48 protein-coding genes and 2 pseudogenes (2 of these 50 running past the window's edge) are annotated in these 56,564 nt (G+C 72.5%); 24 read left to right on the top strand and 26 right to left on the bottom strand.

Going from position 1 to position 56,564, the window contains the following annotated elements; all coding sequences use genetic code 11:
- Positions 1–98, top strand: partial view of a MaoC family dehydratase gene (locus ACFYW7_RS19790; protein ID WP_389503953.1) — the 3' end only. Its footprint begins 364 nt before the window's first position; 98 of the gene's 462 nt are visible here — the last part of the coding sequence; its start codon lies off the left edge, out of view; its stop codon occupies positions 96–98.
- A gap of 75 nt (positions 99–173) precedes the next feature.
- On the opposite strand, the gene ACFYW7_RS19785 is transcribed toward ACFYW7_RS19790, so the two are convergent.
- From ACFYW7_RS19785 to ACFYW7_RS19775, 3 genes are all read right to left on the bottom strand, one after another.
- Positions 174–800, bottom strand: a complete 627-nt coding sequence (locus ACFYW7_RS19785; protein ID WP_389503951.1) for a TetR/AcrR family transcriptional regulator — start codon at positions 798–800, stop codon at positions 174–176.
- 94 nt (positions 801–894) lie between these two features.
- Complete coding sequence (locus ACFYW7_RS19780; protein WP_389503949.1) at positions 895–1,149, bottom strand: YiaA/YiaB family inner membrane protein; 255 nt, start codon at positions 1,147–1,149, stop codon at positions 895–897.
- Positions 1,150–1,214: 65 nt separating this feature from the next.
- Positions 1,215–2,366, bottom strand: a complete 1,152-nt coding sequence (locus ACFYW7_RS19775; RefSeq protein WP_389503947.1) for an acyl-CoA dehydrogenase family protein — start codon at positions 2,364–2,366, stop codon at positions 1,215–1,217.
- Positions 2,367–2,472: 106 nt separating this feature from the next.
- On the opposite strand from ACFYW7_RS19775, the gene ACFYW7_RS19770 reads away from it, so the two are divergent.
- The 3 genes and pseudogenes from ACFYW7_RS19770 (at position 2,473) to ACFYW7_RS19760 (ending at position 4,908) form a co-directional block, all read left to right on the top strand.
- Entirely contained in the window at positions 2,473–3,114 is a 642-nt protein-coding gene (locus ACFYW7_RS19770; protein ID WP_389503945.1) for a TetR/AcrR family transcriptional regulator, read from the top strand.
- Between the two features lie 58 nt (positions 3,115–3,172).
- A pseudogene (locus ACFYW7_RS19765) lies at positions 3,173–3,685 on the top strand (ArsR/SmtB family transcription factor).
- A gap of 182 nt (positions 3,686–3,867) precedes the next feature.
- Positions 3,868–4,908, top strand: a complete 1,041-nt coding sequence (locus tag ACFYW7_RS19760) for a DMT family transporter (RefSeq protein WP_389503943.1) — start codon at positions 3,868–3,870, stop codon at positions 4,906–4,908.
- Positions 4,909–4,977: 69 nt separating this feature from the next.
- On the opposite strand, the gene ACFYW7_RS19755 is transcribed toward ACFYW7_RS19760, so the two are convergent.
- The 8 genes from ACFYW7_RS19755 to ACFYW7_RS19720 form a co-directional block, all read right to left on the bottom strand.
- Positions 4,978–6,060, bottom strand: coding sequence for a Zn-dependent alcohol dehydrogenase (locus tag ACFYW7_RS19755; RefSeq protein ID WP_389503941.1), 1,083 nt, complete (start codon positions 6,058–6,060; stop codon positions 4,978–4,980).
- A gap of 10 nt (positions 6,061–6,070) precedes the next feature.
- On the bottom strand, positions 6,071–7,459 hold the full coding sequence (locus ACFYW7_RS19750) for an aldehyde dehydrogenase family protein (protein ID WP_389503939.1): 1,389 nt from the start codon (positions 7,457–7,459) through the stop codon (positions 6,071–6,073).
- A 233-nt stretch (positions 7,460–7,692) separates the two neighbouring features.
- Positions 7,693–9,039: an ABC transporter ATP-binding protein gene (locus ACFYW7_RS19745; protein WP_389503937.1), complete on the bottom strand. Its 1,347-nt coding sequence runs from the start codon at positions 9,037–9,039 to the stop codon at positions 7,693–7,695.
- Between the two features lie 241 nt (positions 9,040–9,280).
- A complete protein-coding gene (locus tag ACFYW7_RS19740; protein WP_389503935.1) occupies positions 9,281–10,060 on the bottom strand; it encodes a class F sortase in 780 nt (259 codons plus the stop codon).
- Positions 10,047–10,991, bottom strand: coding sequence for a hypothetical protein (locus ACFYW7_RS19735; RefSeq protein ID WP_389503933.1), 945 nt, complete (start codon positions 10,989–10,991; stop codon positions 10,047–10,049). The genes ACFYW7_RS19740 and ACFYW7_RS19735 overlap by 14 nt, the downstream gene beginning before the upstream one ends.
- Positions 10,992–11,244: 253 nt before the next feature.
- On the bottom strand, positions 11,245–13,554 hold the full coding sequence (locus ACFYW7_RS19730) for a molybdopterin oxidoreductase family protein (protein ID WP_389503931.1): 2,310 nt from the start codon (positions 13,552–13,554) through the stop codon (positions 11,245–11,247).
- Positions 13,555–13,789: 235 nt separating this feature from the next.
- Positions 13,790–14,407: a TetR family transcriptional regulator gene (locus ACFYW7_RS19725; protein ID WP_389503929.1), complete on the bottom strand. Its 618-nt coding sequence runs from the start codon at positions 14,405–14,407 to the stop codon at positions 13,790–13,792.
- Positions 14,408–14,815: 408 nt separating this feature from the next.
- Positions 14,816–15,370, bottom strand: coding sequence for a hypothetical protein (locus tag ACFYW7_RS19720; protein WP_389503927.1), 555 nt, complete (start codon positions 15,368–15,370; stop codon positions 14,816–14,818).
- A 282-nt stretch (positions 15,371–15,652) separates the two neighbouring features.
- Here ACFYW7_RS19720 and hmgA point away from each other — a divergent pair, with 282 nt between their 5' ends.
- From hmgA to ACFYW7_RS19700, 4 genes are all read left to right on the top strand, one after another.
- Positions 15,653–16,993, top strand: coding sequence for a homogentisate 1,2-dioxygenase (gene hmgA, locus ACFYW7_RS19715; protein ID WP_389503924.1), 1,341 nt, complete (start codon positions 15,653–15,655; stop codon positions 16,991–16,993).
- 48 nt (positions 16,994–17,041) lie between these two features.
- Complete coding sequence (locus ACFYW7_RS19710) at positions 17,042–17,791, top strand: GntR family transcriptional regulator (protein ID WP_389503922.1); 750 nt, start codon at positions 17,042–17,044, stop codon at positions 17,789–17,791.
- A 41-nt stretch (positions 17,792–17,832) separates the two neighbouring features.
- Complete coding sequence (locus tag ACFYW7_RS19705) at positions 17,833–19,053, top strand: type ISP restriction/modification enzyme (RefSeq protein ID WP_389503920.1); 1,221 nt, start codon at positions 17,833–17,835, stop codon at positions 19,051–19,053.
- 92 nt (positions 19,054–19,145) lie between these two features.
- Entirely contained in the window at positions 19,146–20,354 is a 1,209-nt protein-coding gene (locus ACFYW7_RS19700) for a CaiB/BaiF CoA transferase family protein (protein WP_389504633.1), read from the top strand.
- A gap of 154 nt (positions 20,355–20,508) precedes the next feature.
- Here ACFYW7_RS19700 and ACFYW7_RS19695 read toward each other — a convergent pair whose 3' ends face one another.
- The 3 genes from ACFYW7_RS19695 to ACFYW7_RS19685 all read right to left on the bottom strand — a co-directional run bounded on the left by ACFYW7_RS19695 (position 20,509) and on the right by ACFYW7_RS19685 (position 22,280).
- Complete coding sequence (locus ACFYW7_RS19695; protein ID WP_389503917.1) at positions 20,509–20,778, bottom strand: hypothetical protein; 270 nt, start codon at positions 20,776–20,778, stop codon at positions 20,509–20,511.
- A gap of 115 nt (positions 20,779–20,893) precedes the next feature.
- Complete coding sequence (locus tag ACFYW7_RS19690; RefSeq protein ID WP_389503914.1) at positions 20,894–21,682, bottom strand: anti-sigma factor domain-containing protein; 789 nt, start codon at positions 21,680–21,682, stop codon at positions 20,894–20,896.
- Between the two features lie 55 nt (positions 21,683–21,737).
- Positions 21,738–22,280 carry a sigma-70 family RNA polymerase sigma factor gene (locus tag ACFYW7_RS19685; RefSeq protein ID WP_389503912.1) on the bottom strand — a complete coding sequence of 181 codons (543 nt, stop codon included), beginning with the start codon at positions 22,278–22,280 and terminating at the stop codon, positions 21,738–21,740.
- A gap of 260 nt (positions 22,281–22,540) precedes the next feature.
- Between ACFYW7_RS19685 and ACFYW7_RS19680 the strand changes: the two genes are divergently transcribed.
- The 4 genes from ACFYW7_RS19680 to ACFYW7_RS19665 all read left to right on the top strand — a co-directional run bounded on the left by ACFYW7_RS19680 (position 22,541) and on the right by ACFYW7_RS19665 (position 29,432).
- A complete protein-coding gene (locus tag ACFYW7_RS19680) occupies positions 22,541–24,082 on the top strand; it encodes a DUF4331 domain-containing protein (protein WP_389503910.1) in 1,542 nt (513 codons plus the stop codon).
- 107 nt (positions 24,083–24,189) lie between these two features.
- The gene (locus tag ACFYW7_RS19675) at positions 24,190–25,863 is read left to right on the top strand and encodes a tetratricopeptide repeat protein (RefSeq protein ID WP_389503908.1); all 1,674 of its coding nucleotides are present in this window, start codon (positions 24,190–24,192) and stop codon (positions 25,861–25,863) included.
- Positions 25,860–27,749: a sulfite exporter TauE/SafE family protein gene (locus ACFYW7_RS19670; protein WP_389503906.1), complete on the top strand. Its 1,890-nt coding sequence runs from the start codon at positions 25,860–25,862 to the stop codon at positions 27,747–27,749. The genes ACFYW7_RS19675 and ACFYW7_RS19670 overlap by 4 nt, the downstream gene beginning before the upstream one ends.
- A 45-nt stretch (positions 27,750–27,794) precedes the next feature.
- Positions 27,795–29,432 (top strand): protein kinase, encoded by a 1,638-nt coding sequence (locus tag ACFYW7_RS19665; protein WP_389503904.1) that lies wholly within the window; start codon positions 27,795–27,797, stop codon positions 29,430–29,432.
- Positions 29,433–29,522: 90 nt separating this feature from the next.
- Here the strand turns inward: ACFYW7_RS19665 and ACFYW7_RS19660 are convergent, their stop codons facing one another.
- Positions 29,523–30,329, bottom strand: coding sequence for an SGNH/GDSL hydrolase family protein (locus tag ACFYW7_RS19660; protein WP_389503902.1), 807 nt, complete (start codon positions 30,327–30,329; stop codon positions 29,523–29,525).
- Positions 30,330–30,641: 312 nt separating this feature from the next.
- Here ACFYW7_RS19660 and ACFYW7_RS19655 point away from each other — a divergent pair, with 312 nt between their 5' ends.
- From ACFYW7_RS19655 to ACFYW7_RS19635, 5 genes are all read left to right on the top strand, one after another.
- Positions 30,642–31,061 (top strand): hypothetical protein, encoded by a 420-nt coding sequence (locus tag ACFYW7_RS19655; RefSeq protein WP_389503900.1) that lies wholly within the window; start codon positions 30,642–30,644, stop codon positions 31,059–31,061.
- 510 nt (positions 31,062–31,571) lie between these two features.
- Complete coding sequence (locus ACFYW7_RS19650) at positions 31,572–32,390, top strand: glycosyltransferase family 2 protein (RefSeq protein WP_389503898.1); 819 nt, start codon at positions 31,572–31,574, stop codon at positions 32,388–32,390.
- A complete protein-coding gene (locus tag ACFYW7_RS19645) occupies positions 32,387–33,400 on the top strand; it encodes a glycosyltransferase family 2 protein (protein ID WP_389503896.1) in 1,014 nt (337 codons plus the stop codon). The genes ACFYW7_RS19650 and ACFYW7_RS19645 overlap by 4 nt, the downstream gene beginning before the upstream one ends.
- Positions 33,397–34,194, top strand: coding sequence for a polysaccharide deacetylase family protein (locus tag ACFYW7_RS19640; RefSeq protein WP_389503894.1), 798 nt, complete (start codon positions 33,397–33,399; stop codon positions 34,192–34,194). Before ACFYW7_RS19645 ends, ACFYW7_RS19640 begins: the two co-directional genes overlap by 4 nt.
- Positions 34,187–38,068 (top strand): lipopolysaccharide biosynthesis protein, encoded by a 3,882-nt coding sequence (locus ACFYW7_RS19635; protein ID WP_389503892.1) that lies wholly within the window; start codon positions 34,187–34,189, stop codon positions 38,066–38,068. The genes ACFYW7_RS19640 and ACFYW7_RS19635 overlap by 8 nt, the downstream gene beginning before the upstream one ends.
- A gap of 312 nt (positions 38,069–38,380) precedes the next feature.
- Here ACFYW7_RS19635 and ACFYW7_RS19630 read toward each other — a convergent pair whose 3' ends face one another.
- The gene (locus tag ACFYW7_RS19630; protein WP_389503890.1) at positions 38,381–39,808 is read right to left on the bottom strand and encodes a xylan 1,4-beta-xylosidase; all 1,428 of its coding nucleotides are present in this window, start codon (positions 39,806–39,808) and stop codon (positions 38,381–38,383) included.
- Between the two features lie 166 nt (positions 39,809–39,974).
- Here ACFYW7_RS19630 and ACFYW7_RS19625 point away from each other — a divergent pair, with 166 nt between their 5' ends.
- Positions 39,975–41,069, top strand: coding sequence for a DUF5925 domain-containing protein (locus tag ACFYW7_RS19625; RefSeq protein WP_389503888.1), 1,095 nt, complete (start codon positions 39,975–39,977; stop codon positions 41,067–41,069).
- A 183-nt stretch (positions 41,070–41,252) separates the two neighbouring features.
- Here the strand turns inward: ACFYW7_RS19625 and ACFYW7_RS19620 are convergent, their stop codons facing one another.
- Positions 41,253–41,624 carry a GntR family transcriptional regulator gene (locus ACFYW7_RS19620; protein WP_389503886.1) on the bottom strand — a complete coding sequence of 124 codons (372 nt, stop codon included), beginning with the start codon at positions 41,622–41,624 and terminating at the stop codon, positions 41,253–41,255.
- Positions 41,625–41,695: 71 nt separating this feature from the next.
- Here ACFYW7_RS19620 and ACFYW7_RS19615 point away from each other — a divergent pair, with 71 nt between their 5' ends.
- Both ACFYW7_RS19615 and ACFYW7_RS19610 read left to right on the top strand, forming a co-directional pair.
- On the top strand, positions 41,696–42,625 hold the full coding sequence (locus ACFYW7_RS19615) for a GNAT family N-acetyltransferase (protein WP_389503884.1): 930 nt from the start codon (positions 41,696–41,698) through the stop codon (positions 42,623–42,625).
- Positions 42,606–43,106 carry a DUF402 domain-containing protein gene (locus ACFYW7_RS19610; RefSeq protein ID WP_389503882.1) on the top strand — a complete coding sequence of 167 codons (501 nt, stop codon included), beginning with the start codon at positions 42,606–42,608 and terminating at the stop codon, positions 43,104–43,106. The genes ACFYW7_RS19615 and ACFYW7_RS19610 overlap by 20 nt, the downstream gene beginning before the upstream one ends.
- A 179-nt stretch (positions 43,107–43,285) precedes the next feature.
- Here ACFYW7_RS19610 and ACFYW7_RS19605 read toward each other — a convergent pair whose 3' ends face one another.
- Positions 43,286–43,909, bottom strand: a complete 624-nt coding sequence (locus ACFYW7_RS19605) for a class I SAM-dependent methyltransferase (RefSeq protein WP_389503880.1) — start codon at positions 43,907–43,909, stop codon at positions 43,286–43,288.
- Positions 43,910–44,068: 159 nt separating this feature from the next.
- Here ACFYW7_RS19605 and ACFYW7_RS19600 point away from each other — a divergent pair, with 159 nt between their 5' ends.
- From ACFYW7_RS19600 to ACFYW7_RS19590, 3 genes are all read left to right on the top strand, one after another.
- Positions 44,069–44,203 (top strand): hypothetical protein, encoded by a 135-nt coding sequence (locus ACFYW7_RS19600; protein ID WP_389503878.1) that lies wholly within the window; start codon positions 44,069–44,071, stop codon positions 44,201–44,203.
- A 604-nt stretch (positions 44,204–44,807) separates the two neighbouring features.
- Positions 44,808–46,064 (top strand): hypothetical protein, encoded by a 1,257-nt coding sequence (locus tag ACFYW7_RS19595; protein ID WP_389503876.1) that lies wholly within the window; start codon positions 44,808–44,810, stop codon positions 46,062–46,064.
- A gap of 320 nt (positions 46,065–46,384) precedes the next feature.
- Positions 46,385–47,422, top strand: coding sequence for a lytic polysaccharide monooxygenase (locus ACFYW7_RS19590; protein WP_389503874.1), 1,038 nt, complete (start codon positions 46,385–46,387; stop codon positions 47,420–47,422).
- A 203-nt stretch (positions 47,423–47,625) separates the two neighbouring features.
- Here ACFYW7_RS19590 and ACFYW7_RS19585 read toward each other — a convergent pair whose 3' ends face one another.
- A complete protein-coding gene (locus ACFYW7_RS19585; protein ID WP_389503872.1) occupies positions 47,626–48,486 on the bottom strand; it encodes an esterase/lipase family protein in 861 nt (286 codons plus the stop codon).
- 169 nt (positions 48,487–48,655) lie between these two features.
- Entirely contained in the window at positions 48,656–49,102 is a 447-nt protein-coding gene (locus ACFYW7_RS19580) for a MarR family winged helix-turn-helix transcriptional regulator (RefSeq protein ID WP_389503870.1), read from the bottom strand.
- A 105-nt stretch (positions 49,103–49,207) separates the two neighbouring features.
- Between ACFYW7_RS19580 and ACFYW7_RS19575 the strand changes: the two genes are divergently transcribed.
- A complete protein-coding gene (locus ACFYW7_RS19575) occupies positions 49,208–49,582 on the top strand; it encodes a cupin domain-containing protein (protein WP_389503868.1) in 375 nt (124 codons plus the stop codon).
- 89 nt (positions 49,583–49,671) lie between these two features.
- Here the strand turns inward: ACFYW7_RS19575 and ACFYW7_RS19570 are convergent.
- The 6 genes and pseudogenes from ACFYW7_RS19570 to ACFYW7_RS19545 all read right to left on the bottom strand — a co-directional run.
- A pseudogene (locus tag ACFYW7_RS19570) lies at positions 49,672–50,468 on the bottom strand (hypothetical protein); the annotation flags it as partial.
- Positions 50,469–50,681: 213 nt separating this feature from the next.
- On the bottom strand, positions 50,682–51,728 hold the full coding sequence (locus ACFYW7_RS19565; protein ID WP_389503866.1) for a S1 family peptidase: 1,047 nt from the start codon (positions 51,726–51,728) through the stop codon (positions 50,682–50,684).
- A gap of 629 nt (positions 51,729–52,357) precedes the next feature.
- Entirely contained in the window at positions 52,358–53,242 is an 885-nt protein-coding gene (locus tag ACFYW7_RS19560; RefSeq protein ID WP_389504631.1) for an SPFH domain-containing protein, read from the bottom strand.
- Between the two features lie 164 nt (positions 53,243–53,406).
- On the bottom strand, positions 53,407–54,309 hold the full coding sequence (locus ACFYW7_RS19555) for a S1 family peptidase (RefSeq protein WP_389503864.1): 903 nt from the start codon (positions 54,307–54,309) through the stop codon (positions 53,407–53,409).
- A 263-nt stretch (positions 54,310–54,572) separates the two neighbouring features.
- The gene (locus tag ACFYW7_RS19550; protein ID WP_389503862.1) at positions 54,573–55,355 is read right to left on the bottom strand and encodes a DUF1684 domain-containing protein; all 783 of its coding nucleotides are present in this window, start codon (positions 55,353–55,355) and stop codon (positions 54,573–54,575) included.
- 344 nt (positions 55,356–55,699) lie between these two features.
- A protein-coding gene (locus tag ACFYW7_RS19545; RefSeq protein ID WP_389503861.1) for a DUF5685 family protein crosses the window boundary here: on the bottom strand, positions 55,700–56,564 show its 3' portion. Its footprint extends 392 nt past the window's final position; 865 of the gene's 1,257 nt are visible here — the last part of the coding sequence; the start codon falls outside the window, past its right edge; it ends in the stop codon at positions 55,700–55,702.

The following is a 56,564-nucleotide window of genomic DNA, read 5'->3' as shown; positions in this document are numbered from 1 at the left end:
CCGGCGGCGTCCAGGTGTCGGTGGCCTTCACCGTGGAGCGCGAGGGCGGCGACAAGCCGGTCTGCGTGGCGGAATCGGTCTCGCGCTACTACCTGTGAGCCCGGCGCCGTGGCCCCGCGCCCCGGCAGCCCCGCATGCGGCACCTGCCCGGACGTCCGCGTCCGGGCAGCGGGTCACCCCTTGTGGCCCACCATCCGCCGGACCAGGTCCGCGTAGAGGGAACCGACCTCGTCCGGGGTGCGGGGGCCGTCGACGTTGAACCAGCGGGCCACGTCGATGCACAGGGACAGCACGGCGAGGGTGGTGCCGGGGACGTCCGGGACCTCGAAGTCGCCCGCCACGACGCCGTCCTGGATGATGCTCCGGACCTCCGCGTCGACCTGGCGGCGCAGCCCGATGATCTCCGCGCGCGCGTCGGGCCCGAGGGCCTCCAGCTCGTACTGGACCACGCGCGCGGTGGTGTGCTGGCCCGCGTGCCACCGTACGAAGGACCGCACGGCGTCGGAGAGCCGCTCGGCGGCCGTGCCCTCGCCCTCGGCCGCGGTGCGCACGATGTCCAGCGCCTTGTCGTGGCCGATCCGGCTGATCCGGTGGAGCAGCTCTTCCTTGGTCTTGTAGTGGATGTACAGCGCGGCCGGGCTCATGCCCGCGCGGCCGGCGATGTCCCGGGTCGTCGTCGCGTGGTACCCGCGCTCGGCGAAGGCCTCCACGGCGGCGACGAGCAGCCTCCGTGCCGCGTCCGGGGTCACCTCGGCCCACGGCTGCGTCTCGCCGCCGGGCGTCTCCTGCGCCGTACTCATCGCTGTTCGCCCCTTCTCCACTGACAGGGTGAACACCATACCTCTGAACCTGAGCGAGCGCTTAGCGTCTTCGTCCAGGTCATGGCCGCGCGGGTCAGAGCTTCTCGAAGGGGTCGTACACCCGGCCGCCGGGCCGGCCGCCGTCCTGGCGGTCCCGGATCACCTTGGCCAGCGTGAAGGAGGACGTCACAAGGTAGAGGACGGCGATGGCCAGGAAGCCCCGCACCCAGGCGTCCGCCTGGAGCTTGAAGATGCCGAGGGCCGTGGCGGCCATCGCGACGGAGAAGGACGCCACGGCCTGACCGTAGAAGGCGGCCGTGTTCTGCTGTTTGACCGGTGTCTCGCTCATGGGACAAGGATCGGCGGACGTGGCCGCCGCCACATCCGCCGTCGTACTCAGACACGTACTCAGAGTCAGAAGGCGGAGACGCCCGTCAGCGCTCGCCCTATGACCAGTTTCTGGATCTGGCTGGTGCCTTCGTAGAGGGTCATCACGCGGGCGTCGCGCAGCAGTTTGCCGGCCGGGTACTCGTCGATGTAGCCGTAGCCGCCGAAGACCTGGAGGGCGTTGTTCGCGGCGCGCACGGCGGCCTCGGAGGCGAAGAGCTTGGCCTTCGAGGACTCGGTGGCGAACGGCAGCCCGCGGTCCACGAGATCGGCGACCCGCCAGGTCAGCAGGCGCGCCGCGTCCACGTCCACGGCGATGTCGCTGATCAGCTCCTGGACGAGCTGGTGGTGGGCGATGGTCTTCCCGAACTGCTCCCGCTCGGTCGCGTACGTGACGGCGGCGTCCAGCGCGGCCTGGGCGATGCCGACGCAGCCCGCGGCCACCGACATCCGGCCCTTGGCCAGGGCCGACATGGCCACCGTGAAGCCCTTGCCCTCGGGCGCCAGCATGGCGCTCGCCGGTACGCGCACGTCCTCGAAGGACAGTTCGGCGGTGGCCTGGCCGCGCAGCCCGAGCTTGCCGTGGATGGTGCGGCGGGTCAGGCCGGGGGTGCCGGTCGGCACGAGGAAGGCGGAGACGCCCTTGTGGCCCGGGGCGTCGGTGGAACGGGCGAAGAGCAGCACGACATCGGCCCAGGTGCCGTTCGTGATGAACGTCTTGGTGCCGTTGAGGACGAAGTCGTCACCGTCGCGCACGGCCCGCGTCGCCAGGCTGCCCGCGTCGGAGCCGGTGCCCGGCTCGGTCAGCCCGAAGCAGCCGACGCACTCGCCCGAGGTCAGCCCCGGCAGCCAGCGCCGCTTCTGCTCCTCGTTCCCCCAGGACGCGATCGACTTGGCGACGAGCCCGAGCGAGACCGAGACGATCCCGCGCACGGAGGAGTCGCCGCGCCCCAATTCCTCGGTGACCAGGCAGTACGCGAGATGGTCGCCGCCGCTGCCGCCGTACTCCTCGTCGACGGTGAGGCCGAGGAAGCCGACGCCGCCGAGCTTCTTCACGATGGACCGGTCCACCTCCTCCGCGCGGTCCCAGGCGACGACGTGCGGGGCGATCTCGCGGCGCACGAAGTCCCGGGCGAGCTGCCGGACGGCGGTCTGCTCATCGCTGAGCCCGAGATTCATGCGGAGTCACCCCACGGAGAGCGGTCGTTCACGGTCGGCGGACAGAGAATGCCGTACATTTAAATTAGCACTGCTAGTTTCCTGACGCAGCCCTACTATGTGCGCCATGGCCCGACCGCGCAAGCCCCTCCTCAGCACCGACCGCATCGTCGAGACGGCACGGGCCCTGGTGGACGCCGAGGGCCTGGCGGCCGTCTCGACGCGCCGGCTCGCGGCGGAACTCGGGGTGAGCGGCCCCTCCCTCTACAACCACTTCCGTACCAAGGACCAGATCCTGGAAGCGGTCGCCGACTCGGTGAGCGCGCTGGTCGACCTGTCGATGTTCGAGGACGGCAGGGACTGGCGGACCGCGCTGCACGACTGGGGCGTCTCCTACCGGGCCGCGCTGCGCGACCACCCGAACATCGTCCCGGTCCTCGCCCGCGGACCGGGACGCAGGCCGGCCGGGCTCCGGCTCGCCGACGCCGTCTTCGGGGCCATGGTCGAGGCGGGCTGGCCACCCGCGCAGGCCACCTCGATCGGGGCGCTGATGCGGTACTTCATCATGGGGTCCGCGCTGGGCTCGTTCGCCGGGGGGTTCGTGGACGACGAGAGCGCGTACGACCCCGCCGACTATCCCCATCTGGGACAGGCGCACCTCCTCGCCGAACAGCAGGAGAAGATCGACGAGCGGGCCTTCGAGACGGGGCTGCGCGCACTGCTCGACGGCCTCGCGGTGCAGTACGCGGCGCTGGCCCGGAACGCCTGAGCGGCTCCGGCCCCGACGGCTCGCGATCCTTCGGCGCCCGTCGAAACGTCCGGGGCGCATGCTGGACGGCATGACGAGGCCGAACGATCCGGTCGGGCCGGGGCTCGCCGCGCCGGCCGGGCTGACGGCGGACGGGACCCGGGCGAGTTTCCTGCCGGCGCTGCTCGGCGGGCGGGCGCGGACCACCGGTGAACTGGCGCGGCACGCCGGCGAGCACCTGGGCAAGCTCGTCGCGGGCGGCCTGCTCACCGAGGAGCGACAGGCGCGGCACCGCCACGTACGGCTGGCCGACGCGGGCGCCGCCCAGTTCCTCGAGGACCTCGCCGCCCATGGGGCACCGCGTGCCACCGCGCCCCCGGACGCCGCGGGAGGCCGGCGCGGGCTCGGCGACGGCCAGGGGCCGGACCTGCTACGACCGTCTCGCCGGCCGGCTCGGCATCGCCCTCACCGGCACGCTCTGGACTCCCGGTGGTGCGTGCGCGTCGGCTCCGAGCGGGCGGTCAAGGTGACACCGGACGGCGAGCGGGCCTTCGCGGACCTCCTCGGGGCCGAGGCGGCGGCCCTTCGCTGAGCCACCACCGCCCCGCACCGATCCCCCGGGGCCCGATCATGGGTCCTGGTCCTGGTCCTGGTCCTGGTCCTGGTCCTGGTCCTGGGCCGGGATCCGAGGCCGGGACCAGGTCCCCACCCGTGCCGATCCACGCGTCCGAAATCCGCGAGACCGAGCTCCGCGGCGCACCTAGTCTCAGGAGAATGATGAACACCTCCCGTACCGCACCGCCGGGCCGGCGTGCGCACCTGCTCGCCGCCGGCGCCGCCGCCGTCACCGTCGGGCTGTGGGCCTCCGCCTTCGTCTCGATCCGCAGCGCGGGCGCCGCGTACTCGCCCGGCGCGCTGGCGCTGGGACGGCTGCTCGCGGGAGCCCTCGTCCTCGGTGCCGTCTGCCTGATATGCGGCGAGGGGCTGCCGCCACGCGGCGCCTGGCGCGGGATCGGGCTGTCCGGGGTGCTGTGGTTCGGCTTCTACATGGTGGCCCTGAACTGGGGCGAGCAGCAGGTGGACGCCGGTACCGCGGCGCTGGTGGTGAACATCGGCCCGATCCTGATCGCCCTGCTCGGTTCCCGGCTGCTGGGGGACGCGATGCCGCCGCGCCTGCTGGCGGGCATGGCGGTCTCGTTCGCGGGGGCGGTCGCGGTGGGGCTGTCGATGTCCGGCGGCGGTGGCTCCTCGGTCCTCGGTGTCGTGCTGTGCCTGCTGGCGGCCCTCGCGTACGCCGGCGGGGTCGTGGCGCAGAAGCCGGCGCTGGGGCGCGCGAGCGTGCTCCAGGTGACGACCTTCGGCTGTCTGGTCGGGGCGGTGGTGTGCCTGCCGTTCGCGGGACAGCTCGTGCGCGACGCGGCCGACGCGCCCGTCTCCGCGACCCTCAACATGGTCTACCTGGGCGTCTTCCCGACCGCGCTGGCCTTCACCACCTGGGCGTACGCCCTCGCCCGGACGACCGCGAGCCGCATGGGCGCGACGACGTACGCGGTGCCCGCACTCGTGGTGCTGATGTCCTGGCTCCTCCTCGACGAGGTCCCGGGGCTCCTGACCCTGGCGGGCGGGGCGCTCTGCCTGGCGGGCGTCGCGGTCTCCCGTTCCCGGCCGCGCCGGGAGCTGGCGTCGACGGAGCCGCCGGCGCCGGGTGCCGCCGCCGGACCGGCCGCCACGCCCGCTGCGGCACCCGCCACGGCTCCGGCTCCCGCGGGTGCTCCGACGGCCCCGGAGCCGGGCAACCGGACCGGACAGGCGTGACAGCGGGCCGCCTCGGGGACTCGCGCGTCCTTCCGAGGCGGCCCGAGGCATCAGCCGGAGGCGTGCACCCTAGAACACCACCAGTGCCCGGCCCCCCTTGCCCGCGATCATGTTGTCGAAGGCCGCCGGGATGCCGTCCAGGGCGATGCGGTCGGTGACCAGGCCGCCGAGGTCGAGGCGGCCCGCACGGACGTGTTCCGCGAGGACCGGCAGGTCGCGGGCCGGGTCGGAGTCGCCGTACACGCAGCCCGCGAGGGTCCGGCCCCAGTGGAAGATCTCCAGGGCGTTGAACGTGACCTGCTGGTCCTTCCCGCCGATGCCGACCACCGTGGTGCGGCCGCCGCGCCGGGTCGACTCCCAGGCTGTGCGGATGGTGACGGCGCGGCCGACGCACTCGACGGCGACGTCGACGCCCTGCCCGCCGGTGAGGGCGCGGATCTCGCGGGCGGTGGTGTCGGAGGCGACCACGTAGTCGGTGGCCCCCGCCTCGCGGGCGAGTGACTCCTTCGCGGGCGAGACGTCGACCGCGACGATCTTCGAGGCGCCCGCGATCCGGGCGGCCTGGAGGGCGGCGAGCCCGACCCCGCCGGCCCCGAACACGGCGACGGTCTCGCCGGGCCGGACCTTCGCCGAGTTGTGGACGGCGCCGTATCCGGTGAGGACCGCGCAGCCGAGCAGGGCGGCGTCGGTGAGCGGGATGCCGTCCGGGGCCGGCAGGAGACAGGACACCGGGACCACCGTCTCCTCGGCGAACGCGGCGACGTTCAGACCGGGGTACAGATCGCTCCCGTCCGAGGCGCGCCGGGCGTACACGGTCCCCGCGCCCTTCAGCGCGTCGGCGCACAGCCACACCTCGCCCAGTGAGCAGGCATGGCAACGTCCGCAGGACGGAGCCCAGTTGAGGACGACCCGGGCGCCCGGTACGACCTCGGTGACGCCCTCGCCGACCGCGACGACGGTTCCGGCGCCCTCGTGGCCGAGAACGGCGGGCACCGGCACCCGCATGGTGCCGTTCGACAGGGAGAGGTCGGAGTGGCAGACCCCGGCGGCGGCCAGCCTGACACGGACCTGGCCGGGGCCCGGGTCGGGGAGGTCGATCCCGACGATCTCCAGCGGGGCACCCACGGCGGGCAGGACAGCGGCGCGAACCACGTGAACGCTCCTAGAACTGGAGGGACTTGGTCTGGAGGTACTCGGACAGGCCGTGGGCGCCGAGTTCACGCCCCACACCCGACTGCTTGTACCCCCCGAAGGGGGCCAGGGGGTTGAACCGTCCCCCGTTGATGTCGACCTGGCCGGTGTCGAGCCGCCGCGCGAAGGCGACCGCCTCGGACTCCTCGCCGGCCCACACGGCGCCCGCGAGCCCGTACACGGTGCCGTTGGCGATGCGCAGGGCGTCCTCCTCGTCCTCGTAGCGCAGGATCGTGAGGACCGGGCCGAAGATCTCCTCCTGCGCGACCGTCATCCGCTCGGTCACGTCGGCGAACACGGTGGGGCTGACGAAGTAGCCCTGCTCGCGCGGGGATTCGGGGCCGCCCGCGACGATCCGCGCGCCCTCGGCGACGCCCTTCTCGATGTAACCGCGCACCCGGTCCCGCTGTTTGGCGTTGACGACGGGGCCGATGCGGTCGCCGTACTTCGCCGCCGCGGCGGCGGCCAGCTCGACCGCCTCGTCGTAGCGCGCGGTGTGGACCAGCATGCGGGTCCAGGCGCTGCACGTCTGACCGGAGTTGGACATCACGTTGGCGACGCCGACGTTCACGGCCTTGGCCAGGTCGGCGCTCGGGAGGATGACGTTGGCGGACTTGCCGCCGAGTTCGAGGGCGACCCGCTTGACCGCGGCGCCCGCGGTGGCGCCGATCCGCCTGCCGACCGCCGTCGACCCGGTGAAGGAGACCAGGTCGACGTCCGGGTGCTCGGCGAGGGCCTGGCCCGCGATCGGGCCGAGGCCGGTGACGAGGTTGAAGACCCCCGCCGGGATCCCGGCCTCCGCCACCGCCTCGGCGAAGAGCTGGGCGGTGAGCGGGGTGTCCTCGGCGGGCTTCAGCACCACCGTGCAGCCCGCGGCGAGCGCGGGGGCGACCTTCGCGACGATCTGGTGGAGCGGGTAGTTCCAGGGCGTGATCGCGCCGACGACACCGACGGGCTCCTGGTAGACCGTCGAGTTGCCGACCTTCTCCTCGAAGGCGTACGTCGCGGCCAGCTCGGCGTAGGAACCGGCGACGAGCACCGGGACGCCCGCGTGCACCGCCTGGGAGAACGCGAGCGGCGAGCCGAGTTCGGCGGTGACGGTCTCGGCGATCTCGTCCTTGCGGGCGACCAGGACGTCCCGCAGGGCGGCCAGCCGGGCGGCCCGTTCCGCGGGAGCGGTCGCGGCCCAGCCGGGGAACGCGGCGCGGGCCGCCCGTACGGCGGCCTCGACGTCCTCGACCGTGCCGGCCGGCACCTGGCCGATCACCTGCTCGTCGGCCGGGTTCACGACCTCGATCGTGTCCCGTCCGGCGGCGGGGCGCCAGGCGCCGTCGATGTACATGCCGTCATGTGCCTTCATCGTGTTCCTCCCGGGCGGGGCCGCGTCGTCCGGGACCTAAACTAGCGGTGATAGTTTTGTGGCGCCAGGGGACCCGCCGCACCGGAGGTCCCTGTACCGGCCCGGCTCCGCCGGGCCCCGGGGGGCGGCCGGGCACCTTGGGCTTCCCGGAGTTCCGCGCCTCCGGAGGTTTACCGGGGTTTCCGGGGTCGCCGGGGTCGCCGGGGCATGCGGGCCTTCAGGCTTTCCCGGGTTCACTCGTCCAGGTCCGGCAGTCGCGCCGGCGCCGGACAGATCCGTTCACCGCTCCGGTCGAAGACGAACAGGTGGGCGATGTCCACGAGGAGCGGGATCTGCATGCCGTGGCGGAGTTCGATGTCGGGCGTGGTGCGCACGACGAGATCGCCGGGCAGCCGGCCCTCGGGCGGCGTCTCCTCGGGGAGGTCGGATTCCGCGCCGGACGGATGGTCGAGGACGACGACCGGCCCGGCCCTGCGCGCCCCCGCCCGCCCCCGCAGCCGGCCCAGGACGGTGCCCCCGTCGCGGCGGCGCCGTCCGGCCTGCCGGGATGGGCGCGGCGACTCCAGATCCGGTACGAGGGCGGGCCGCGAGCCCGTGTTGAAGTGGACGAACACCTCGTGCCCCTGGAACTCCACGTGCTCGACCAGCCCGCTGATCGCCACTTCGCCCGGCCGGGCGTCGGCCGGTCTGGCGATCCGCACGGCCTCGGAGCGCAGCCCGACGATCACCTCACGGCCCTGCTGCACACGGAGCAACTGGTGGTCGAGGCTGAGGGGTTCGGGCAGTCGCAGGTACTGCTTGCCGAGGCTGATCGTCATGGCGCCGTCGAGCGGGGCCCGCACGAGACCGCGCAGCAGGTTGATTCGCGGGGTGCCGATGAAGGCGGCCACGAAGACGTTCGCGGGCAGCCCGTAGACCGTGCGGGGCGTGCCCAGTTGCTGGAGGACCCCGCCGCGCAGCACGGCGACCCGGTCGCCGAGCGACATCGCCTCGGCCTGGTCGTGGGTGACGTACACCGTGGTCGCGCCCAACTCCCTGGTGAGCCGGGAGATCTCGGCCCGCAGGTGGTTGCGGAGCTTGGCGTCGAGGTTGGACAGCGGCTCGTCCATCAGGAAGGCGGAGGGATGGCGCGCGATGGCCCGGCCCATCGCGACGCGCTGCCGCTCGCCGCCGGAGAGCTGGTTGGGGAAGCGGTCGAGGAGGTCCTGGATGCCGAGCATGCGGGCGGTGGCGTCCACCCGGGACCGGGGATCCTCGCCGGGTGTCTCGATGCGCAGCGGGAAGCCGATGTTGTCGCGGCTGGTCATGCTCGGGTAGAGGGCGAAGTTCTGGAACACCATCGCCATGTCCCGCCCGGACGGCGGCAGATCGTTGGCGTACTCGCCGTCCAGCCGCAACTCGCCCTCGGTGACCTCCTCCAGTCCCGCGATCATCCTGAGCACGGTCGACTTGCCGCAGCCGGAGGGGCCGAGCAGCACGAGGAACTCGCCGGGCCGGATGTCCAGCGACAGCCGCTCCACGACGCGGACCCCGCGGGTGTAGGACTTACTGACGTGGTGCAGGGAGATGGCGCGTGTCATGACAGGTGCCCCCGGGGGCGTGCAAGGCGCTGGTGCTCCGCGGTCGAACGTCCCGTGCGGGTCGTACGGGACCTTTGCGTCACGGAAGTTAACGGACCGCACACGTCCGGGGGAAGACGCTCGGCCGTATCGGACCGGCCGGTTCGGCACGGCCGGAAACGGACGATCGGCTACCGGTCGGACCGGGGCCGGGGCACCCCGAGGGGCGCCCGCCGCCCCGATCCGGCGTCCGGGGTCCGTCTCAGGAGGTCCCCGCCCGTCCCCGGGTCTGCGTGAGATGGGCGAAGACGACGAGGTTCGCGGTGTAGCCGGTCTTCCGGTCGTAGGCGCCGCCGCAGGTGATCAGACGCAGTTCGGGGCGGTCCCGCGCGCCGTACACCTCCGCGTCGGGGAAGTGCGCCTTCGCGTACGTCCGTACGGCGTCCACCGTATAGACGGCGGTCCGTCCGTCCACACGGCGGGCCTCGACGAGGACACCGGTCCGGATCCGTTCCAACGGGGCGAAGACGGCGGCTCCCGTGCGGGTGTCACGATGGCCGACGACGACGGCCGTGCCCCGTTCGCCCGGGGTGGGACCGTCCGAGTACCAGCCGACCACCTTCGGATCGTCCACGGGCGGCGCGGTGAGCCGTCGCTCGTGGTCCAGCCGGAGGCCCATGACCGGCGCCTCCAGCCCGAGCGAGGGGATGCGGAGCGAGGTGGCCCGGGAGCGTGTCAGCGGGGAGGCCTCGGGCCGTGGCCGGGCCGGTCGGGCGGCCGGGGAGCGACGCGGCGGCCCCCCGCGCGCCTCGCCGGCGGAACGGCGGGAGTCCGGCCCGTGCCCGACGGCCGCCGCCCCGGCCGGAGCGGAGGCGGCGGCGCGGTCGTCGTGCACGGCACCGGACACCGGCGTTCCGGCCGGCTCGCCGTCCCCCGCCCACCAGACGCCGCCCGCCACCAGCGCGGAGGCGACCACCAGGGTCCGCGTCAGGCGGTAGGCGCGCGTCCGGTACCAGGGCCTGCGTCGTCTACGCGGCGCCATCGGCGCGCCGGCGCAGTCGCAGGAACACGACTCCTCCGACCACGACGAGGCCTACGGCCGCCGCACCGGCGACCGGCGAGAAGTTCTGCGGGTGGGCGAGACCGCCGCCGCCGGCGGGAGGTCCGCCGTTGGGACCGCTCTGGGGACCGCCCTGGGCGGCCTGGGACCCACCGGGACCGCTCTGGGAGCCGCCGAAACCACCCTGGGACCCACCCGGACCGCCCTGGGACGCGGCCTGACCGCCGCCCTGGGACCCACCCGGGCCGCCCTGGGACGCGGCCTGACCGCCGCCCTGGGACCCACCCGGGCCGCCCTGGGACGCGGCCTGACCGCCGCCCTGGGACCCGCCGGGGCCGCCCTGGGACGCCCCCTGTCCACCCTGGGACCCGCCCGGACCGCCCTGGCCCCCGCCCTGACCGGCCTGGGATCCGCCAGGACCCGCTTGGGACGCGGCCTGGCCGCCCTGCGGGGAAGGCGCTCCGCTCGGGTTCGGGGCACCCGCCGGGCAGTCGACCTCGAAGAGCTTGTTCTGGCCCGCGCCGCTCGCGCCCGTGAGCTTCCAGGTCAGCTGGTACCGGCCGTCGGGCAGGGTGAGGATGCGTGACCCGCCGTGCCCGGACCGGGGCACCGCCAGCGTGCCCGCGAGCTGGGCGCCGCCCGTGACCAGGGGCTGGGTCACGATCGACCACGTGACGCGCTGCCCGTCCTGGAAGTTGAAGGCGTCGAGATAGAAGCGGCAGACCTTCGGATCGTCCTGCTCGACGTTGAACCCGGTGCTCGAGTCGTGGATCTTGACGTCGGCGGGGTCCCCGGGGGCGGCGACGGCGGCCGGGGCCCCGAGGAGCCCGGTACCCCCGAAGGCCAGGACTGCGAGAGCGGCGACGGCGGCGCGGCCTGGGCCGGTGCGGCGCGCGAAGGACGAGGTGGACATGCGAGTTCCCTCCGAGTCAGACGATTTTCATATAAATCTCACTTCGTCTGACTGCCTTTCACATGCGCCTCGGCCGACGCGGCAACCGCGCCCTACGACCCGTCGGATATCGCTCTTCCGGCGCAAGCGGATCCGGCCGACGACGGGCCTGCGTCGGGTCGCGCCCGAGAGCGGTCGCGACGCCGTACGGAGGTAGCAGCGCCGTACGGCGGGGGTGACGCCGTACGGCGGGGGCGAGTCGGGGTACGAACTGCTACGGGCAGGCCGCCAGGTCCACGGGCACGCCGTTGAGCACCGCGGTTCCGGACAGCGGGTCGAGCAGGGAGCCGTCGAGGAGCTGATTGACGTTGACGCCGGGGTCCAGGGCGGCATGGCTCATCCGGGTGCCGGGGCGGTCGTGTCCCCAGCCGTGCGGAAGGCTGACCACTCCCCGCCGTACGGTGTCGGTGACCTCCACCGGGGCGGTCACCTCTCCCCCGGCGCCCTTGACGCGTACGGCCCCCCCGTCGGTGAGCCCGAACCGGGCCGCGTCGTCGGGATGCACGTGCAGGGTGCAGCGGTTGGAACCTCCGGTGAGCGCGGGAACGTTGTGCATCCAGCTGTTGTTGGAGCGCAGGTGACGGCGGCCGACCAGGACGACGGCCGCGGGGCGCTCGCGCAGCGCGTCGCGCAGGCGCGGCAGATCGCCGGCGATCGGCTCCGGAAGCAGCTCGATCCTGCCGCTGCGGGTCTTCAGGCGCTGGGGCAGACAGGAGGCGAGGGGGCCCAGGTCGATGCCGTGCGGGTGCGCTAGCAGCTTGTCCAGCGTCAGGCCGTCCGGCCGGGCGCCGAAGCCTTCGCCGTACGGGCCGAGGCGCAGCATCATGTCGAGCCGGCGCTCGGGACCGTTCTCGCCGGTGAGGGCGGCGGCGAGTTCACGCGGGTCACGGCCGTGCACCGGGGACGCGGTGTCCCCGACCGCCTTGCCCAGGGTGCTGTCGATGACCATCGTGTCCACGGCGGACGGGTCGGCGCCGTGCATGCCGGTGGCGGCGAGGACGAGCCGGGCGAGGATCTCGGTCTCCGCCATGCGCCCCTCCTCCAGGGGGACGGCGGGGCGGCTGTAGCGGACCTGGTTGCGGACGGCGAGGGTGTTGAACGCGAAGTCGTGGTGCGCCCCTTGGGAGTGCGGGGGCGGCGGCAGCACGACGTGGGCGTGCCGGGAGGTCTCGTTCAGGTAGGGGTCGACGCTGACCATGAAGTCCAGCGATTCGAGCGCCTTGTCGAGACGCAGGCCGTCGGGTGCGGACAGGACGGGGTTGGCGGCGACGGCGATGACGGCGCGGACCGGGGTGCCGTCCGGGGTCGCGGTGTCGATCTCCTCCGCCAGGGCGGCCAGCGGCAGTTCGCCCTTGGCCTCCGGGTGCCGGCTCACCCGGCTGTGCCAGCGGCCGAGCGCGAAGCCGTGGCCGGGACCCGCCGGGCGGGGCGACCGGTCGGTCGCGGCCACGGGGAAGAGCGCGCCGCCGGGCCGGTCGAGGTTGCCGGTCAGGATGTTGAGGACGTCCACCAGCCAGCTGGCCAGGGTGCCGTGCGGGACGGTGCAGCTGCCGATGCGGCCGTAGACGGCGGCGGTGGGCGCGGCGGCCAGCTCGCGCGCCAGCTCCCGGATCGTGCCGGCGTCCACGTCACAGACCGCGCTCGCCGCCTCGGGAGTGAAGTCCCGCAGTTCGTCGGGTAGTTCGTCGACTCCCTGGACGTGCTGGGCGAGTTGGCCGAGGTCGACGAGCTTCTCCTCGAAGAGGACGTACACCATCGCCGCGAGGAGCGTCGCGTCGGTGCCGGGCCTGATCGGCACATGACGGTCGGCGAGTTTGGCCGTGCGCGTCCGACGGGGGTCGATGACGGTCAGCGTGCCGCCGCGGGCCTTGAGCGCCCTGAGCCTGCCGGGGAAGTCGGGTGCGGTGCACAGACTCCCGTTGGATTCCAGGGGGTTGGCGCCGATGAGCAGCAGGTGGTCGGTGCGGTCGAGGTCCGGGACGGGGATCGCGTTGGCGTCGCCGTACAGCAGGCCGCTCGACACGTGCTTGGGCATCTGGTCGACCGTGGAGGCGGTGAAGACGCTGTGGGTGCGCAGGGCGCCGAGCAGGACGGGCGGGTAGAGGGCGCCCGCCATGGTGTGCACGTTCGGGTTGCCGAGGACGACGCCGAGGGCGTGCGGCCCGTGGCGCTCGACGACGGACCGCAGTCCGGCGGCCACCGCGTCGAAGGCCTCCTCCCAGGTGGCCTCGCGCAGTTCGCCGTCCTCGCGGACGAGGGGGGCGCGCAGCCGGTCGGGGTCGCTGTCGGCGGCCCCGAAGGAGGCGCCCTTCGGGCAGATGAAGCCCTTGCTGAACACGTCGTCGCGGTCACCCCGGGCACCGGTCACCCGGGTGCCCTCGATGGTCAGCGTCAGCCCGCAGGTGGCTTCGCACAGGGGGCAGACGCGCAGGGCGGTTCGGGAGTCGGGGGTGGTACCGGAGATGCGGGACACGGGTCCTCCCGGAGGGCGGTGACTTCGGCGGCACACGGACGCGCCGAGCATACCGACCGGTACGCATGACGGGGAGGGGCAGCCGGGGGTCAGGTCGGAAATCCGCGGGCGAGGCGGGTCTCCCGGTGAGGGGCGGAGGGGGCTGGAGGGGCCACGGCGGGGCGGTCCAACCCTGGCCAGGTACGCGCGGAGCGGGGGCGGGTCGGTCCAGGACTCCGGCGGGCACGCGCGGATCAGCGACAGGCCGGTTCGGAACCCTGGCGGGTGCGCGCGGAGCGGGGACGGGTCAGTCCAGGACCCTGGCCAGGTACGCGCGGAGCAGCACGCGTGTCTCCTCGATGATCCGCTCGTCGCCCTCGGGGGCGACCCGGAAGGCCAGGTGGACCAGGGTGTCGGCGGTCTCCACGGCGATCAGGAAGGAGCGGCGCAGGTCGTCGTCAGGGGTGCGGTCGAGATAGCCGGCGAGCAGCTCGGTGAGGCGGTCGGCGACCCGGGTGTTGGGTTCGGCGTAGCGGGCGCCGACCGGGATCTGGTTGCCGAAGTCGACCAGGGAGAAGCCCGGCGCGGTGCGTTTCATGGCGAGGTACTCGTCGAGCACCGCGTCCATCGCCGTCCGCCAGCCTCCCCCCTCCGCCTCCCGCAGGCACCGGGTGACGCGCTCGGCGTAGAGCTCCAGGTTGCGCTGGGCGAGCGCGTCGGCCATCGCGCGCTTGTTGCCGAAGAAGCGGTAGACCGAGCCGATGGGGACACCGGCCCGCTGGGCCACGGCCCGTGTGCTCAGACCGTCGTAGCCCACCTCGTCCAGGAGGTCGGCGCAGGCGTCGAGGATTCTGGTCAGTCGTTCTGCGCTGCGGCGCTGTACGGGCGCTCTGCGCAGCGAGGTCGCATGGGGCACGGGCTTCATGATGCCTTTCCGCAGGGATCCGGTGAACCTCCCCCAGGAGTACGCGCATGGGTGCCGTGACCACTCATTCCGCCCCCGTCCCCCCGCGCACCACGTGGCCTGCGCCGCGACCCTCGACGTGTCCGGCGTCACGTCGGGGAGGTGGCGGGAGTCACCGTGCGGTGCCCGTCCGGGAGGCGGCCGGCCCGACCGCCCGGAGGTCGGCCGGCACCGACGGTCCGGAGGTCTGCCGGTGCCGACGGCCAGGACCTGACCACGCCGCCGTTCGGAGGCACGCCGACCTCGCCGTCCGGGGCACGCCGGTGTCACCGTCCGGGGGCACGCCGGCCCGCCGTCCGGTAGGGCCGACGGCGCCGTCGTCCAGGAGGCCGGTGACGGCGTCACCCAGGGGACCGGTCGTGGCGGCGTTCAGGAGGCCGACGATGGTGGCGTCCGGGACGGGGGCGCGGTCGTCGCCGGGTGCGGTCCCGACGCCGACACGGTGATGTCGGCCGTGCTCTCGACCGGCTCTCCGTGGACGGCCCACACGGTGTCGTCGTCGGCGTACAGGCGCGCGGTGACATGGTGGGTGCCGCGCGGCACGAGGTCCCCGGCCAGGTGGTGTTCGGCGGTGCGCAGCCGGGCCACGGTCCTGCCGTCGACGTAGAGGTGGACGACGCCGCGCCCGACGACCGGCACGGCTCGCACCCCTTCGGGCGAGAAGCGGAAGTTGCGGACGGTCAGCCGCACGTCCCAGCCGTCGGCGGAGTCGGGCTGGATCTCGATCGCGACCTCGGGCGCCCCCTTCCCGCCCACCTCGCGGTAGGGCCGCCCCTCGTCGTCCGCGTCGTCGAGCAGCGTGCCCACGGGAGAGGCCGACACCGCGGCCCCCCGCTCGTGCCCGTCACCGTCGTCGCAGCCCGCCGCTCCGCCGAGCAGGGCGCAGAGCGCGAGCACGGCGAGAACTCCTCCCGTCCACCGCATGACCGGGAGCGTAGAACAGGCCCCCGACGGCCGGGATCCCCCTGGAGTCGGGTTCCTGGGCCGCGCACCGAGCCCTGAGTACTACATCCCGAGGGGGCCACGCCCGCCCGCCCCCCGGCCCGACCGGGCGCCCGTGTCCGGGCCGGTGCCCGCGCCCGGTCGCACCGGGATCGACGCGCGGCGCCCGTGGCCGATCCCGTTCGGTGATCGCGGCCCGCCTCTTGCGCGGACCCGTACCGAATCCTACGGTGATGCATAGGAATCAGGCGCGAGGGAGCGATCATGAGCGGGGACGCGAGGAAGACGGCCGAGGGGCTGGCCTACCTCTCCGGATTCGGCAACGAACACAGCTCGGAGGCGGTCCCGGGAGCGCTGCCGCACGGCCGCAACGCGCCGCAGCGCGCACCGCTCGGGCTGTACGCGGAGCAGCTGAGCGGCACGGCGTTCACCGAGCCGAGGGCGTCCAACCGGCGTTCGTGGCTGTACCGGATCCGGCCGTCGGCCGCGCACCCCGCGTTCACCCGCACCGACAACGGCGCGCTGCGGACGGCACCCTTCACGGAGGAGGTGCCCGACCCGAACCGGCTGCGCTGGAACCCGCTGCCCGAGCCCCCCGCCGGCACCGACTTCCTCGCGGGGCTGTGGACCCTCGGCGGCAACGGCGACGCGACCCAGCGCACCGGGATCGCGGTGCACCTCTATCACGCCAATTCCTCGATGGAGCGGGTGTTCGGCGACTCCGACGGCGAACTGCTCATCGTCCCCGAGCGCGGCGGCCTGCTGCTGCGCACCGAGTTCGGGTCGCTGCGGGCGGAGCCCGGCCAGGTGGCGCTGATCCCCCGCGGGGTGCGCTTCCGGGTGGAGCTGCTGGACGCCGAGCCGGAGGGCGGCCCGGGATCGAGCGCCCGCGGCTACGTGTGCGAGAACTACGGCGCGCCCTTCCAGCTGCCCGACCTCGGCCCGATCGGCGCCAACGGTCTCGCCAACGCCCGCGACTTCCTCGCGCCGGTCGCCGCGTACGAGGACGTCGAGGGACCCGTCGAGGTGGTGAACAAGTTCTGCGGCAACCTCTGGACGGCGACGTACGACCACTCGCCGCTGGATGTGGTCGCCTGGCACGGCAACCATGTGCCGTACGTCTATGACCTGCGCCGTTTCAATGTGATCGGCTCCATCAGCTACGACCACCCGGACCCCTCGATCTTCACCGTGCTGACGTCCCCGTCCGACACCCCGGGTCTGGCCGGGGTCGACTTCGTCGTCTTCGCGCCGCGCTGGCTGGTGGGCGAGGACACGTTCCGGCCGCCGTACTTCCACCGGAACGTGATGAGCGAGTACATGGGGCTGATCGAGGGCGCGTACGACGCGAAGGCGGAGGGCTTCGTACCGGGCGGCGGCTCCCTGCACAACATGATGTCGGCGCACGGGCCGGACCGGGAGACGTTCGAGCGCGCCGGAGCCGCCGAGCTGAGGCCGCAGAAGATCGACGACGGGCTCGCCTTCATGTTCGAGACGCGTTGGCCGGTGACCGCGACCGCCCAGGCGGCACGGGCGGAGCATCTCCAGCAGGGCTACGACGACGTGTGGCGGGGCCTCCAGAAGCACTTCCGCCCGGTCGACTGAGATCCACCGACCGTTGCCTTCCACGCCCGCGACCGGTACGGATACCTCGTGACCTCCTTCGCTCCGGACTCGATCGTCCTGAACCGCAAGCTGCCGCTCTGGTATCAGGTGTCGCAGTCCCTGCGCGCCTCGATACTCGGCCGCGCCCCTCAGGACCCGCTGCGGCTGCCCACCGAGGAGCAGCTCGCCGGGCACTACGGGGTGAGCGTGCTGACCATGCGGCAGGCGCTCAAGGAGCTGGAGGTCGAGGGGCTGATCACCCGGCACCGCCGGCGGGGGACGTTCATCGAGCCGAGTGCCCTGCGGGGCGCGCCCGTGCGGCTGCTCGGTTCGGTGGACGCGATCGTGGCCCAGCAGTCGGGCATGACGACCGAGCTGCTCGGACAGGGGAAGGCCCCCGTCTCGGGGGAACTGGCGGAGTTCTTCCCGGATGTGGCCGAGGTGGCGACGTACCACCGGCTGCGCAGCGACGAGACGACGGGCGAACCGACGAATCACGCGCGCAACTTCCTCCGCCCGGAGCTCGCCGACCGCATCGACCGGGAGGATCTGATCCGCTGGCCGATGACCAAGGTGCTGCGGGACGTCCTCGAGGTCGGCATCAGCCGGATCACCGACACGGTGGAGGCCACGCTCGCGGACCCGGAGACGGCGCGCCTGCTCCAGGTGCCGCTGCTCAGTCCGATCCTGCGCTACACGGGCATCATCTACGGCCAGGACGGGCGGGCGCTGGACGTGGCGGTCATCCACTACCGGGGCGACCGCTTCTCGTTCACGGTCACCCTCGACGCCCACTGACGATGCCGTACGGGGACGGCGCGCGGCGCCCACGTCGTACGATGCCGAGCGTGACGCACGACGCCGCCGCTCCGCTGCTCACGGACCTCATGCCGTGGTCCGTCGCACCGCCGAGGCTGGGCCGGGGGTGGCCGACGGCCCCCGACGCGGCATCCCTGAAAGCGCGCTGGAACGCTCTTGTCCAGGCCGAAGGGGCCGACCGCGAGGCGCTGTTCGGCCCGACCCGGGCGCGCACGACACACTCCGCGGTCGCCCAGCTGCCGGGGCAGTCCAGTGGTACGGGGCGCCTCGCCCGGGTCTCGGACCCCTGCCCCGAACCGGTCCGCGTCCTGTGCGGCCCCTTCGACGAGCAGTGGCTGATCCCCGACCACCGGCTGATCGACGCCGCCCGCCCCGAGTTGTGGCGGGTGGCGGACGACGAGCAGGTGTTCGTCGTCGAGCAGACCGCGCCGCCCGGGGCGCCCGGGCCCGCTCTGCTGGCTTCCGCCGTGCTGCCGCTGAGCGCCGGCCGCGGCGGCCGGGTGCGTCCGCTCTACCGGCGCCCCGGCGGCCGCGAACCGAACCTGGCACCGGGTCTGCCGGAGTACCTCGGCAGCCGTCTGGGCCACTCCCCCACCCCCGTCGACGTGCTCGCCTGGACGCTGGCCGTCGCGCGGCCCGGCCGGGACGGCTGCGCGGTCCCGCTCACCGGGGACCCCGAAGTCTGGGAGCGCGGGGTCGAGTCGGGGCGCCGGACGCTGTGGCTGATGCGCCGCGACGGAGAGCGCCCCAAGCTCCCCGGCGGCCGGCGCCCGTACGTCCGCGCGCCGCTGACCGCGCTCCCCCGCGCCAGGCCCCGTCCGACCGCCACCCCTCTCGTCACCGACCCCTTCTACGACCGCGCCGAGGAGTCCCTGCATCTCGGCGAGGGCCGGATATCGCCCGTGCCGCCCGAGGCCTGGGACTTCGAGGTCGGTGGTGTGCGCGTGCTGGAACAGTGGTTCGCGGCCAGGACCGGGACGCCCGAGCCGGGAACCCTGGAGGCGATCGGCCCCGCCGGCTGGCCCCAGGCCTGGACGTCCGAGCTTCTCGAACTCATCACGGTGCTCGCACTGCTCGCGGAACCGCGGTCCTGGGAAGCCGACTCGGAGCCGGGCTCACCGATCACCCGTGCCGAACTGCGCTCGGCCGGGGTCCTCCCGGTACCGGACGCAGCACGGCGGCCCGCCTCGGTGCTCGACCACCACGAAGAGGGCCCGGAGGGCCAGTTCGCACTGATCTAGTTCCCCCCGTCGCCTTCCCGTCGCCGCCCGGAGCGCGTGGGAGGGCGACCGACGGGGCCTGACGGCGCATGACAAAGACGGTGCCGAGGGGCATGATCCACCGCATGCAGCCAGAGCCTCTGCCCCTCGAAGGCATCACCGTCGTCGCCGTCGAACAAGCTGTCGCCGCACCCTTCGCCACCCGTCAGCTCGCCGATCTGGGCGCCCGGGTCGTCAAGGTCGAGCGGATCGACGGCGGCGACTTCGCCCGCGGCTACGACACCGCGGCCGCGGGCCTGGCCTCCCACTTCGTGTGGTGCAACCGGGGCAAGGAGTCCATCGCCCTCGACCTGAAGGACCCGCGCGGGCTCGAGGTGGTGCGCCGGCTCGTCGCGGACGCGGACGTGTTCGTGCAGAACCTCGCCCAGGGGGCGGCGGCCCGGCTGGGCCTGGACGCGATGACCCTGTGTGCCGAACACCCGCGGCTGATCGCCGTGGACATCTCGGGGTACGGGCCCTCCGGGCCGTACGCGGACAAACGCGCGTACGACATGCTCGTGCAGTGCGAGGCGGGGCTCGTGTCGGTGACGGGAACGCCCGAGCTGCCGGTGAAGGCCGGCGTCCCGGCGGCGGACATCGCGGCGGCCATGTACGCCTTCTCCGGGGTCCTCGCGGCACTGGTGCGACGCGGCACGACCGGGCGCGGGGGCCCGGTGGAGGTGTCGATGCTGGACGCGCTCGCGGAGTGGATGGGGCATCCGCTGCACCATGTGATGCACGACGGGACACCACCGGCGCGCACCGGCCTCGCGCATTCCGTCATCGTTCCCTACGACGTCTATTCGACGGCGGACGGCGGGCGGGTGCTGTTGTCGGTGCAGAACGACCGGGAGTGGCGCAGGCTCGCCCAACAGATTCTGCTGCGGCCCGAGTTGGCCGACGATCCGGAGTTCGCGACGAACCCGGCACGGGTGGCCGCCCGGGAGCGCGTGGACACCCTGGTGGCGAAGGCGCTGGGTGTGCTCGGGGCCGACGAGGCCGTGACCCGTCTGGAGGCGGCGGGCATCGCGTGCGCGCGGCTGCGGGACGTACGGGAGGTGGCGGAGCATCCGCAGCTGGCGGCCAGGAACCGATGGCGGGAGGTGGGATCACCGGTCGGGCCGTTGCGGGCGCTGCTGCCTCCGATCACGCTGCCGGGCGGGAAGGAGGCTCGGATGGGGGCCGTCCCGCGGCTCGGTGAGCACACGGGGGTGGTGTTGCGGGCGCTGGGCATGACGGACGCGGACGTCGCCGAGCTGCGGCGGGACGGAGTGGTGCGCTGAGCCCTGGGACCCGGCGCGGGTGGCGACCCGCGCTCCGGCCGTGGTGACCGCCGGGCGCCGCCGCCCGCCGCGGGAATGACGGACGCGGTGGGCCGGCGCCGCCGGTTCGACGGATTCCGGAGCGCGGGTCGGGAAGTTCGGTGCCGACAGGTGCTCAGTGACCGCCGAACAGCGAACGGCTGAGCCGCCTGAGCGGCGCGAAGAGCGAGACCCGCCGCATGCGCGCACCCAGGGAGCCGCTGTCGCGCGCGGTGTCACGCGTCGTGAGTTCACGCATCAGCGACGTCGCCTCGGCCGTTTCGCGCTGCGGTATGGCGGGGCCACCGAGCACCGCGAGATGGCGGTCGAGGCGCGAACTGGTCGCGCTGCTCCCGCATGTGATCGCAGGGACGCGAGCCCTGCTGCGCACCGTTATCTGTTCCATGTCACTCCCCACCCGTACAAGTCCACCCGGCCCGGGCAGACTAACCCTATCGCCCCCACATGGCGCTCGTGTATCGCGGACACAGGATTCACCTTCCCCGTAAGGGGGTTGACGATTACTCTCCGAATCCAACCGTTTCCAGGGCGAGTTGGACAACCGGCGCGGTAGTGGGCTGCACCGAGCCCCCGCCGGGCTCGACGGTCACTGCGAGTGACGTCGCCTCGGTGTTCAGCCCGTCGGCCACGAGGGGCGTGTCGCCGTCGAACAGGCCGAGGGAACGCGGTTTTCCGTCGGGACGCATGAGCCACAGCTGGTGGACGCGCCCGCCCGGGGGAGTGCCGAGTCCGCTGACCGTCACGACGGCGCTCCGGAGCTCGGCGGAGGCGACCACTCCGATTCCGCGGCCCCGGGAGTCCCGATCGCCGGTCGCCCGCGCGTCGGGGGCCGCGAGAACGTGGGCGATCTCACGCGCCTGGGCACGCTCCCGGTTCAGATCGTCGCGGACCTGGGTCGCCTGCACGGCGAACAGCGCGGCGACGACGAGGGCCGCGGCGGCCGTGGTGGTGGCCAACGGCGCGAACAGCGGGTGGAACAGGGGGGCCCGCGCACGCGCGGGTTGGCGCGCCGTCCGCGTACGGGGCTGGTCCCGTACGGCCGGTTCCTGAGGCGTCGCCCGTACGGCGGCCAGCACCCGTTCGCGCAGCACGGCCGGCGGGGCCGCCGCCGTGGACCAGGCGAGCCGCACCGCGTCCTCGGTGAGCGACCGCACCTCTTCGGCGCAGCGCTGACAGCCCTTCAGATGACGTTCGAAACGGCGTCGCTCGTCGCCCTCCAGGGCGTCGAGGGCATAGGGGGCGGCGAGAGAGTGCAGATCGCGGCCCAGCAGTCGGTCGAGGACGCTCACGCGGCACCTCCCTCTCTCGCGTGTGGATGACGGCCCGGCAGGCAGTCGGGGACGTTCATGCGACTCCTCCCAGGCATTCGCGCAGGCGGGTGAGCCCGTCGCGCATTCGGGTCTTGACGGTGCCGAGGGGCAGGGAGAGCCGTTCGGCGACTTCTCGGTAGGTGTAGCCGTCGTAGTAGGCGAGGGTGACGGACTGGCGCTGCAGCGCGGTGAGCCGGTCCAGGCAGCGGCGGACCCACTCGCGTTCGAGTCCGGCCTCTACCTCCTCGGCGACCTGGTCGAAGGCGGGGTGGTGGTTGCGCCGCCCCTCGCGCTCCTCGCGCTCGGTGGCGGCGCGGGCGCTGCGCACCCGGTCGACGGCACGGCGGTGCGCGAGCGTGAGGATCCACGACAGGGCGCTGCCGCGTCCCGGGTCGAACCGCCCGGCGGAGCGCCAGGTCTCCAGCAGCACCTCCTGCGACACCTCCTCCGACTGCGCCGGGTCCCGCACCACGCGGCGCACCAGTCCGAACACCGGCCCGGACACCAGTCCGTACAGCTCCTCGAACGCCTGCTGGTCGCCTCCGGCCACCAGCACCAGTAGTTCGTCAGCCTCCACCCGTCCCCCTCTCCGGCCCTGCACGGCCCGTCCTTTCCCCTACGTGTTCGCAGCGAACCTGTCTACGGATGGGTTACGGATCAGCGGGCCGAAAACGCGCCTCGGGCGCCGACCAGTTGGCGGTCCGTCGCGAAGAAAACTGCTCGTCGATGAAACAAGCCGAGAGAACCGCCGTAAACACGTTTGGGATTCGACCAATCCACCCCGGCGACCGCTCCGAATGGCGTGCGTCAGGCAAGTTGGACATGAGGACGGACGGCATGACACCTATCTCCAGGAGCGGTGTGGGACGCAGGACTCTCACGACCCTCGTATGCGGTGCGCTGGCCGCCGGGGGGCTCGCAGCCGCCGGTGTGACCGCGCTGGATCCGGGGGCGGCTTCCGCCTCCAGCCACCGGGAGGCCCCGCTGATCTCGGGCACTCCGCAGTACGACAACACGGACGTGTACGCGTTCGTGAGCCCGGACAAGCCCGACACGACGACGATCGTGGCGAACTGGATCCCCTTCGAGGAGCCGGCCGGCGGTCCGAACTTCTACACGTTCGCCGATGACGCCCAGTACGACATCCACATCGACAACGACGGTGACGCACAGGGTGAGTTGATCTACCGCTACACCTTCAAGACGCACCGCAAGAACGGCGACACCTTCCTCTACAACACGGGCGCGGTCACCAGTCTCGACGACCCCGACCTGAACATCACGCAGTCGTACGACATCGACCTGCTGCGGCTGCACAACCAGAGGATCGTGTCGCGGACGAAGGTCGCGGACGACGTTCCGGTCGCTCCGTCGAACGTCGGCAAGGCGTCGATGCCGGACTACGGCAAGCTGCGCGACCAGGCGGTGCACAAGCTCGCGGGCGGCTCGCAGACGTTCGCCGGCCAGGCGGACGACCCGTTCTTCCTCGACCTGCGCGTCTTCGACCTGCTGTACGGCGGGAACCTGACCGAGGTCGGGCGGGACACCCTCAAGGGCTACAACGTCAACTCCATAGCCCTGCAGGTCCCGAACGACATGATCCGCGAGTCGGAGGGCCAGCCGGTCGTCGGCATCTGGTCGACCACGCAGCGCCGGGACGCCCGGGGCAACTACTCGCAGGTCTCGCGTCTCGGCATGCCGCTGGTCAACGAGGTCGTCAACCCGCAGAAGGACAAGGACAAGTTCAACGCGTCCGCGCCCTGGGAGGACGCCCAGTTCCTGAAGAACGTGACCAACCCGGAGCTGCCGAAGCTCATCGAGGGGATCTACAAGATCAAGGCCCCGGCCGAGCCCCGCAACGACCTGGTCGACGTGTTCCTGAAGGGCGTGAAGGGCCTCAACCAGCCGCCGCACGTGCGTCCGGCGGAGGAGCTGCGCCTCAACACCTCGATCAAGCCGGCCACGCACCCCAAGCGGCTCGGCGTGCTCGACGGTGACAACGCGGGCTTCCCGAACGGCCGCCGCCTCACCGACGACGTGATCGACGCCTCGCTGCAGGTGGTCGAGGGTGAACTGGTCGGTTCCAAGAACGACCTGGGCGACGCCGTCGACAAGAACGACAAGAAGTTCGGGAAGTACTTCCCGTACGTCGCCAAGCCGACCTCGGGTTCGCGTGGCGCCCTCGCCAAGGGCACGACCAGCGGCACCGACGTGCGCAGCCAGCTCGGCGACGCGCTGCAGCCCGCCGGCACGACCTCCGGCGGCGGGACCGACACCGTGCTGATCGCGGGCTCCGCCGCGGCGGGCGCGGCCGGGATCCTGCTCATCGGCAGCGGCCTGCTGTGGTGGCGCCGACGGATGTACAACCGGGCCTACTGACCCGGCCCACCGACCGGCGCGGCCCGCACGCAGTCTCCCCCCACGGTGCGGGCCGCGCCGCCCCACCCCCACGACGACCGTCTTGCCAAGGACTTTGAGGAGAGGGCATGTCCCCGCGTAGGAACGACAACGCGACGCCGGACGCCGAGAGGGCCACGCCGGACGAGAGCACCGTGGGGGCCACGCCCGACGAGACCGCCACCATCGCCGCACCCGACGAGGGCGCCACCGACGCGGCGCCCGTCGAGGACTCCACCCCATCCGCGTCCCGTGAGAACTCCTCGACACCGGAGCCCGGCCGGGACACCGCGGGAAGCGCGCCCGGCGAGGACGCCCCGAAGGCCGTGACCGGTGAGGACGCGCCACCCGCCGGGTCCGGCCGGGGCGCCGCCGAGGTCACGGGGGCGACCGACGGCCGGGTGGTCGCGGTGCGCCGGCTCTCGGAGTCGCAGCGCCGCTGGCGCACGGCCCAACTCACTTTCTGCGCAGCTGCGTTGGCCGTCGCCATGACGGCGGGCGCGGTCGTGCTCGGAGCCCTGCGGGAGAACGGCACGACGCCTGCCGTCGCGACCGTGGCCAACGGCGTGTCACCGCAACTGCTCGCGAGCGGCGACCTCGACGCGAGCATCGCCTCCCTCCAGGCCCATCTGCGCACGCAGCCCAAGGACTTCGGCGGCTGGTCCACGCTCGGCCTCGCCTATGTGGAGCAGGCCCGCACCCAGGGCGACCCCTCGCGCTATCCGCAGGCCGCGAAGGCCCTCGACCGCTCCCTGCGGCTGCGCCCCGACTACGACCCCGCGCTCGCCGGACGGGCGGCGCTCGCCGCGGCCCGGCACGACTTCACCGGCGCGCTGAAGTACGCGGACCTCACGCTGCGGCAGAACCCGTACAGCGAACGCGCGCTCTCCTCCCGCATCGACGCGCTCGTCGAACTCGGCCGCTACGACGAGGCGTCGAAGGCGGCCGACCTGGCCGACTCCCGGCGGCCGGGCGTCCCCGTCTTCACCCGGTACGCCTACGTCCACGAGCTGCGCGGCGACGTGAAGACCGCCCGCCGGGTGCTGCGCCAGGCGCTGGCCACCGCGACCAGCCGCGGCGACATCTCGTACGTGGCCTCCGCGCTCGGCCAACTGGCCTGGAGCCAGGGCGACTACGGCTCCGCCCTCACCTACTACGCACGGGCCCTCGCCGCCGACGACAGCTACCTTCCCGCTCTCGAGGGCCGGGCCCGCACCCAGGCCGCGCAGGGCGACCGCGCGGCGGCCATCAAGGGGATGGAGCAGGTCGTGCAGCGTTACCCGCTCCCGCAACCCCTGGTCGAGCTGGGTGAGTTGTACGAGGCCCGGGGCAGGGCGGGCGACGCGGAGAAGGCCCGCGACCAGTACACGCTGGTCGACGCCTGGGTCTCCCTCGCCCGCGCCAACGGCGTCGACGCCGACCTCGACACCGCGCTGGCGGCCGCCGACCACGGCGACCGCGCGGCCGCGCTGAAGGCGGCCCGCGCCGAATGGGCCCGCCGGCACACCGTGCACACCGCCGACGCCCTCGCCTGGGCACTGCACCGGTCCGGCCACGACGCCGAGGCGCTCGCGTACGCCCGCGAGGCCACGGCGACGGGCTACCGCAACGCCTCCTTCCTCTACCACCGCGGTGTCATCGAGCAGGCCACCGGCCACAAGAAGGAAGCCCGCACCGCGCTGAAGGCGGCCCTGGACCTGAACCCGGGATTCTCGCCGCTGGGTGCCCGCGAGGCCCGTACGGCGCTGAAGGCCGCGCAGTGAGGGCGCCCCGGCTCCTGGCCGGCGGCGCGGCGGTCCTGACGGCGGCCTGCGCGCTCGTCCTGGTCCCCTCCGGTTCGGCGAGCGCGCACCCGCTCGGCAACTTCACCGTCAACCGGTACGACGGACTGGTCGCCGCCCCGGGACGGTTGCTCGTCGATCACGTCGAGGACCTGGCGGAGATCCCCGCCACCCAGGCGAAGCCCGACATCGAGAAGCTCGGGACGGCCGACTGGGCCCGGCAGCGCTGCGAGAGCGCGGCGCGCGGCAGCGAGGTCACCGTCGACGGGCGCGCGGTGACGCTCACCGCCGGGGCGAGCCACGCGCGCGTGCGGCCGGGACAGGCGGGGCTCAGCACCCTGCGCGTGGAGTGCCGGCTGACGGCACCCCTGCCCCGCGACGGCACGGTCGCCGTGCGCTTCCGCAGCGCGGGCGCCGAACACGGCCCGGGCTGGCGTGAGATCACCGCCCGTGGCGACCGGACGACCCTCACCTCCTCGGACGTACCGGAGAAGTCGGTGTCGGCGGAGCTGACCGAGTACCCGAAGGCGCTGCTCTCCTCGCCCTCCGACACCGCCGGCGCGTCGCTGCGGATCCGCCCGGGCGGTCCGGCCCTCGTCGAGGACGATCGCCACGCGCCCGCCGCGTCCGTCCTCCCGCGCGGCGCCGACCGCTGGACCGAGGCCCTGGACAATCTGGTGGCCCGGCACGACCTCACCTTCGGCTTCGCCGCGCTGGCCCTGGTCATCGCCGTGGGCCTGGGCGCGATGCACGCACTCGCGCCGGGACACGGCAAGACCCTGATGGCCGCGACGGCCGCGGCCCGCGGGGGGCGGGCCCGGATGCGGGACGTGCTGCCCCTGGCCGCCTCGGTGACGGTCACCCACACCCTCGGAGTCGTCGCGCTCGGCCTGCTGGTCACGGCGGGCTCGGCGGCGGCCCCCTCGGTGATCGCCTGGCTGGGCGTGTCGAGCGGTGTCCTGGTGACCCTGGCGGGCGCCACCCTCCTGCGCCGGGCGTGGCGCCACCGGCCCCCCGGGCCCGGCCACGACCACGGGCACAGGCACGACCACGGGCACGACCACCCGCACGAGCACGGACGTCCGCACGGCGCGGGCCACCCGCACGACCACCCCCACGAGCCCGGGCACACCCACGGCCGGACCTCGGGCCACGACCACGACCACCACGCACCGGACCACCCGCACGACCACGAGCACACGCCCTCCCACCGGCACGCGCACGACGGCGACTCCGACCACAGCCACGACCACACCCACGACGGCGACCGGACACCGGCGGGCGCACCGCACCGGCACGCCGACCACCCCGTACGCCCGCTGGTACTCGCGCACGCCACCGCGTCCGTGACGGCGAGCACTCCCACCGCGACCGCGCCCCACACCCACCCGGCCCCCTCCCCCCACCCCCACCCCCACGATCACAGCCACAGCCACGACCACGACCGCAGCTCGAGCGCCGTCTCCCGCTCCGGCACCCTCGAACACACCCACGGCGGCTTCACCCACACCCACGAGATCGCTCCCACCGTCCGCGGGACGATCCTGCTCGGCTTCGCCGGTGGACTCGTCCCCAGCCCCTCGGCGGTCGTCGTCCTCGTCGGAGCCATGGCGCTCGGACAGGCCTGGTTCGGCCTTCTTCTCGTTCTCGCGTACGGCGTCGGGCTCGCCCTGACGCTGACGGCGGCCGGGTTCGCCGTCGTCAGGCTCGGCAGCGGGATGACCAGGGCCCTGGCCAGGCGCCCGCGCTGGGCCGAATCGCGCCTCGTGCTCCTGGTCCGCAGGGCCACGCCCCTGGGATCGGCGTTGATCGTCGTGGCTCTCGGGGCCGGATTGGTGCTCAGGGGGGCGGCATCCGTAGTCGGCTGAGCTACTTTTGGGGAGGAATCACACGGATGCGAATGGGGGACGCACGTGTCCGAAGATCCGGGCAGTGAACGCGTGATCGCCGGCCGCTACCGGCTGCTCTCGCCCTTGGGCGAGGGCGGCATGGGAACGGTGTGGCGCGCCCGCGACGAAGTGCTGCAGCGCGAGGTCGCGGTGAAGGAGGTCCGCGCCCCGGCCGGTCTGCTGACCTCCGAGGTCGAGCGGATGTACGCGCGCCTGGAGCGGGAGGCGTGGGCGGCCGCCCGCATCTCCAACCGCAACGTGGTGACCGTGTACGACGTGGCCATGGAGGAGGGCCGGCCGTGGATCGTGATGGAGCTGATCCGCGGCATCGCGCTCTCCGATCTGCTGGACGCCGAGGGGCCGTTGGCGCCGGAGCGGGCCGCCCACATCGGCGCCGAGGTGCTCGCCGCGCTGCGCGCCGCGCACGAGGCGGGGGTGCTGCACCGGGACGTGAAACCGGGCAACGTCCTGATGGCGAACGACGGCCGGGTCGTCCTGACGGACTTCGGCATCGCGACGGTCGAGGGCAGTTCCGCCCTGACCATGACGGGCGAGGTCATCGGATCGCCCGAATTCCTGGCTCCGGAGCGGGCGCTCGGGCGTACTCCCGGGCCCGAGTCCGACCTGTGGTCGCTCGGGGTGCTGCTGTACGCGGCGGTCGAGGGCAACTCGCCGTTCCGGCAGAACACTCCGCTGAGCACGTTGCGGGCCATCGTCGACGAACCCCTGCCGGCACCCCGTCGCGCGGGTCCGCTCGGTCCCGTCGTCGAGGGACTGCTGGCCAAGGACCCGGCCGAGCGGACGGACGCCGAATCGGCCGAGCGGCAGCTGCGCCTGGTCGCGGCCGGCGGCACCGCGCCCACCCGGCCCCTGAGCTCCACGCCGTCGGTGTCCGGCACACCGACGATCGGGGCGTTCGGCCAACCCCCGTCGCCGACACCGCCGCGGGGGTTCGGTCCGCCTCCCGCGACCGTGCCCTCGACCCCGTCGGGCGCGGAGCCCGCCCGTGACCGCCGGGCGGCCGTCGCCCTGATCGCGGGCCTGGTGGCGCTGGCACTGGCCCTCGGCGGACTGACGTACGCCCTGCTGAACGACGACGGGAACGGCGGTAACGGCGGGACCAACGGCCAGGGAACCTCCGGCGGGAGCCGCGGCACCACCGACGGAGGGGGGAACTCGGGCGGCGGCAAGAGCGAGAGCGGCAGTGCCACCGCCGGTGCGACCCATGGCGGGAGTCCCTCCAGCAGCGCTCCCGGGACGCATACGACCAGCGCCGCGCCCGCCCAGTCGGTCCGGGTGACGCTCGCGGGTCGGCACACGGACTACGAGGGCGGCTGTCCGCCGCCGGGCACCGCGGCCCCCTCGTTCACGGCGACGTTCACGGTGGGCCGCGTGCCGGTGGACGTCGAGTACCGCTGGGTGACGAAGACCGGTCACGTGACCGATCCGAGCTGGAAGACGCTCTCGTTCCCCGCGGGCGGCGGCAGGACGCAGAGCAGGACCGTGGTGGCGACGACGTACGACACGAGCGGGACGTTCGCCAACGAGATCAGTGTGGAGGTGCGCGAACCGGTCCACGCGACGTCCGGCTCCGTGCCGTTCACGATCACTTGTGCGACGGAGACCCCGACGGACGAGGCCTCCGCCTCCGCGACCCCCTGACGGGGTCCGTGATGTCCCTCGGCGGGGTGGACCTTCCCCCGCGGAGGGACGGGTGGTGCCTCGAAGGATTCAGGAACGGGTGTCCGGAGGTCAGACGGCTCCGGTGAGGGCGGGCAGATAGCCACCGGACTGGCCGGCCGCGGTCGGGTGGTACGACTCGCCGATGTTCAGCCAGTTCAGGCTGTGCAGCCAGGAGCTGCCGGAGCAGATCTCGTGACCGGTGAAGGTGCCCCTCACATCGGCGAAGGTGAAGCCGTGGGCGGCTGCACGCACGGCGGTCGCGCTGTCCAGGTAGTCGGCCGCGCCGTTGATCGCGGCCCGTTCGGCCTCCGACAGTCCGGTCACACAGCTGCCGTTGAGCTTGTAGAAGCGGGGGTAGCCGAGGACGACCACATGGGCGGCCGGTGCCTTCGCGCTGATCGCCGAGTAGACGGTGTCGAGCTTGCCGGGGAGCGTCGAGTCGACGTACGCCTTCGCCGTGGCGATGCGCGAGAGGCAGGTGCTCTCGGACTGCAGGACGCAGGTCGTCATGACGTCCGAGAATCCGGCGTCGTTGCCGCCGATGCTGATCGACACAAGGCCCGTGGAGGAGCTGAGCGGGCCGAGCTGACTGGCCGTGACATCACCCGTACGAGCACCCGAGCAAGCGGTGAAGGCGAACGACGAGGGTGAATGCGCGGCGTTCCAGAGATAGGGGTACGCCTTCGTGCTGCGCTTGCAGTCGCCGCTGGAGCTGATGTAGCTCCCGGCGCCGACACCGGAGGAATAGGAGTCGCCGAGGGCCACATAGCCGGTGGCCGCCGCTGTCCGCGCCTGCGCCGTCGCCGCCCCGGTAAGGGCGAAGCCGACGGCGAGGAGGAGTGAGGTCACGTATGCCGTAATTCGGGAACGTCTCATGGAACCTCCCTTTAGCAGGATCTCTGCCACAACGTTGGTAGCAGCTACGCGTGTTGACAGGAAGTGTTCATGCCAAGACTTTTCGGGCGTGACCAGCCGCTTCGCCCCGTTCATCACCTATTTCGCAACATGTCCATGACATTTCATGGACATGAAGTGACGGATCGTCAAGCCGGTTTTCAGACCCACCTCGTGGCACGCCCCGCCGGAAGCGGCCGGGAATCGCGTGAACGCCTTCCGCGTCTTGACGCCCCACAGCTCCCTGCGCCACATTGAAGCCCGGCATCCGGCACTTCGGGGGGCAAGTCGCCCATGCGGACCATTCACGCCAGCACCACTGCATCGGACACCGCGGAGCGGTCACGGCAAGGTCCGGGGAGGGACCTCCTGCCCCTCCTCGCGGGGACCGCGACCGTGGTCGCCGTCGTCGGCGCGCTCCTGGCGCTCGCCGACGTGGACTCGCCGCTGCGCGGGCCGTTCACCCTGTTCTTCCTCCTCGCGGCACCGTCGGCCGCCATCGCGACCGCGCTGCGCGGACTGGAACCGTTCGGCCGCGTTCTCGCGTCCGCCGCCGGCGCGGTCGCGCTGAACATGCTGGTGGCCCAGGGCATGCTCGCCGTGCACCGGTGGTCGGTCGCCGGCGGGGTCGTGACCGTGGCCGCGCTCAGCCTGCTGATCCTCCTGCCGGCGGCGGTGCGCCGGCGCCGCACCACGGACACGCCGACCGCCTGACGGGCGGCGCGACGACACCAGGGCGCCCCGACGGCACGGCACACATCCGTGCCCGAGGGGTGATGCGTGACGCCCGGCCGGAGCGGTCCGGGCCGACCTGCGGGATCCCCAAACGGATGGGCAAAATCCGCTCCAGGGGTCGAGTAACGGTCAAACCAACAAAAACGTGAGGCCTCGTTCCAGGTCTTGCCATACAGACTCAATCGTCAATACCGTCGTACATCTCACCCGCATCGGTCCATCATCAGCGGCTCTAGGGGAGGGCTCAAGGACCGCGATGGTTTCCGGCGCGGGGCGCGGTTGGGGGGTGCCGTACTCGGTGACCAGACCTGTGCCGAGTCGTGCCGCGCGACCGGCTCCTCGTTTCGGGGCCGGCCAGTTTTGCCAGCTCACCCGGCATGCACGGAGATCCATTTCGGCATGCCGTCAGTGAGAACCCCCCTTTCGAACCGGACAAAGAGACGGACCGCCCAGGGGCGGGCGGTCCACCGGACGAGAGGGACCAGACTCATGAGCTCAGTCCTGCGCCCAGCGATCTCGGGCGACGACGCTTCAACGGCCGGCAGGTACCGGCCGATCACTTCTCACCTGGCCATCGCGCCACCGGTGAGTGTCGTGATTCCCGCCATGAACGAGGCGGAGAATCTCCCCTACGTCTTCAAGACCCTTCCCTCGTGGATCCACGAGGTGGTCCTTGTCGACGGCAACTCCACCGACGACACCGTCCAGGTGGCCCGTGAACTGTGGCCGGACGTCAAGGTCGTCGAGCAGCGCGGCAAGGGCAAGGGCGACGCCCTGATCACCGGATTCGAGGCGTGCACCGGCGACATCATCGTGATGGTCGACGCGGACGGCTCGGCCGACGGACACGAGATCGTCTCGTACGTCTCCGCGCTGGTGTCCGGGGCCGACTTCGCCAAGGGCTCGCGGTTCGCGAACGGCGGCGGCACGTCCGACATGACGCCGATCCGCAAGCTCGGCAACCGTGTGCTCTGCGCGACCGTCAACGCCAAGTTCGGCGCCCGATACACCGATCTCTGCTACGGATACAACGCGTTCTGGCGGCACTGCCTGGACAAGATCGAGCTCGACTGCACCGGTTTCGAGGTCGAGACCCTGATGAACATCCGGGTGGTCAAGGCGGGCCTGAAGGTACAGGAGATACCCAGCCACGAGTACCTCCGCATCCACGGCACGAGCAATCTGCGCGCCGTGCGGGACGGGTTGCGGGTGCTCAAGGTGATCCTCGGGGAGCGGTCCAACCGGCGTGCGCTGCGCCGCAGGCCGCACGCCGCCCAGCTCGACTCCGCCCGGGGAGAGGTGTCTTGAGCACGCAGGACATCTCCGTGGTGATCTGCGTCTACACCGAGGACCGCTGGGAGGACATCCTCGCGGCGGTGTCCTCGGTGCGGGCGCAGTCCCTGCCCGCCCTGGAGACGCTGCTGGTCGTGGACCACAACGCCGTCCTCCTGGAGCGGCTGGCCGGGGAGTTCAAGGAGACGGACGGGGTGCGGGTGCTCGCCAACGCGGGCCCCCGCGGTCTGTCCGCCGGCCGCAACACCGGGATCACCGCCTCGCGCGGGGAGGTCGTCGCCTTCCTCGACGACGACGCCGTCGCCGAACGGGACTGGCTGCTGCGCTTCGCCGAGGGCTTCGCCGATCCCCGGGTCATGGCCGTCGGCGGCCGTACGATGCCGATCTGGGCGTCGGGCCGCCGTCCGGCCTGGTTCCCCGAGGAGTTCGACTGGGTGGTGGGCTGCACGTACAAGGGCCTGCCGCCCGGCCGGGTCCGGGTCCGCAACGTCCTCGGCGGCAACGCCTCCTTCCGCCGGACCGCGTTCGAGGCGGCGGGGGGCTTCGCCACCGGCATCGGCCGCGACGGCGACAAGCGCCCGCTGGGCTGCGAGGAGACGGAGCTGTGCATCCGCCTCACCCGCGCCCGGCCGGACGCGGTCCTGCTGATCGACGACCGCGCGGTCATCCACCACCGGGTGCCGAAGGCCCGCGAGCACTTCGGCTACTTCCGCACCCGCGCCTTCGCCGAGGGCCTGTCCAAGGCCCTGGTCGCCCGAAGTGTCGGAGCCGGAAAGGGACTTGAGTCGGAGCGGCGTTACGCGACCCGGGTGCTGCCGGCCGGTGTGCTGCGCGGGCTGCGGGACGCCGCCCTGGCCCGTCCGGGCGGCGCGGGCCGCGCGGGAGCGATAGTCGCCGGGGTACTGACCGCGGCCGGGGGGTACGTACTCGGGAGCCTCCGGGCCCGTAGGAGCGGTGCCACGTTCTCCGTGGTCCCCGTGACGGCGGTCGAGGGGGTCCGGGGCGACGAGGGGGCGGCGGCATGAGCGAACCGGTACCGATCCTGATGTACCACTCGATCGCGCGGTCGCCCAACGACGCGACCCGGGCGCTGTCCGTCGCCCCCGAGGCGTTCGCCGAGCAGATGGCGCTGCTCGACGACCGCGGGTTCACTCCCGTCGACACCGCGCGTCTGGCCTCGAGTTGGCGCTCGGGCGGCCCGCTGCCCGCGCGCCCCGTCCTGATCACCTTCGACGACGGCTACGAGGGCGTGCACCGGCACGCCCTGCCCGTGCTCGCCAAGTACGGCTTCGCGTCCACGCTGTTCGTCTCCACGGGCTGGATCGGGGGCGCGTACGACACCGGGGGCGGCCTCGACGCGATGCTCGACTGGGACCAGGTGCGCAGGCTGGCGGAGGAACAGACCGAGATCGGCGGGCACAGCCACACCCATCCGCAGCTCGACCAGATCGCGGACGACGCGCTGTGGTCCGAACTGCTGCGCTGCAAGGAGATCATCGCCGGCGAACTGGGCACCCGCCCGGTCTCGTTCGCGTACCCCTACGGCTACTCCAGCCCTCGGGTGCGCCGCACGGTGCGTGAGGCGGGGTTCACCCAGTCGCTCGCCGTCGGCAACGGTCTGGCGCGCCGACGCCAGGGCCCGTACGCGCTGCAGCGCGTCACCGTGCGCCGCACGACCGGTATCGAGGAGTTCGAGCGGCTGGTCGAGGGCCGCGCGATCGCTCGTACCTTCGCCCGGGACCGCGCCCTCACCAAGGGGTACGCCATGGTCCGAAGAGCACGACAGGTCCGCCGGAAGGCCATGCGTACCCGTGTCTGACACGACGACCACGCCCCACGCGTCCACGCCCACGACCGAGGCACCCGAGCAGCGGCCCGGCCGTCGCCTCCGCCTGCCCGGCAGGGGCCGCAAGGAGGCGGGCGGAGGCGGCGGCCAGCTGTTCCGCAACGCCTACGCCCTGATGCTCAACACCGGGATCTCCGCGGTGCTCGGGCTCGGCTACTGGCTGATCGCCGCCCGCTACTACACCGACGCGGCGGTCGGCCAGGGATCCGCGGCGATCGCCGCGATGAAGCTCCTCGCCGGGGTGACCGCGGTGACGCTGACGGGCGCGCTCGCCCGGTTCATCCCGGTCGCGGGGCGCGCCACCGGACGGATCATCTTCCGTACGTACGCGGGCAGTTCGGCCGTCGTGGCGCTGGCCGCCGGAATCTTCCTGCTCACCCTGAACCTGTGGGGGCCCTCGTACCGCTTCCTGCACGGCCCGCTCCACGGGGTCGGTTTCGTCGTCGCGGTCGTCGCCTGGTCGCTGCTGACGCTCCAGGACGGCGTGCTGACCGGGCTGCGCAGCGCGCTGTGGGTGCCGGTGGGCAACACCGTGTTCTCCGCGGTGAAGCTGGTGCTGCTGATCAGTCTCGCCGCCGCGCTCCCCACCTCGGGCGTGTTCACCTCCTGGGTCGCCGCGATCGCCCTGTCGGTGGTGCCGCTCGGGCTGCTGGTGTTCCGGCGGCTCGTCCCCCGGCACGTGAAGGCGACGCAGGACCACGCGGAGCCGCCGTCGCTCAAGGAGATCGGACGCTTCCTCGCGGGCGACTACACCGGCTCCCTCTTCTCGCTCGCCGTCGTCTATCTCGTGCCGGTGATCGTGGCCTCGCAGGTCGGTTCGGCCGACAACGCGTACTTCTACATCACCACGACGATAGGCGGCACGGTCAACCTGCTCGCCATCAACATGGGTGCCTCGCTCACCGTCGAGGGGTCGCACGACCCGGCCCGGCTGGCCGCCAACACGCGGGCCGCCCTCAAACGCATGGCCCGGATCATGCTTCCGGTGTGCGGACTGCTGTTCCTCGGCGCCCCGTTGATCCTGCACGTCTTCGGCGACGGCTACGCGCACGCGGCCACACCGCTGCTGCGCTGGTTCGCCGTCGGCGCGCTGCTGCGCGTGGTCATGGAGACGTACTTCGCCGTCCTGCGCGCGCAGAGCCGCACGTCCGGACTCGCCTATCTCCAGGGCCTGTTGTGCCTGCTCGTGCTCGGTCTCACGGTGATCCTGCTGCCCCGGATGGGCCTGACCGGCGCGGGTGTCGCCGAGATCTCCAGCCTCGCGGTGATCGTGGCGATCGCCGCGCCCAAGCTGTTCAAGATCGTCCGCACCGCCCCGCCCGCCGCGCCGCCCGAGGACGCGGCGCCGGACGGGGACCTCGCCGACCTGGGGGCGCGCGATGCCGGGCGGCGGGAGCCGAGGCGCGGCCCCGCCTGGGCCCTGGACTCCGACACGCTCGCCCTCGGCCTCCACCTCGACTTCGACCACCAGGAACGCCGGCCCGACGTACGTCCGGGCCCCGGCACCCCGCCGACCGGGACACCCGCGGTGCGGCGCCCCAGCTGGGCGCGGACCCGGCCGTCCGTGGGGTTGCCGGTCGAGGCCCGCGAGCCGGGGTCCGAGGCACCGCTGGGCCCGTCGGAGGCGTCGGGGGTCGACGCCCCGTTCGAGGAGGGGGGCTCCGGGAGCGTTCCGTCCGGGGCACGGAGCACGGCGCATCACGGTTCGCCCGCCGCGGCGGGCCCGGAGCCGGGAGGCAAGCCGGAGTCCGGAGCCGGGACGGGGCCCGGGCCCGCCACCGCCGACCGGCAGCCACCGGCCGAACCGCCGCTGTCCCTGCGCGAGCGCGTCCTGCATCCGTCGAAACCGGGGGTCGTCCTCGGCTGCCTGCTGGTCTCGGCGCTGCTCCTCTACTGGGTCCCGGTGCTGAGCCTCGACGACGGCTCCCTGGCGGGCATGGGCGGCCTCGGCCTGATCTCGGTGCTCCCGCCGGCGACCCTGATCGGCGCGGCCCTGCTGATCACGGTGTTCGCCTCCCTGCTCTGGATGAACGGCGAGCACCGGGCCCTCCTGCTGATCACCCTTGTCGCCACGACCGTGTCCCTGCACGCGCTGCCGGCCGTCATCGAGACCGAACCGCGGTTCGCGACCGCCTGGCAGCACCTCGGGTTCCTGGACTACATCGACCGCACGGGGTCCGCCGTACCGGACCTGGACGCCCGCTGGAGCTGGCCCGGCTTCTTCGCGGTGGCCGCGTTCGTCGCGAAGGCCTGCGGGGTCACCGACCTCTCCGAAGTCATCCGTTGGTGGCCGCTCACCGTCCAACTGCTCTACCTGGCACCGATGTTCCTGCTCGTCCGCTCGATGCGGGCGGGCTGGCGGGCCAAGTGGACGGGCATCTGGTTCTTCACCCTCTGCGGCTGGGTCGGCCAGGACTACTTCTCCCCGCAGGGCTTCACCTATCTGCTGTACCTGGTGTTCGTGGCGATCCTGCTCGTGTGGTTCCGGGCGCCGCGGGTGCTGTGGGCGGTGCGGCGGCCGGGCGAGGCGGAGGTGGAGCCCACGGACCGGCGGCAGCGGGCCGTGCTCCTCATGGTCCTGATCGGGCTGTTCGCGGCCACCGTCCCGGCGCACCAGCTCACCCCGTTCGTGATGCTGGGCGTCCTCGCGGTCCTCGTCGTCGTCGGCCGCTCCGAACTGCGCGGTCTGCCCATCCTGTTCGCCGTCCTGGTCGCGGTCTGGGTCGGCTACATGGCCGAGCCGTACTGGTCGGGTCACTTCGACGACCTGTTCGGCGGGGTCGGCGGCGTCGGCAGCAATGTGTCGACGTCGGTCTCCGGCCGTATCCAGGGCGGCAGTTCGACCCACAAGCTCGTGCTGTACACCCGGGTGCTGCTGGCCGGCGGTGTGATGGCCTTCGCCTGCTGGGGCTGGTGGCGACGGCGCGACCACAAGTACCGCGAGCGCTCGCTGCTCGTCCTCACCTTCGTCCCGTTCCTCGGCTTCGGCATGCAGTCGTACGGCGGCGAGATGGCCCTGCGCGTCTTCATGTTCGCCGTGCCGGGCGCCGCCCTGCTCGCCGGACTCGCCCTCTTCCCCCGCACCGGGATCACCGCGGAGGAACGCGACAGGGACCGGGTGAGCCTCGCACCGATCGCCGCGCTGATGGCGGGCCTGCTCCTCATGGGCGGCTTCCTGGTGGCCCGTTGGGGCAACGAACCGTTCGAGCGGATCAGGCCGGGCGAGGTCGCGGCCATGAACTACGTGTACGCGCACGACGATCCGACGGTCCGGCTGCTGTGGCTGAGCAACGACACCGTCGAGAACGTGACGCCCGCGATGCCCTGGGGCGCCAGGGACATGGAGAAGGTGCAGTACGTGCCCACCCTGGCGCCCGCCGACCCGGTCCTCGTGTCCGGACTCGTCAAGGCGCTCAAGGACGCGGGCCCGAACTCGTATCTGATGATCAACCGCAGCCAGGTCGTCTATCTCCAGCTGGACGTGGGCTATTCGAGGACCTGGGAGTCGCGGCTGATCACCAACCTCGACGACCGGCAGGAGCTGAGGAAGGTCCTGGTCAACGACGACGTCACGATGTACACGCTGCGCGCACGGCCCGAGGGGAAGGTCCCGCGGGCCGATCCGGGCCCGATCGGACCGCAGGTGACGTGGACGCCGTGGTCGGTCGTCGGCGCGCTCTCGGCCGTCGCCCTGATCGTGCTGCTGACGGCACGGGAGGTCCTTCGGGTCGCGGTGCGGCCCGGGGTCCGGCAGTTGCGGTGGCTGCAGAGCAGCTTCTGGTTCTCGCTGCCCCTGCTGGCGGTCCTGCTGGCCTCACTGGTCCAGCGGTTCCTGACGATGAAGTGAGGGCGCCGCGGCGGGGACGCGGGAAAGCCGCGCGGCCGGACCACTCACTCGGTGAGCCGGCCCTCCGGTCGGCTCGCTCCTGTGCGGTGGCCGCGTCGGTCCGCTCGCCGGGCCGGCGGTGGCCCCGCGGGTCCGCGCACTCCTGTGCGGTGGCCCGTCGGTCCGCTCCTTCGGGTGCGGTGCCTCCTCCGGTCGCCGTACTCGGGTGCGGTGCCTCCTCCGGTCGCCGTACTCGGGTGCGGTGCCTCCTCCGGTCGCCGTACTCGGGTGTGGCGCCCCGGTCGCCTCACCCGGTGAACCAGCCCGGTGCGGCTACCGGCTGAGCCACTTCACCTCGTACGCCCCCATCGCGAACCGTCTCCCGTCGACCTTCGCGCTGATCGAGCGGCCGAGGGTGTTGACCACGAGGACGGTGCCGCCGGAGGCGAGGACCCGGACGTTGTCCACGTCGTCCGCGGCGACGGGGACCTTCTCGTACGTCGTCCCCGGCCCGAACGCCTTGCCGAAGCGGGAGACCAGGTCGTACATGGGGAGTTCCCTCCCCCCGCCCGCCGTGCCGGTCGGTGTCCACAGACAGCCGGCGCAGCCCGCGCCCTTCTCCTTCTCCGGGTTCCAGTAGAAGCCGGAGGAGGCACCGCCCTTGACCATCGCGATCATGGCGCTCGCCTGTACGGCCACCCGGCGCGTCTCCGACCAGCCCTTGCGCTCGTCGTCGGCGTCGGCCGGTTCGGCGTAGTACTCCGCCCACCACAGCGGCAGCCCGCGGGTCCGCTCGCGCACCCACTTCCCGACGGCCGTGAGCTTGTCGGTGGCCCCGAACTCGTCGGGCAGCATCTCGTCGTCGTTGGTGTAGCTGGAGCCGTCCACGACGACGAAGTCGGCGCCCGCCTTGTGCTCGTTCCAGTAGTCGAAGGCGTCGAGGACCCGCTGGTCCATGGCGCCCCAGGTGCCCTTCACCGTCGGGGACGCGTCCTCGGTCTGCCGGGGGTCGAAGCTGTCCATGACCAGGTAGGGGCCGCCCACCATGATGTCCTTGTCGACCTTCTTGAGCGCCTTGTAGACCAGGTTGTAGAGCTCGGTGTAACCCTCGTAGTCCCAACGGCCCTCGCTGTCGTTCCAGAAGCCCTTGAACTCGTTCCAGACGATGAAGTGCCGTACGTCGGGATACCGTTTGGCGACGGTCGCGGCGAGGGCCGCGAAGTCGGCGAAGTGGGACGGCTCCGGGGCCGTCTCCAGGGAGGACTGGCTCCAGTCCGTGCTGTCCGCCCCGGATCCGCCGCCCTTCATCCAGTCCGGGGAGCAGCACAGCGTGACGATCGGGGTGCCGCCCGACCTGCGGACGAAGTCGATGCGGCTGTCCATCTCGGAGAAGTCGTAACGCCCCTTCGACGGCTCGGGGTTGCCCGCTCCCCAGCCCATGATGTGCTGGTTCTGCGGCAGCGGCACCCGGTTCTCGCCGAGCAGTCCCCCGACCCGCTCGGTGGCGGCGTCGTCGCCCTCGTCCGCGCTGAACTGGGTGTGGGTGAAGCCCCAGCCCACCTCGGGCCCCGGAGTCTCGGACGGAGTCACGGGTGTGCCGTGCACCTTGTCTCCGTCGCGGGTCGTGCCCGCGGTGCTCCCGCCGTTCCCCGGCAGGGTGTCGAGCAGGGTCACCACCAGGGCCAGCACCGCCAGCCCCACACCGATCAGCGCGGTGAGCCGCCACCGTCCCGCCCCCGAGTACCACCCATGACGTCCCATCGTGGCCACAGTAACGGGGTGAATCCGGCGCGGAACAGATCTCGTCGCACCACAGCCGTGTAACAGGACGGAAGGGATACACCGGAAGGACGGCGCCACACACGACACACGCGCCGCACCGCGGAAACCGGGTGCACGGGGCGCCCGGGTGACCGATCATGGCGACATGTCTGCCAACCCGCACGACGCTCTGCCGATCAGGCTCAACGTCGACGACAGCGACTCGCCGTCGGACGTCGTCGACGCCCTGTTCCTCGGTCGCTTCGCGACGGGCGAGCAGCCGCACTCGCACGCCGCGAACATCGACCGCGTACGGTCCGGGGCCACCCTGCTCCCGCCGGGTGCCCGGGTGCTGCGTTCCGCGCGCGACGACGACCGCAGCGCCACGCTCGCCGAGGGCGACGGCTGGACCCTGCTGGTGTCCCGCTGGAACCGGGGCGCCGACGTCACGGTGACCGCGACCAGCGTCGAACTGGCCGAGCAGGTACTGAAGCAGGCGACGGACGGCGCGACGGACGAGCCCGAACCGCAGCCCGAGAACGTGACGATGGGCTTCTGGTACGTGTCGCCGCGCCGGGGTCCGCACCGCACGACCCGGCAGATCTCGGCGGGCACGTGGGAGGAGGTCCGGCCCAACTACACGGCGCCGGTGGCCGACGCCATGGACCGGCTGATGAAGACCACCCCGGAGGACATCGCGGGCCGGCTGCTGCTGTTGCACGGTCCGCCCGGCACCGGCAAGACCTCCGCCCTGCGCACGCTGGCCCGTTCCTGGCGCGACTGGTGCCAGGTGGACTGCGTGCTGGACCCGGAGCGCCTCTTCTCCGACGTCGGCTACCTGATGGACATCGCGATCGGCGAGGAGGACGGCACCGGCAAGGGGCGCTGGCGGCTCCTGCTGCTGGAGGACTGCGACGAACTGATCCGCGGCGAGGCGAAGCACACCGCGGGCCAGGCGCTCTCCCGGCTGCTCAACCTCACCGACGGGCTGCTCGGTCAGGGCCGCAACGTCCTCGTGGGCGTCACGACGAACGAGGACCTGGAGCGCCTCCACCCCGCCGTCGTCCGCCCCGGCCGGTGCCTCGCCCGGATCGAGGTCGGAGCACTCACCCGTCGTGAGGCGGTGGGCTGGCTGGGCACCGAGGAGGGCGTCTCGCGCGAGGGCGCGACCCTCGCCGAGCTGTACGCGCTGCGCCGCGGGACGACTCCCACGTCGGTGCCGGACCAGCGCGAAGGGGCGGACGCGGGGCTGTACCTGTGAGCGACGGGCGGCCCCGGCCGCGGACCGTCCCGCGATCCCCCACGGGCCCGCTGCGACGGCCGCGGCACCTCGCCGCGTGACCAGGCCGCCCGCACCCGTCCGGTACGAGGACGGCCGCCCCGCCTCGCGGCGCACCGCCGCACCTCGACGCCGCGGCCCGATCCACGGGCCCTGGGACAGCCCTCAGGAGGCGTCGAAGGCCGCCCTCAGCGCGTCCCGAACGGCTTCGACGGCGGCCTGCTCGGTCAGTCCGAGCCGACGGGCCCGCTCGGCGTAGGCCTGCGCGGCGGCGGCGGCCTCGCGTGACGCGGCGTCCTGGGCGGCCGCCACGACCGTTCCGTTGCGGCCCCGGGTCTCGATCACCCCGTCCGCCTCCAGGGCCCGGTAGGCCTTGGCGACGGTGTTGGCCGCGAGGCCGAGGGACTCGGCCAGCCCCCGTACCGTGGGCAGCCGGTAGCCGACCGGGAGCGCGCCGGACCGGGCCTGCTCGGAAATCTGGGCGCGCACCTGCTCGTACGGCGCGGCCCCCTCTGCGATGCGGATCTTCAGGGTCACCCGGTGATTGTCCCGCACCCGCCGGAAAATGAGAGGCGTCCGCCCGCGGCCCACGCGTAGCGTGCGATGTCATGACCGTGATCGTCCGCGAACTGCGCCCCGGGAATCCGGCGGATGCCGCCGGATTCGCCCGGATCCGCCATCTGGCCCTCCCCTTCATGCTCTTCACCCCCGGGTCCGTCGCCTACGACCTGGAGCACGCCCATCCCGACGCCCACTACCAGCCCCTGCTGGCCGAGGAGGACGGCGAGGTGATCGGCACCGCGCAGGTGGGTCTCGTGTACGACAGCCCGGAGCCCGGCCAGGGGTACGTCAACGTCTACGTGCACCCGGAACGGACCGGCCGCGGTGCCGGTTCGCTGCTGGTGCGCTCCGCCGAGGAACGGCTCGCCGCCCTGGGCGCGACCCGGCTGCAGTCCTGGGTGCTGGACGCGGCCGCGAACCGCGCCTTCGCCGAGAAGCGGGGCTACCGCGCCGCCCGTTCCGCGCACCTCCTCCGCCTCGACCTGGCGAACGGCACGCTGCCCCCGCTCCAACCACCGCCGCCCGGCGTGGAGTTGCGCACGGCGGCGGACTTCGCGGACGACCCGCGGCCGCTGTTCACCCTGGACGCGGAGACGCTCCTCGACGAACCGAGCGACATCGCCCGCGAGTTCACGGACTACGAGGCCTGGCTGGCGGAGACCTGGCACCACCCGCTGCTGAGCCATGAGCTCACCTCCGTGGCGCTTGTCGACGGCCGCCCGGCGGCGTTCAGCGCGGCCCGCACCGACGGCCGCACCCGCTACGGCACCGTGATGACGGGCACCGGCCGCACTTTCCGGGGCCGGGGACTCGCCAAGCTCGCCAAGAACGACTCCCTGCACCGGGCCCGCGCGGCCGGCTTCACGGACGCGTTCACGGGCAACGACGCCGGCAACGAACCGATGCTGGCGATCAACAGGTGGTTCGGTTACGAAATCTGCGCGACGGAGGTGGCCCATGTCCGCGACCTCGGCTGACACGCCAGGATCGTTGGAGATCGTGCTCGTCAAGGCGGGCCGTACGAAGATCAGTTACCCGGCCGAACTGCTCGCCGACGACGGCAACCGGGTCGTCGTGCGCGCGCCGTGGGCGGGCGACACGGTCCGCGACTTCGGCTTCGTGCGCTTCGAGGCGGGCGACGTCTTCACCGAGTACTACTGGCGGGACCGCTGGTACGCGGTGAAGGAGGTGCGGGACGCCGCGGGCGTCCGCAAGGGCTGGTACTGCGACATCACCCGCCCGGCCACCGTCTCCGGGGGCCGGCTGGTCGTGGAGGACCTCGACCTGGACCTGTGGCGCTCCGCCGACGGTACGGACGTGCTGCGCCTGGACGAGGACGAGTTCGCGGAGAGCGGCCTGGCGGCCGACGACCCGGCGGCGGCCGCCGCCGCGGAACAGGCCCTGGACGACCTCGAACAACTGGCCCGCGAGGGCGGCTTCGAGGCGCTGCTGGCCTGACGCTTTCGCCTGCTCCGGGATGACGCTCCCGGAGAGACGAATCCGGTCCGCACCGCTGTGCGGTGCGGTGCGGACCGGTGCGGTGCGAACCGGCGGTGTGGGGTGCGGCCGGGGATTCCTTCCTCACGGGCCTCCCCGAGGTGCGGCGGGCCTGATGGCCGGGATCGGTGCCGATCCGCTCAGAACGTGGCCACCACGGCGTACCTCTCGTCGTCGACCTCACGCCCCCACAGCCGCGAGTCGGCCGACAGCGGCTCCACCCGCAGGTTCCCGGCATCGGGCACCAGCGGCCGGAGCAGGGCGGTCAGGCGCTCGGCGGACACGCCCACCGGGCTCACGGTCCCCCACACGCCCTCGACGAGCACCAGCCGTCCTCCCGGCCGCAGGAGCCCGCGCCAGTGCCGCAGCACCCGCCCGGGATCGGGCAGCGCCCACAGCACATGGCGGCCGAGAAGGACGTCGAACAGCTGCTCGCCGACGGGCGGTGCCACCGCGTCACCGACGAGGAACACCGCGTCGCGGCCGGCCAGCTTGGCGCGGGCGAGGTCGATCATGCGCGGGGAGAGGTCGATCCCGGTGACCCGGTGGCCCCGCTCGGCCGCGACGAGGGACAGACTGCCCGTGCCGCAGCCCACGTCGAGCAGGTCACCGGCCCGCTCGGGCAGCCAGTCGCGCAGCCGGGCCACCCAGGCCTCGCGGACCGAGGGGTCGCGCAGGCCGTGGTCGGGCTCCTCGTCGAAGGTGGCGGACTCCGCGTCCCAGTCGACGCCCGCTCCCGGATCCGTACCGCTGTCGCTCACCATGCGCCCAGGGTGGCATCCGCCACTGACAGTCGGCGGTGGCCACCGCCGGCACCCGACGGGTGACCGCCGCCACAGACAGAACGCGACCGATGAGGAACTCTCCCCGGAAGGGTCTACCTCCGTAGGACCGCGGGTTCCGGTAGACACAAGGAGGCAGCCATGCGCCGTGTGACCGTGCAGAAGCCCCTGAGGAAGCCGGACTCCCGCCGCGTACGGGACGAGTCCGACGAGCGCCCCGCCGAGCGTCCGGAGGTCCGGAAGGACATCGCGCGCACGTGGTGGCCGGACGGCTGAGCCGCCCGGCGCGGCACGGCGTACGCGAGCCGGCGGACCGGCATACCACCACGGGCGCCGTTCGTGGTGAACGCCCTTCACGTCGAACGCCGCCCTTCCCGCGCGGAACGTCGTCGGACCAGCCGCTCACGCGGTGGATCCAGTCGTACGCCCGTCCGCGCACATCTCGCACCCGCGCCCCGGACATCCCGGGCGTCCCCCTGAACTCCCCGGACGCCCCTGGCCGGGCCCCGACGGACCCGGTTCCCCCGCGGGCCGGACCGGCGCCGCGGGACCTTTGGCGGCGGGCACGCGAAACGCGGTACACGTACGGAGGGGCGGCCACCCGCGCGTCACCACACGTACGGGTGAGTGTCGGGTTCGGTCACCAGGGTACGAAGTCGCTGTCCAGGCACGGGTGGAAGACCGGGTCGGTGACGGTTCCCGGGATCAAAGAGCCTGGTGACAGCGACGTGCGCCCAGAGAGCGATGACACGGAATGCGCTTCCGATCACCTTCGGTCAACAACGTGCGCGTGTCTACACCGACCTAAACATCCTGATTGTTCAGAATGTCGTCAACTGCCCTGTCGGAATTATGAATTTTCCTTGCTGAGGAGCATGACATGCAGGTTCGCAGGTGGCTCCCAGACCAGCCCACCCGTATCGGCCGGCACGACTGGCCGGCCGAGGGCGACGACGGAACCTACATGCAACTGCGGGCCGGCTCCATCGTGGTACTCGATCGGCAGGCCTGGCGGATCCTGGAGATCAACGGTTATCCGAGCGACCGGTGGCCGGACTGCTACGAGAAGGCCTGGCGCGACCACGTGGAGCTGTGGTGGCACGCCAACGAACTGCGGCGGGCCAACAACCAGCCGGTCAACCCGGCGTCCGAGCGCGCCGAGTTCTACAAGCGGCCGGTGGTCCTCGTGCTGCGCAACGAGAACCTGCCCCGCTCCGCGCCGAAGCACTGGTGCGCTCCCGCCAGCCACGGCTGGCGGGTCCTCCCCGAACACCACGCCGTCTGCCGCGCCTGCGGCGAGCTGCCGCCCTGCCATCACGGGGAGTACCGCTGGGAGGGCGGCCCCCGACGGCCGGAGCAGAACGGCGGCATCCCGCTCATGGTTCCGGAGGACTGCTGCATGGGGTGCGCCGAGCCGATCAAGCCGCGGGTGCGGACCCTGCGTTTCCCCGGGCCCAACTTCTGGTACCCGGACCTGGGAGAGGACACCGCCGTCTTCCACGTCCGCTCCTCCTGTGCCGACCAGGTCGACTGCTACCGCGCGCAGTGGCAGACCGAGTACGACCCGCGTCCCTCCGCCCATCCCTCCGCCCATCCCTCCGCTTCCGCGTTCCCGGGTTTCGAACACCTCGGGTTCCCCCAGGCCCGGCAGGCGCAGGAAGCGCCCCCTCAGCTCCAACGAGCCTCCCTGGACCCCCGTCCCGCGCAGTCCGCGCCCGCCTCGTCGGCACGGCCTGAGGATGAGTGCGGCTCCATGACGGGCGACTTCGGCACCGTTCGCACCCGGTTCGCCGGGCGCCGGGAGACACCGGGGAGCGGCACGCTGACGACCGCCGCACCGGCACCGGCCGGTCCGGCGTACCAACCGGCACCGGCACCGGCGCCTTTCGACGCACCCGTGGCGGACCCGACGGCGCCGGGGCTCCCCCCGGCGGCCGAGACGCCCGCACCCCCCGCTCCTTTCGCCAACGGTGTCGAGCCGGCTCTCCGGTCCGCCCAGGAACTGGGCCTGGCCCTGGCGGAACGCCCGGCCTTCCACAACGCGGAGCAGGCGGCCCGGGTGATCGAGGAACTCACCGCCGCGGTCCGGAACATCGCGCTCTGCCTGAACAACCCGGCCGCCCGCGAACGCTCCTGACCCGGGCCGCCGGGTGCGGACCCTGCCGACGGTTTCCGCACGCCGGGAGTCCGGCCGCACCCACGAGGAAAACCCACTCCCCGACGCCGGGTACGCGGCGGCGCGGCTCCGGCCCGGGCCGGAACAGGTCTCCGCTCCCCCATCCTGAGCCCTCCGTTAGCCCCGCCTTAACTGCGCCATAAAGATCTCCGTCCCCAGCTTCCGGCAGGCGATTCCCCGGTTCCCAGGGACTAGTTTTCTGATCGCCCCCCACGGGATCCCCGCACGGAACGCCGTGCGCGACTCTCCCCAAGCATCAGAACCGTTCGAGGAGTTCCCCCATGTCCGCACGCCGCAAGGCCGCCGGCGCCGCCGTCCTCGGCATAGCCCCGCTCGCCCTGTCCGCGCTGGCCGCCGCGCCCGCCTCGGCGCACGGCTCCATGGGCGACCCGGTGAGCCGGGTCGCCCAGTGCTACGCGGAGGGCCCCGAGAGCCCCCGGTCGGACGCCTGCGCGGCGGCCGTCGCGGCGGGCGGCACCCAGGCGCTCTACGACTGGAACGGCATCCGCATCGGCGACGCGAACGGGCGCCACCAGGAGCTGATCCCGGACGGCAGGCTGTGCAGCGCCGGCAACGAGGAGTTCAAGGGACTCGACCTGGCGCGCTCCGACTGGCCCGCGACGAGCGTGAGCGGCGGCTCGTACACCTTCAAGTACCGGGTGACCGCACCGCACAAGGGCACGTTCAAGGTCTACATCACGAAGGCCGGGTACGACCCGTCCGGGCCGCTCGCCTGGGGAGACCTGGACCTGGCGCACCCGGTCGCGACGGTCACCGACCCGGCGGCCTCGGGCGGCTTCTACACGTTCTCCGGGACCCTGCCGGAGCGCTCCGGCAAGCAGCTCCTGTACGCGGTCTGGCAGCGTTCGGACAGCCCGGAGGCCTTCTACTCGTGCTCCGACGTCGCGTTCGGCAAGAGCGGCGACGACGCGGGCGGCGGCACCGCTCCCGCGCCGAGCGCCTCCGCGCCCTCGGACGAGCAGATCGAGGAAGGCGGCGACAGGTCGACCGTGGAGCACGACGGCCACGGTGACGACGACGCCGGTACGTCGGCGGAGCCCACCGCGGGTGCGAGTGCCGCCGGGGCCGCGGACGGCGCGGAGGACGGGGACAACTCCGGTACCGAAGCCGCCGGTTCGGACTCCGCGGAGAACCGGCCGGACGCCGCGGGCTCCTCCGGGAGCCTCGCCGAGACCGGCGGTGACCCCGCCACCTCGTACCTCGCGATCGGCGGCGCGGCCGCCCTGGGGCTCGGTGCCGCGGCGCTGTTCGCGTCGGTGCGGCGGCGCGCGGTACCGGACGGCCGACGCGGCCGCTGAGGACGGCGGGACGGCGGGACGGCGGGACGGCGGGACCGAACGACTCCGGGGGCTGACCGGCGGCTCAGGCCGGACAGCCCCCGGCGGTGTGCTCGCCGCCCGCGCTCCGTCCGTGCGGGGAACGCGTTCCCCGCACGGACGGAGCGGCGATCACGCCGGTGTGCCGCATCGGGCAGCCGCGGACGAGCCGTCCGCGGGCCCGGTCAGCTGAACGCGGAAGCGCAGGTGCTGGCGGAGGCGTGCGCCGGGTCGAGCGCGTTCGCCACCTCGTGGTACGCGATCCGGTCGAAGATCCCGATGGCCACGTGCTCGGAGAGGTCGAGCGCGCACAGGTTCTGCAACAGGACGTTGTTGACGTCGGATCCGGTCAGGTATTCCGACCCGTGCGGCGTGACCACCTCGTCGTGCCGGGTGGCGATGACCGTGTAGTGGACGCCGGGAACGGTGTCGCCGCCCGCGTTGAGCTTGGTCATGAACGCGGAGCCGGCGACCTGGTCCGCGAGTCCCGGGGTCGCCGTGGACAGCAGGTCCCCGGCTCCAGGGAAGTACGGCAGCAGGTTGGCGAGTCCGTTGAGGGTCGTGCCGTGGTTGTCGGGTGCGAGCCCGACGAGGGCGTTCACCTTGGCGGCTCCGCCGAGGAACTTGAGGTAGTAGCGGGGCATCATGCCGCCCTGCGAATGGCCGACCAGGTCGACCTTCGCCGTGCCGGTCGCGGCGAGCACCTTGTCGACGAAGACCTGGAGCTGCGCGGCCGACTTGTCGATGGGGCCGAGGCCGTTGAAGAAGGGGACGCCGGGCAGTTGTCCGTAGTCGAGGGAGAAGACGCAGTACCCGCGGCTCGTCAGGTAGGGCGCGAGAGCCAGCCAGTTGTCGATGGAGTTGCCGAAGGTGCCGTGCACGAGGACGACCGGGCGGGGATGACCGGCCGACGGCTTGCAGGAGTAGTTGTTCCAGCCACTGCTGGGGGCGGACTCTGCTTGGGCTGTGGCGGCGGGGACGACCGCGACCGCGGCTGTCAGGAGGAGCGCGGCCAGGGGTCTGAGCACTCGCTTCCAGGGCAGCATCAAGTAATCTCCTTGCGGCTCAAGGGAGTTGTGGGGGTGACGCCCTGTGATCCGGATCACGAGGATGCTGTTCACTCGTCAAGTTACGGCCGAGTAGCAGAAGTGTGAAGTTACGCGTCAGTAAAAACTTCCAGTGATAACCACAACGACTGCCCAGGTCGACCGTCCGTCACCAGGTGGGCCTGATCGGACCGTAGGGCGCGATGGTCACCAGATACGCGTACAACGCGCGCATCTCACCCTCTCCCAGCAACTCGGCCCACACCCGTACGGCGTCCGCCGCCGCCGCCTCCGCCGCGCGGGTGACGGCCCAGCCGAGATCGGTCAGCACGAGGAGCCGGGCGCGGGCGTCGTCGGGGTGCGGCCGCCGCTCGACGTACCCCTTGCGGACGAGTTCCTCGACGAGCTGACCGGCGGCCTGCTTGGTGACCCCGAGATGGGCGGCGAGGTCGGTGGCCGTCGCCCCGTCCGGCGCGAGCCGCGCGAAGGCGAAGCCGTGCGCGGGCCGCACCCCCTCGAATCCCCGGGCGACCACGCCCTCGTCGATGCGTTGCGTCAGCTCACCGGCGGCGGCGAGCAGGGCGGCGGACAGGGCCATGGCCTCGGAGTTCTGCACCCACGCATTGAAACACCCTCGGCGAAGCAGTCAATCGGCTTGACTATATGGCTCGCACTTTGGTCAACTTGCTTGACCAAATATTCGTCGACCCAGGGGGTACCCGTGCCAGTCGTCCGCTCGTCCGAAGCCGTCGTCCACGAGATCCACGGCGGCCGTTTCCTCTCGTACGCCTCTCCACGCAGCGGCAGCGAGGAGCTGTGCGCCTGGCGCACGGAGATCCCCGCCGGCCTCAAGGCCCCGGCGCACACCGTCGACCGCGAGGAGATCTTCCACCTCCTCTCCGGAGAACTGCTGGTCACACTCGACGGCCACACCGAACGGATCACCGCGGGCGACACCGCGATCATCACCCCGGGCACGACCGTCGGCATCGAGAACCCGGGCCGGGAGACAGCCGTCTCCTGGGTCACCACCTCCATCGGGCTCCGGGCCGAAATGGCCGACGGCTCGGTCCTCACCCCGCCCTGGGCCAACTAGGCCCTGCCGGCCCAGGCCCCCGGTGCGACCACAGGGGGCGGGAGTCCGTTCCAGGGGGACGGACTCCCGCCCCCTCCCCCGCGCCGAGGTCACGCGGCCGGCGTTCCCGGTCCGATCGCATGCGGACCGAACCTCGCCCGCGCCCGGTCCGCGGCCTCCTCGACGCGGCGGACCTTCTCGTCGACCGGATCGAAGGTGAGCCGGTGGGAGGCGCGCGCCGCGGGGACCAGCCCCGCTGCGCGCAGGACGACCGAACGGACCCGGACGCGCTGGAGGCCGAGCGCCTCGCACATGCGGTACGCGGCACCGGTCAGCGCCGAGGAGTGGGCGGTCGGTTCCACGAGGGTGCGGCTGCGGGTGGTCGCGGAACCGTCGGCGTAGCGCACGGTCAGGGTCGGGGTGCGGCAGACCTTCCCAGGGCGCGCAGCCGGGCGCCGGGCCCCTCACCCGCGCCGGGCAGCGCACGGCGATGCCGGGAAGGATCCGACTCGTCACGCGGGAAGGGATGTTCCGCGACCAGAAGGGGAGTCCCTCCGGTGCCGGCGCGGCCGAGGGCCTGCGGGAGCGAGGCCGCGTTCGGCACGACCCGGCCGCGGTCGACGCCGGACGCCTTCTCGCGCAACTCCCGGCCGGCCCGGGCACCGGTGAGACGCTGGAGCGTGGACAGGGGCGCGGCCGCGACCTTGCCGATGGTGTCGAGGCCGTACTCGCACAGGGTGCGGGCGGTGACACCGTCGACGCCGGGCAGCGCGGAGACGGGCCGGTCGGCGAGGAACTCCGTCATGGCATCCGGCCGTTCGGGAATCGCGCGGATCATCCCGGGTACGGCGTCCCGCAGCGCCATCCGCGCGAGCATCGGCCCGGGCCCGGCGCCGATCACGCGGTCTGTGCGATATCGATTCGAGCCGCTCCCACCTGCGCAAGCACTCCCCCGGAGCCCCTCGGGGCGTCCTCGGCCTCCGCGGGGCCGTCCCGGAACCCCCTTCGCGGCCGCCCCGCACCCCGAGACCCGGAAGCCCCCGGCCCCCGCGGCGTGCGCGGGGGCCGGGGGCTCCGTCGGACCAGGGCTGACGTCGGCCCACCCGGGCTCCGAGGGCCGTCAGCCGATCTGGGCCCCGAAGGCCGAGAGCGCCTCGGTCACGGGCTGGAAGAAGGTCTCGCCGCCCGCGGTGCAGTCGCCGCTGCCGCCGGAGGTGAGGCCGATCGCGGTGTCGCCGGAGAAGAGCGAGCCGCCGCTGTCGCCGGGCTCGGCGCAGACGTCCGTCTGGATGAGACCGTTGACGACATCGCCGTTGCCGTAGTTCACGGTGGCGTCCAGGCCCTTGACCGTGCCGTCGTGCACCTGGGTCGTGGAACCGCTGCGCGTCACCTTCATGCCGACGGTGGCGTCGCCCGCCTTGGAGATGGACTGCGAGGAGCCGTTGTACAGGTCGACCTCGCTCGGGTGATCCACGCTTCCCGTGTACTTGACCAGTCCGAAGTCGTTGTCGGGGAAACTGGACTGCTCGTTCGTGCCGATCTGCTTGCCGCTGGAGTCCGACCAGGTGGAGATCGACTCGGTGCAGTGCCCGGCGGTGATGAAGTACGGCTGCCCGTCCTTGACCACGTTGAAGCCCAGCGAGCAGCGTCCGCCGGAACCGCTGATGGCGTCACCGCCGGCGATGAAGGGCTTGAACTCCCCCTTCGTCCGCCGGAGTTCCGCCTTGGCGCCGAGGCCGTCGACAACCTTGACGAGTCTGGCCCACTCGGCGTCGGAGACCGTGCGGTCGGCGGTGACGACGACCTTGTCGGTCCTGGGGTCGGTCGCCCAGGACGTGCCGGGGACGGTCGCGTCCTCCTTGAGCGTATCGCGCGCGCCCTTCAGATCGGCGAGGGAGTTCTCGACGATCCGGGCCCTGGCGCCGGCCTCCGTGACGGTTTTGGCCGCGCTCGCGTCGAGCACGTTGACGACGAGGTTCCGCGACTTCGCGTCGTAGTACGTTCCCGCCGCGTCGGCGCCCAGGTCCTCCCCGAGCGTCGAGGCGAGCTTTCCGGCCGCCATGACGGAGAGGGTGTGCGGCACGGCGGCCTTCGGGGCCTCGCTCGCGTTCGCAGTCTGGAAGGTGATTCCGGCGACGACCAGTGCGGCGACACCCGCACCCGTCATGACGGCACGCCTCTTGGGTATGCGTCGGTGCTTCAACTCACGTCCTCCTGTGGGGGGCGGCCCGGGAGGTTGTGGGGACCCCCAGAGCCGGAAGGCGTACGGACATGGACCCCGAACACGGCAGAAATGCCGTTCCGTCGCGTCCATGCCAGTTGTTCCTCGCCCACTATTCCGAGACGCACAGGCAACACACAAGGTCGACTTCAGGACGCGTGTACGACAACGGTCCTACCCGTCCTACGCCTTGACTGTGTGTGGTCACGCCCCGTGGATTCGCAGTGCAAACACTCCCCGCGCCCCCTGGAGGCGTGAACCGCGAGGTCTAGTCCTGTCTTGTTTCCGACCCGCCGGAGGCCTGATCCAAGACCGGAACGACCGGCTCCCCCGGGCCGGCGGACGGCTCCGCGCCCCCGGCCGCTCGGGCGGGACCGCCTGCCGGGACCCTGCCGACCACCCGGACGGGACCGCCTCGTGCGGTCCCGCCGACCGTCAGGACACGGCCGACCGCCGAGAGGCGACGGACCGTCAGAACACGCTCGACCAACGAGAAACGACGGGCCGTCAGGACACACCGGCGGTACGGACACGATCGGTCGTCGAAACCCGGCGGACCGCTCGGGCACGGTCGGCTACTCAGGCCCCGTCGGCTGGTCGGGCAGAGTCGGCCGCTGAGGCCCGGTCGGCGGCTCGGGCAGAGTCGGCCGCTCCGGCCCGGCAGACCGCTCGGGCACGGCCTGCTGCTGAGGTCCGGTCGGCTGCTGGGCCCGTTCCAGGAAGCGGAGCAGTTCCACAGGGAAGGGCAGGACCAGGGTGGAGTTCTTCTCCGCCGCGACGGCCACCACCGTCTGCAACAGGCGCAGTTGGAGCGCGGCCGGCTGTTCCGACATCACGCCGGCGGCCTCCGCCAGCTTCTTGGACGCCTGCAACTCCGCGTCCGCGTTGATGATCCGGGCACGCCGCTCCCGGTCGGCCTCGGCCTGCCGGGCCATCGACCGCTTCATCGTCTCCGGCAGCGACACGTCCTTGATCTCGACCCGGTCGATCTGCACGCCCCAGCCGATCGCCGGACTGTCGATCATCAACTCCAGCCCCTGGTTGAGCTTTTCGCGGTTGGACAGCAGCTCGTCCAGATCGCTCTTGCCGATGATCGACCTGAGCGAGGTCTGCGCCATCTGGGAGACCGCGAAACGGTAGTCCTCGACCCGGACGACCGCGTCGGCCGCGTCCACGACCTTGAAGTAGACGACCGCGTCGACGCGGACCGTCACGTTGTCCCGGGTGATGCCCTCCTGGGCCGGCACCGGCATCGTGACGATCTGCATGTTGACCTTGCTCAGCCGGTCGATGAACGGCACGACCAGCGTGAAGCCGGGGCCGCGCACCTCGGAGCGCAGCTTGCCGAGCCGCAGCACCACGCCCCGTTCGTACTGTTTGACCACACGGGCACCGGCCATCACGTAGACCAGACCCACGGAGACCACGGAGACTCCCGCCGCGACCAGTTCCTCGACCATCACGGCCCCCCAGGGTCCGACGTGGGCGCATCAGGCATGTACAGCGTGCGCTTCGAAGGTAACTCCGTCACCGGAGCAAGGGCGAGCCCCCGCACGCCGATCGCGTGCGGGGGCTCGCCATCTGCTGTCGGCGGGTACGACTGTGGGGGGTGTGTACTCGCCGGTCAGTAGACGTGGACCCCGTAGGCGCTGAGGGCCTCGGTCACGGGCTGGAAGAACGTCGTACCGCCGGAGGAGCAGTTGCCGCTGCCGCCGGAGGTCAGACCGTAGGCCACGGTGCCGCCGTAGAGCGAGCCGCCCGAGTCACCGGGCTCGGCGCAGACCGTGGTCTGGATCATGCCGTAGACGATGTCGCCGGAACCGTAGTTGACCGTCGCGTTGAGCGCGGTGACCCGGCCGCTGTGGATGCCGGTCGTGGAGCCGCGACGGTAGACGGTGGTCCCGACGGAGGGCGTGGCAGCGCTGGTGATGTCCTGGCTGCCGACCGCGCCCGACTTGGCGACGGACGTGTTCGTGTAGCGCACGATGCCGTAGTCGTTGGTCGGGAAGCTGGAGCCCGCGGTGGTGCCGAGCGTGGTGGTGTGCCCGGAGTTGGACCACCAGGTGCCCGCCCCGTCGGTGCAGTGACCGGCGGTCAGGAAGTAGTAGTTCCCGCTGTTGTCCTGGACGTTGAAGCCGAGCGAGCAGCGCCAGCTACTCGCATAGATGGCGTCGCCGCCTGCGATCAGCTTGCTGAACTTGCCCGCGGTGTGCTTGATCGTGAGGGCATCCGCGTTGAGGCCGGCGTCCTGCTTGATCTGCGCGATCTCCGCCTTCGAGACCGTGCTGTCGACGGTGACGACCACGCGGTTCGTCTTGGCGTCGACCGCCCAGGCGGTGCCCGCGATGTCGGACTGGAGTACCGACTTGTTGGCACTGCTCAACTGGGTGGCGCTGAAGGTCTGGGCGTCGGACGCGTTGGCGCTGGGGATCGCGAACGCTGCCGCGGCGACGAGTCCGGTGGTCACGGCGATCAGCCGGCTCCGTCTCGCCATGCCGCTGCGGGGGGTGGTGCGCTTGATCCTCACGTTTCATTCCTCCAAAAGGAAGTAAGGGGCCCTCGAGTTGTGGGGTTGGGGCCCGTGAGGCGCAGCCGGGAGCCTCCTGTCCGGATTCCGGATAAGCCATGCTCCTGACAAGCGCTGAGGGGGAGTATTCGGTGGCACGGCCGACAGGCGCAAGGGCGCCTTTCGGCCGTGCAGCGTTCAACTTGCCTTCTTGTCAAGGAGGTTGATCATCGGACCACTGGAGGCCGCGGATTCCCCCCACGTCTCCGGACGCCTCCGGGGTCTCAGGCCAGTCGACGCTCCCCCGCGGCGACGGCCACGCCCAGCGTGTTTCCGGGCGGTGGGAACGGACAGACGAAATGGTCGGCGAACGCGCACGGCGGGAGCACGGCACGGTTGAAGTCCACCGTCGTGAGCCCCTTCGCGTCGGGCGCCGCCGGGCGCAGGAACCGGAAGCGGTAACTGCCGTCCCCGCTGGTGGTGTCGGCGAAGACGGCCCACAGCGAGCCGTCGCTCTCGACCGACACCTGGAGGGTGAGGTCCTGCCCGTCCAGGGTGAAGGCGAGGACTCCGCCGAGCGCGAGCCCGCGGGCGACTCCGTCGGCGTTCTCGACCCGCACGGTACGGCCCTCGCCGTACGGGGTGAAGTGCCCGGGCACCGACCAGCGTTCGTCGTAGGGGGTCGCCTCGATGCCGGCGAAGGCGTGCCGGGCGGGTGCGTCGGGGTCGTAGTCACGTACGCCCCAGATCCCCTCGCGCACCAGGACGACGAACCGCCGCTCCCCGCGCCCGGCCCGGGCTCCGTCGGCCGGCCCGTAGTCGGCGTCCAGCACGATCTCGCCGGTGAAGGGCTCCCCGTCGAGTGTGAGCCCGTCCTCCGGGGCCGCCGTCAGAGCCACTCCTTCACCTTTGACGGCCCATCGTCCCGGGATGTCCGGAAGTCGCCCTTCCGGATAGTCCTCGATCCAGTGGGTTCCGGTGAGCGCGAGCGGGCCGTACGGCGCGGACACCGTCGCGACACGGTGCTCCTGCCAGTGCTTCCAGTCCTCGGGTGCGTCCGTCGTCATGTGCCGAACCCTTCCACACGGGCTCGTCCCAGCCGGTGCGCGAGAGCGACGTGGTGCCGGTGTCTTCGCACGGCATCGCGACGGGCGCCCCGGCGGCCCGCGGCCCTCCGTCGCCCATCGGCGGGGAGGCGCGATCCCCCGCCCGGAGAGCGCGGTCGGGAGCGCCCCGGTCCGGAACGCTCCCGACCGACGGCCATGACCGGGGAACACGGCCCTCACCCCCGCCCGTGAGCGCCGACCCGCGGCGGCCCACCGTCACAACCCTGTGCCACAACCCGCCGTCACACCCCCGGCCCCGACCCGCCGTCACATCCCCGGCCCCGACCCGCGGTCACACTCCTCGGTCACACTCCGCAGTCACAACACGAGCAGCAATCACAGCAGTCGCACCCGTCGCAGCAACCGCAGTCGCAGTCACAGTTGTTGAAGCACCCTTCGCGCTTCTTGCGCGACCACGCTCCTTCGTATTCATCGGCGCAGCACACCTTGCAGGTGCAGCACAGCCCGATCGCCGCGGCGCAGCCGGCCCAGAATCCGCGCTTGCCCGGGGCCGGGGGCCGGACGGACGGCCCACCGCCGAAGGGATCGCCGCCGTACGGATTCCCGCCGTGCCGGGGCGGCGGCCCGAAGGAACCCTCGGGTCCGAGCAGGACCGCCGGACCGAGCGGACCGGGGGAAGCGCCGGAATCGGGAGAACCGAGGGAGCCCAACGTCACGGGCGGCCCGTCCGCCGCGTGCCCGCACCCCACCGTCCCGAACGCGCGGTCGACCGAGCGCCCCAGTTCGTGGGCGAGCAGCACATGCGCCAGCCGGCCGTCGGTGAACTCGGCCTCCCGCAGGGCGAGCCGTATGCCGCGCAGCGCGTCGTCGGCGAGCCGACGGGCCTCGGTGAGCGAGGTGCCGGTGGCCGTGAGCGGGTTCCAGGCACCCGCCGCGGTGTCGGCCTCCCGGTCCTCCACGGCGTCCAGCAGATGGGCGAGCCGACCGAAGAGCCGACCGGCCTCGGCCAGCGGCGCGGTGTTGCCGGGGCGGCCCGCGAGGACGGCGGTGTACGCGAAGGCCGCGGCGGTGGCGGTCTCGGTGGGTTCGGTGACGGTGAGGACCGGTGTTCCGAGGCCGGCCAGCGCCTCGATCCCGGTCTGCCGGTCCACCGCGTCGACGAGCACGGCCGTGTCGAAGCCGACGGCGGACCCCGCGCGCGCCCCGGCC

Source organism: Streptomyces sp. NPDC002580 (assembly GCF_042889485.1).
GTDB lineage: Bacteria > Actinomycetota > Actinomycetes > Streptomycetales > Streptomycetaceae > Streptomyces.
The sequence above is the reverse complement of the archived record's forward strand: the minus strand, read 5'-3'. Positions and strand labels throughout refer to the sequence as shown.

What these genes read in the sequence shown, in the direction of transcription:
- ACFYW7_RS19785 (WP_389503951.1), bottom strand. Translation starts at nt 800, where the DNA reads ATGAGTACGGCGCAGGAGACGCCCGGCGGCGAGACGCAGCCGTGGGCC.
- ACFYW7_RS19780 (WP_389503949.1), bottom strand. Translation starts at nt 1,149, where the DNA reads ATGAGCGAGACACCGGTCAAACAGCAGAACACGGCCGCCTTCTACGGT.
- ACFYW7_RS19775 (WP_389503947.1), bottom strand. Translation starts at nt 2,366, where the DNA reads ATGAATCTCGGGCTCAGCGATGAGCAGACCGCCGTCCGGCAGCTCGCC.
- ACFYW7_RS19770 (WP_389503945.1), top strand. Translation starts at nt 2,473, where the DNA reads ATGGCCCGACCGCGCAAGCCCCTCCTCAGCACCGACCGCATCGTCGAG.
- ACFYW7_RS19760 (WP_389503943.1), top strand. Translation starts at nt 3,868, where the DNA reads ATGATGAACACCTCCCGTACCGCACCGCCGGGCCGGCGTGCGCACCTG.
- ACFYW7_RS19750 (WP_389503939.1), bottom strand. Translation starts at nt 7,459, where the DNA reads ATGAAGGCACATGACGGCATGTACATCGACGGCGCCTGGCGCCCCGCC.
- ACFYW7_RS19745 (WP_389503937.1), bottom strand. Translation starts at nt 9,039, where the DNA reads ATGACACGCGCCATCTCCCTGCACCACGTCAGTAAGTCCTACACCCGC.
- ACFYW7_RS19740 (WP_389503935.1), bottom strand. Translation starts at nt 10,060, where the DNA reads ATGGCGCCGCGTAGACGACGCAGGCCCTGGTACCGGACGCGCGCCTAC.
- ACFYW7_RS19735 (WP_389503933.1), bottom strand. Translation starts at nt 10,991, where the DNA reads ATGTCCACCTCGTCCTTCGCGCGCCGCACCGGCCCAGGCCGCGCCGCC.
- ACFYW7_RS19730 (WP_389503931.1), bottom strand. Translation starts at nt 13,554, where the DNA reads ATGCTCGGCGCGTCCGTGTGCCGCCGAAGTCACCGCCCTCCGGGAGGA.
- ACFYW7_RS19725 (WP_389503929.1), bottom strand. Translation starts at nt 14,407, where the DNA reads ATGAAGCCCGTGCCCCATGCGACCTCGCTGCGCAGAGCGCCCGTACAG.
- ACFYW7_RS19720 (WP_389503927.1), bottom strand. Translation starts at nt 15,370, where the DNA reads ATGCGGTGGACGGGAGGAGTTCTCGCCGTGCTCGCGCTCTGCGCCCTG.
- hmgA (WP_389503924.1), top strand. Translation starts at nt 15,653, where the DNA reads ATGAGCGGGGACGCGAGGAAGACGGCCGAGGGGCTGGCCTACCTCTCC.
- ACFYW7_RS19705 (WP_389503920.1), top strand. Translation starts at nt 17,833, where the DNA reads ATGCCGAGCGTGACGCACGACGCCGCCGCTCCGCTGCTCACGGACCTC.
- ACFYW7_RS19700 (WP_389504633.1), top strand. Translation starts at nt 19,146, where the DNA reads ATGATCCACCGCATGCAGCCAGAGCCTCTGCCCCTCGAAGGCATCACC.
- ACFYW7_RS19695 (WP_389503917.1), bottom strand. Translation starts at nt 20,778, where the DNA reads ATGGAACAGATAACGGTGCGCAGCAGGGCTCGCGTCCCTGCGATCACA.
- ACFYW7_RS19680 (WP_389503910.1), top strand. Translation starts at nt 22,541, where the DNA reads ATGACACCTATCTCCAGGAGCGGTGTGGGACGCAGGACTCTCACGACC.
- ACFYW7_RS19675 (WP_389503908.1), top strand. Translation starts at nt 24,190, where the DNA reads ATGTCCCCGCGTAGGAACGACAACGCGACGCCGGACGCCGAGAGGGCC.
- ACFYW7_RS19660 (WP_389503902.1), bottom strand. Translation starts at nt 30,329, where the DNA reads ATGAGACGTTCCCGAATTACGGCATACGTGACCTCACTCCTCCTCGCC.
- ACFYW7_RS19655 (WP_389503900.1), top strand. Translation starts at nt 30,642, where the DNA reads ATGCGGACCATTCACGCCAGCACCACTGCATCGGACACCGCGGAGCGG.
- ACFYW7_RS19650 (WP_389503898.1), top strand. Translation starts at nt 31,572, where the DNA reads ATGAGCTCAGTCCTGCGCCCAGCGATCTCGGGCGACGACGCTTCAACG.
- ACFYW7_RS19640 (WP_389503894.1), top strand. Translation starts at nt 33,397, where the DNA reads ATGAGCGAACCGGTACCGATCCTGATGTACCACTCGATCGCGCGGTCG.
- ACFYW7_RS19630 (WP_389503890.1), bottom strand. Translation starts at nt 39,808, where the DNA reads ATGGGACGTCATGGGTGGTACTCGGGGGCGGGACGGTGGCGGCTCACC.
- ACFYW7_RS19625 (WP_389503888.1), top strand. Translation starts at nt 39,975, where the DNA reads ATGTCTGCCAACCCGCACGACGCTCTGCCGATCAGGCTCAACGTCGAC.
- ACFYW7_RS19615 (WP_389503884.1), top strand. Translation starts at nt 41,696, where the DNA reads ATGACCGTGATCGTCCGCGAACTGCGCCCCGGGAATCCGGCGGATGCC.
- ACFYW7_RS19610 (WP_389503882.1), top strand. Translation starts at nt 42,606, where the DNA reads ATGTCCGCGACCTCGGCTGACACGCCAGGATCGTTGGAGATCGTGCTC.
- ACFYW7_RS19605 (WP_389503880.1), bottom strand. Translation starts at nt 43,909, where the DNA reads ATGGTGAGCGACAGCGGTACGGATCCGGGAGCGGGCGTCGACTGGGAC.
- ACFYW7_RS19600 (WP_389503878.1), top strand. Translation starts at nt 44,069, where the DNA reads ATGCGCCGTGTGACCGTGCAGAAGCCCCTGAGGAAGCCGGACTCCCGC.
- ACFYW7_RS19595 (WP_389503876.1), top strand. Translation starts at nt 44,808, where the DNA reads ATGCAGGTTCGCAGGTGGCTCCCAGACCAGCCCACCCGTATCGGCCGG.
- ACFYW7_RS19590 (WP_389503874.1), top strand. Translation starts at nt 46,385, where the DNA reads ATGTCCGCACGCCGCAAGGCCGCCGGCGCCGCCGTCCTCGGCATAGCC.
- ACFYW7_RS19585 (WP_389503872.1), bottom strand. Translation starts at nt 48,486, where the DNA reads ATGCTGCCCTGGAAGCGAGTGCTCAGACCCCTGGCCGCGCTCCTCCTG.
- ACFYW7_RS19565 (WP_389503866.1), bottom strand. Translation starts at nt 51,728, where the DNA reads ATGACGGGTGCGGGTGTCGCCGCACTGGTCGTCGCCGGAATCACCTTC.
- ACFYW7_RS19560 (WP_389504631.1), bottom strand. Translation starts at nt 53,242, where the DNA reads ATGGTCGAGGAACTGGTCGCGGCGGGAGTCTCCGTGGTCTCCGTGGGT.
- ACFYW7_RS19550 (WP_389503862.1), bottom strand. Translation starts at nt 55,355, where the DNA reads ATGACGACGGACGCACCCGAGGACTGGAAGCACTGGCAGGAGCACCGT.